Here is a 57,523-nt window from a genome sequence, read left to right as displayed (position 1 = left end):
CGAGCTCATGCAGGCCCGCAGGGCGATGAACGCGGCCGGGGGGCCGAAGATCTCCCTGCTGGCTCTGCTGGCCCGGATCTGCACCGCGGCGCTGGCCCGTTTCCCCGAGCTCAACTCGACCGTCGACATGGACGCCCGTGAGATCGTCCGGCTCGACCAGGTGCACCTGGGCTTCGCGGCCCAGACCGAGCGCGGGCTCGTCGTTCCCGTCGTACGGGACGCGCACACCCGCGACGCGGAGGGCCTGAGCGCGGAGTTCGGCCGGCTGACCGAGGCGGCCCGGACCGGGACGCTGACGCCCGCGGACCTCACGGGCGGCACCTTCACGCTGAACAACTACGGTGTGTTCGGCGTCGACGGCTCCACGCCGATCATCAACCACCCCGAGGCCGCCATGCTCGGCGTCGGCCGCATCATCCCCAAGCCCTGGGTCCACCAGGGCGAGTTGGCGGTGCGTCAGGTCGTCCAGCTCTCGCTCTCCTTCGACCACCGGGTCTGCGACGGTGGCACGGCGGGCGGTTTCCTTCGGTACGTGGCGGACTGCGTGGAACAGCCGGCGGTGCTGCTGCGGACTCTGTAGGACGTGGGGTCCGGTCGGCCCGGGCCCCTGCCGTGCCCCGGGGGTGGCGCCGATTGTCTCGGCGCCCATACTCGGGGCATGACCGCGTACGAGCCCGAGGGCACGACCGGGGGACCGGGCAGCCGTGATCCGCGGGACACCGCCGCCGCCGACGCCGGGTACTTCGATGCCGGTTACGACGCCGTCGTGCTCGCGGGCGGCGCTGCCCGACGGCTCGGCGGCGAGGACAAGCCCGGCGTGCGGGTCGGCGGCCGCACCCTGCTGGACCGGGTGCTGGCCGCGTGTGCCGACGCCGGCCGCACCGTGGTCGTGGCCGGCCCCAGGCCCACGGCACGCCCCGTGGAGTGGGCCCGCGAGGACCCGCCGGGCGGGGGACCGCTCGCCGCGCTGGACGCCGGGCTGCGGCACACCGTGGCGCCGTACGTCCTCGTGCTCTCGGCCGACCTGCCGTTCCTGGAGGAGAAGACGGTCCGGCGCCTGCTGGACACCCTCCGCACCGGCGGCACACACGGAACCCGGCCCGCACCGGAAACACTCCGCCCGGCTCCCGACGGACCGGTCACCCACGACGACGAGCCCGGCACCGGCCAGGACGGCCGTGGCACCCGCTCGGAGAGGCAGACCGCCGACGTCGGGCACGGCACCGGCCCCGACGGGCACCACACCGGCCCCGGCGGTCACCCCGTCGGCCCCGACAGGCACGGCACCAGCTCCGACAGGCAGGGCACCCGCCCCGACGGAGTCCTCCTCACCGATACCGGTGGGCGGGATCAGCCGCTCGTGGCCGTCTACCGCGCGGACGCGCTGCGCCGCGAGCTGGCCGTGCTCTCCGCCGCGCACGGGGGCCTCGCCGGACTGCCGCTGCGCCGGCTCGTCGCCGCGCTCGACCTCACTCGCATCACCGACCCCGTCGCATCCTTCGACTGCGACACCTGGGACGACATCGCCGCCGCTCGAGCGCGCATCAGGGAGCATGGGCACGTGCTGGATGAATGGATTTCCGCAGTCAAGGACGAGCTGGGCATCGACCTGGACGTCGACACCGGCGTTCTGCTCGACCTGGCCCGCGACGCCGCGCACGGCGTCGCCAGGCCGGCCGCGCCGCTGACCACGTTCCTCGTCGGATACGCGGCCGCGCGGGCTGGCGGAGGACCGGAAGCGGTCGCCGAGGCCGCCCGCAAGGCCGCCGCGCTCGCGCTCCGCTGGGCCGACGAGGACACCCCCGAGGCCCGCCCGGACGCCGCGTCGCCCGCCACCCCCGCCCCGCCCGCCGCCGAGCCGGACGCCGGATGACCGCCGCCCGCTCCACCCGGGACAGCCAGGACAGCCGCGACGACCAGGACGCCGACGACTTCGACGTCGAGGAGGCGCTCGCCCTGGTCAAGGGCACGGGCGCCCGCGCACCCGGCGAGCCCGGCCGGGCGGAGCGTGCCGTCCCGGGCCCCCAGGGAACCGAAGAGGCGGCGGTCCCGGCGCCCGGTGCCCAGGACAGCGGCAAGGGCGAGCATGCTCGTCACCGGTCCACCCCGTGGCCGGAGGCCCGAAGCATCGCCGCGCGGGCCGCCCGTTCCCTGCCCCGCCGTACGCCCGTCCCGGTCCCCCTCGACGCCTCCCTCGGCCTCGTCCTTGCCGCCCCCCTGACCGCGCTCACCGACCTGCCCTCCTTCGACACCTCCGCCATGGACGGCTGGGCGGTCGCCGGACCCGGGCCCTGGAAGGTGCGGGAGGACGGCGTGCTCGCCGGGCACGCGGAGCCGGAGCGGCTCGGCGACGGCGAGGCGGTCCGGATCGCCACCGGGGCGCGGGTCCCGCGGGACGCGACCGCCGTCCTGCGCAGCGAGCACGGCCGCCTCGACGACAAGGGACGGCTGCACGCGAGCGTGGCGCAGACGCCCGGCTCCGTCCGTCCACGGGGAGTCCTGGCGCTCGCGCACGGGCAGGACATCCGCCCGCGTGGCCAGGAGTGCCGCAGCGGCGACCAGCTGCTGCCGAGCGGAGCCCTGGTCACCCCCGCTGTGCTGGGCCTCGCGGCCGCCGCCGGGTACGACACGCTCGCCGTCGTTCCCCGACCGCGCGCCGAAGTGCTCGTCCTCGGCGATGAGCTGCTCACCGAGGGGCTGCCCCGGGAGGGGCTCATCCGGGACGCGCTCGGCCCCCTGCTGCCGCCGTGGCTTCGGGCGCTCGGCGCCGAGGTCGTCGCGGTGCGCCGGCTCGGCGACGACGCCGAGGCGCTGCACAAGGCGATCACCGGCTCCCGGGCCGATCTGATCGTCACGACCGGTGGTACCGCGGGCGGTCCCGTCGACCATGTCCACCCCACCCTGCGCCGGATCGGCGCCGAACTGCTGGTGGACGGCGTCAAGGTGCGGCCGGGACACCCGATGCTGCTGGCCCGCACCCGGGAGGACCAGCACCTCGTCGGCCTGCCCGGCAACCCCCTCGCCGCCGTCTCCGGACTGCTCACGCTCGCCGAGCCGCTGCTGCGCACCCTGGCCGGACGCACGGCCCCGGAGCCGTACACCCTGCCTCTCGGGGAAGCCGTGCACGGACACCCGTACGACACCCGGCTCATCCCCGTCTCGCTGCGCGGCGAACGGGCCGTGCCGCTGCACTACAGCGGCCCGGCGATGCTGCGGGGCATCGCCGCCTCCGACGCCCTCGCGGTCGTACCGCCGGGTGGTGCGCGGGCCGGGCAGGAGCTGGAGCTCATCGATCTGCCGTGGGCCGTCACGGGGATCGAAGCGTGCTTCGCCTGAGCCGGCCGGGCGTGCGTGTTTCGTCCGGGCCGATCGGGGGCGTGAACGGCATGAATCCGAGCGGGGAGTGTTTCACGTGAAACTTCCGGGCGACGACACGACCGACATGAAGGGCCCTGTCGGCTTACCTCGCCGGTTTTGTGTGGACAGTATTTAAACGTGCGCCACGCTGATGGGGTGAGTGCGACTCAAACGGAGTAAATCATTCAATATGGTGGCGTTTCAGGCGATATGCTAGCGTTTCGGGCGTGGCTAAAATTTCCTTGCTGGCATCCAGCGCTTGTGGCACCGAGCTCAACTGTCCGGCAATCTATGAGCTGCCAAACGGAGACCTTGCCGTAATCGGCACACAAGCGCCGGAAGAGCTGTACGGGCAACTTCCTCAGGGGCCGAGAGTGGGGCCGGGAGAGCATCTCGTGGTTCTCCCCAGGGCCCTTGCGGTCAGTGCTGGGTGGAATCGTCCGGGGCGGGAGTGATGTGACTCGGGGGCCTGGTTCCCTCAGGCCTCCTGCTGTTCGGCCATTCGGCGCTGAAATGCGAGTTCTGCTATGTCGTAGAACTTCTGCATCTTGCCGCCGTGGGGAGTAGCTTGGCTGCGCCCTGCGCGGGTCTTCTCCCAGAACGACCTGAGCAGGGCGCTCTCGAACAGGTGGTACATCATCTCTTCTGCCTCGGTGCAGTTGAATACACCTAATGCGTATGCCATGCACTCGAACGAGATTATTTGATTTGCGTACAGAAACTGCTTGCGGGTCTCATTCGAAACGTCTGGTCCGTAGCCTGGCCAGACGTCGGCGAGCAGGGGATCTTCGATGGCCGCGGTTATCAGTGAGTGATGTTGCCCTCGGATCGCTGCTTCTGCCACCTTCATGGCACATTCGTTGCTGACGCGTGCGTCGTCCCGCACGGCCATGAGTTCAGCCTGCTTCTGTGCCATCAACTCCGATTGTTGGGACTCAAGAAACTCTCGTTGCATCCTCGTCTCCTCGCGTTGCCGGTTAAAGCTTCGCGCCACATAGACCAGGACGACGATCGAAGTGGCCCCCGGTGCTGCCCCAAAAGCTTGACCTGCGTTACCGCTTTGTGCGGACTGCAGTCCTGGTATGCGTACCAGGGCAAGGGTGAGGACGATGGACGCCAGGCAGGCAAGGATCGTGATTCCAGCCATCGTGCCAGATTCCCTGACAGACCTGCCGTTCGACATGTAGCTTCAACCTCCTTGATTCGTGCGGAGCATTTCCCCGGATCTAGCTTATTGCCGTGGCAAGGCTTCGTTACACGACGCTTGGACGGGTGCACGGGGGGCGCACGGAAGCATCTTGGAGTCGAACAAGGGGGTTTTGGGTAGTGAAATATTTGCTCTTATTCTCCTCGCGTCTTGCGGAAGTCGACATTCCTTAGGTTCAACTGCCACGGAACCGGCAAGAGTCTGTGCGTGGCTCAATGTGACTGGATCTTGTCGACAGGTCTGTCGACTCACTTCCATCGCACTGGAAAGCCGGGCAACCCTGGTCTCTTGCCGCCGAGGTTCCAGTCGTGCGTGGTGCGATCGGTGATGGCCCGGTTGCATGACCACGTCTTTGCCCGAAAGATCCAACCTTCGAAAGGTGAGCCTTGGGCGATGGATCAACTCGATGCACTTGCAACCGATCGTAGGCTGTCGATGATCTGCTCCCATGTTTCTTTCCTGGTTCGGGGAGCGCCGGGGCGCACGGGCTGGATATGTGCGCCGGCGTGCCGCGTGTGATGATTGAATAAAAGGAAGCGCGTTTGGCTGCGAAAGTTACGCTCTGTCGCATTTTCAGCCTGATCGACGGGCAGGTGCTGCCTGTCTGATCGAGATCACGCGGTCTTCGGCCTGGAGGCTCGCCGCCTCCGGTTCGGTGTAGTCGTAGACCTTCTTCCGGCGCACGACGGCCACGACCAGATCCGTGCACTCCCGGGGTGACCGACCGACCTCATCCGGGGTCACCGGGCGCTCCACGAGGTCGAGTCCTCGCCCGTAGGTCATCAGGTTCTCAAGGGCGTCCGCGACGTGCGGGTGGGCCATGGACACACCGAGAAGGCGTCCCGCGGAACTGGAGCTGGTGACAACGGTGTTGGCTCCGCTCTGCTTCAACAGGGGAAGGTTCTCGTCCTCCCGCACTGCGGCGACGATGGTTGCGTGCTTGTTGAGTTGGCGCGCGGTCAGGGTGACCAGCGCTGCGGTGTCGTCGCGCTGTGGGGCAACGATCACCCGGGTAGCACTGTGCAATTCGGCCTTCCGAAGGGTGTCCGATCGGGTGGCATCACCGAGTACCGACACGAGCCCGTCACTGCCGGCGGCCTCCGTGGCCTTTCGCTCGGGGTCGACAACAACGATCTTTTCCTTACGGATGCCCTGCCCCAGAAGAGCTTCCACGGCGTGCCGGCCCTTGGTCCCGTAGCCGACGACGACCACGTGATCCCGCAGATGGGCACGCCAGCGGTGGACACGCACCTGTTGGCGAGTGCGCTCCGTGAGGACCTCCAGCGTGGTGCCGACCAAGATGATCAGGAACAGCACGCGCAAGGGCGTGATGATGAAGATGTTGACGAGTCGTGCGGTGTCACTGACCGGGGTGATGTCGCCGTAGCCGGTGGTGGAGAGAGTGACGGTCGCGTAGTAGGCGGCATCGAGGAAGTCGACGCTGCCGTTCGCGTTGTCGTTGTAGCCGTCGCGGTCGAACCAGACCACGAGCGTCGTGACGAAAAGGATCAGCAGGGCCATGGTCAAGCGCCGTAGAACCTGCTGAAGGGGCGGCACGCTGCGTGCGGCCGGCATCGTGATGGAACGTCCGGCCTCGGCATCGTCCACGGCCTCGGCCCGCGACCGGTACCAGAGTGATCGGAGGATCGAGAACTTCCCGGTCTGAGAAGGGGGCCGTTTCTCGTCAGTCACTGCATGCCTCCTGCCGCGGTGATCCATCGAATCGGCACCATGATTCCGGATCGTGCGGCATCAGTGGCTCAGGATACGACCGGCGGTCCGTGATGCCACGGTCAAGCAGTGAGACTGTGGGGAGGGGCGACGGATTTCGACCGCAGCGATGTGTTGTTATCGGTCCGGTGGAAGAGCCCGGCTGATTTACCGACCCTGCTTGCAGACACCGTCCGGTCCTCACCTCGAAGCAACTGGAGTCGATCTGAAAATGTCAATGATCGTAAGTAGATGCTCAATCATGTCGGGCCCGTAAGCCGGTCGGGAAATCATCAGGTGGGACAGGGTGTTTTAAGCATCTTGCTGTGGAAGGCTTTCGGCATGAACCACCGCAAGTTGCGTTCCTGGCTTCGCCGGTCTGCCCGCTCAGTTCTGTTAGCCGTGCTGGCCGCGACCGTTGTCGCGGCCGGCCCCGGAGCGGCCAGTGCCGACATCGGCCGTCCGAATCAGGCCGAAACCGAGATCGAGAACTACTATCGAGAATTTCTGGGGCGCCCATCGGACCCGGGTGGCTTCACCGGCTACCGTGACCGAATGTGGGCCGATTGCAAGTTCGGCGTACTGTCCGCCGGCATGATGATCGGCGACAGCGCCGAAGCCCATAACCGGTGGCGCACGCCCAATGCATTCGTGCCCGCGATGTACCGCGCTCTGCTCAACCGCAATGCCGACTCAGGCGGTATGCAGACATACGTCAATGTCATCAACGCCCGGGGTTACCGCTGGGCAATCAGGGACATTCAGGCTTCGGCCGAGTTCCGCACCCGGCTCAACGCCATGTGCCAAGGGCGCCGGGGTTCCCTGACCCAGAACGAACTCAAGCCCGAGGAAGCCGAGTCGGCGGCACTCGGTATCGCCCAAGCAGGGACGGACCTCCTCAAGGCATGTGGGGTCGGTGCGGGCCTGACGCTGCTTGAGGTCGCGGTGACGAAAAGGGTGTATGCGGCGCCGAAAGCCATTAAGGCAGCCAAGATCGCCCTGTCTGCGAAGGTTGCAAACGGGACTACGGATGCTTGTAAATCCGCCTACAAGGTCACCTTGACGGCCTGGGAGATCGATCAGGCCGTCAACTACGTGCCTGGGTACGACAACCCCGGCTACAACAACCCGGCTTATGCCTACATCAACCAGTGGAGCGGTTGGGAGTGGAACGGCCGCTGGTGCCACGTGCAACTCGGCGCCGGCCGCTCGGCGCCCGAGCGTTCGTGGCGCGAGGTCAAGTTCCGTTGCTGACCGCGGCGGAGTGACCTGCGATCTCGCAGGAGAAGGTGCCCGGCGGCTTTGCGAGCTGTCGGGCACCTTGGGCGTGCACGACAGAACATGAGCGCGGTAAGTCTTGCACCAAGGGTACTTTCGAGAAAGCGCTGGAGGGCGGCCTTGAGGGATCACACCGTCGTTGTCGGCTTCGGGACCAAGGGGCGGTCGGCCATCGAGACCGTCTGTGCGACCGGGCTCAAGAAGGAGCAGGTCGTGGTCGTCGACCCGAGCTCGCGGGTCGTCGACGCGGCGGCGGCCGAGGGGTACGCGGGAGTGATCGGGGACGCCACGCGCAGCGATGTGCTGATGCGCGCCGAGCTCCACAAGGCGCGGCAGATCATCATCGCCACCCAGCGGGACGACACCGCGGTCCTGGTCACCCTGACGGCACGGCAGCTCAACCGAGGGGCGAAGATCGTGGCCGCCGTCCGCGAGGAGGAGAACGCGCCGCTGCTCCGGCAGTCCGGCGCCGACGCGGTCATCACCAGCGCCAGCGCGGCCGGCCGGCTGCTCGGGCTCTCCGTGCTCTCTCCCGCCGCGGGCATGGTGATGGAGGACCTGATCCATCAGGGCACCGGGCTCGACATCGTGGACCGGCCCGTCACCAAGGCCGAGGTGGGCCTGGGTGCCCGGGAGACCACCGACCTGGTGGTCAGTGTCGTACGGGGGCATCGCGTCCTCGGATACGACGATCCGGACGTCGGCCCGCTGCAGTCGACGGACCGGCTGATCACGATCGCGCGGGTCTCCCGCACCGTCCGGACGACGCCGGGCATCCGGTCCCTGCCGCAGGAGTAGGCGGAACCTTCCAGGAGTAGCGTCCCTCTCATGTACGCGATCACGATTCCTGAACCGGGTGGGCCCGAGGCGCTGGTGTGGGACGAGGTTCCCGATCCGGTGCCGGCCGAGGGCGAAGTGCTGGTCGAGGTGGTGGCCAGCGCCGTCAACCGCGCCGATCTGCTGCAGCGCCAGGGCCTGTACAACCCGCCGCCCGGCGCCTCCCCCCATCCCGGACTCGAATGTTCGGGGCGCATTGCCGCGGTCGGTGCGGGCGTCGTCGGCTGGGCGGTCGGCGACGAGGTGTGCGCGCTGCTCTCGGGCGGCGGATACGCCCAGAAGGTCGCCGTCCCCGCCGGGCAGCTGCTGCCCGTGCCGACGGGCCTGGACGTCCGGCAGGCGGCGGCGCTGCCCGAGGTGACCTGCACCGTCTGGTCGAACGTCTTCATGGTCGCCCACCTGCGCCCCGGTGAGACCCTGCTCGTGCACGGCGGCTCCAGCGGCATCGGCACCATGGCGATCCAACTGGCGAAGGCCGTCGGCGCGAAGGTCGCGGTCACGGCGGGCACCAAGGAGAAGCTCGACTTCTGCGCGGAGCTGGGCGCGGACATCCTGATCAACTACCGCGAGCAGGACTTCGTCGAGGAGATCAAGCGGGCCACCGGCGGGGCGGGTGCCGACGTCATCCTCGACAACATGGGGGCGAAGTACCTCGACCGGAACGTGCGCGCCCTCGCCGTCAACGGCCGGCTCGCCATCATCGGCATGCAGGGCGGCATCACGGCGGAGCTGAACATCGCCGCCCTCCTGAACAAGCGCGCCGCCATCAGCGCGACCTCGCTGCGTGCCCGGCCGCTCGGCGAGAAGGCGGCGATCGTGGCGGCCGTGCGCGAGCACGTGTGGCCGCTGATCGACTCCGGCCATGTCCGTCCGGTCGTCGACCGCGAGCTGCCCATGAGCGACGCGGCGGCCGCGCACCGGGTGCTGGAGGAGAGCAGCCACATCGGAAAGGTGCTGCTCGTCGCTCCCTAGGGCGTGTCGCTCCCTGGAGCCCGCTCCGGGGGCCGCCGTCCCTGGAGCTCCTCCGGGGACTCCCGCTCCAGGGCCCGTCTGACCGGGTACTCCCGCCCCAGAGGGACCGTCTGCCCAGGATCCGGCGCCCCTGGGCCTGCGCGCGTGTGCCCCTGGGTCTGCGCGTGCGCCCCGCGGCAGTCTGCTCAGCCGCGGCGTACCCGCAGGCCCAGGAAGGCCGTCCCCAGACCCAGGCCGATGAGGACCAGGCCGCTGCCCAGCGGCAGGATCGCCAGGTCCGGATCGGGCGTGGCGCCGGGGCCCACGACGCTCTGCTGGACGGGGGCCGCGTTGTCGTTCGAGGGCTCGGGGACGGTGCTCGGTTCCGTGATCCCGGTGTCGGCGGCGGGGGCGGTGTCCTGGAGGTCCGGGGCGGCGGTGCCGGCCGGGTCCTGGACGGCAGGGCTGTCCTGGCTGTCCGTGGTGTCGGGCGCCGCCGTCCGTCCGGGCCGCTCGCGCCCCTCACCCGCGAAACTGCCCGCGTGGGAGGGGTCCGCGGTGGCGGTGGGCCGTGCCGGATCGGAGGCGGTGGGGCCGGACGCTCCCGGGGCGGTGGTTCTTCCGGGGGACGGGACCGCCGGTCCGGACCCGTGGGCGGACGGAGAGGGCACACCGGTCCCCCGCTCCGACGGGACCGGTGAGGTGGTCTCCCGGGGGGACGGGACCGGTGAGGCGGTCGCGTCGGCGGACGGACCCGGCGTCACTGCGGACGAGGGACCCCGGGAGCCCGCGGGAGCGGTGGACGCGGGGCCCTCGGAGCCCGCCGGGGCGGTGGAGGACGGGCGCGCGGAGCGGGCCGAGACGGTGAACGAGGGGACCCCCGGGCCCGCCGGGGCGGCGTTCGCGAGGGAACCGGCGCCGTAGAGCAGGACGGCCGAGAGGAGTCCGGCCGTGGGCAGGATGGGCAGCCATGGAGTCACGTCGGTGACCCCCCTCCCGGAACGGTTCGCCAAGACGGGTGCCGTGATCGACGCAACCAGCCTCACACGACGTCGTGATCCCGGCATCTCGGCCGAAAGTGATGCCATTCGCGCACTTCAGAGGGCGTGGAACCCGACTGTTTCGCCAACTGGGCCCACGGAGCTGGTGGATCACCGTGTACGGGGGGCACCACCGTGATGGAGTACGTGGGTGCGAGAGAATGGCGGCATGGAGATGCCGAGGAACGAACGGTCGCCGGAGAACCCTCAGATCCTGGTTGTCGGCCAGGACGGAATGGCTCTCGGCGGCACCGGGGACGAGGACTCCCGCGAGATCCCGGTGACGGAGATGGTGGAGCAGCCCGCCAAGGTGATGCGCATCGGCAGCATGATCAAACAGCTGCTGGAGGAAGTGCGCGCCGCACCCCTGGACGAGGCCAGCCGGGTCCGCCTCAAGGAGATCCACGCGAGTTCCGTCAAGGAACTGGAGGACGGTCTCGCCCCGGAGCTCGTGGAGGAGCTGGAGCGGCTCTCCCTGCCCTTCACGGACGACCAGACCCCCAGCGACGCGGAACTGCGGATCGCGCAGGCCCAGTTGGTGGGCTGGCTGGAAGGACTCTTCCACGGGATCCAGACGACCCTGTTCGCCCAGCAGATGGCGGCCAGGGCCCAGTTGGAGCAGATGCGCCGTGCCCTTCCTCCGGGTGTCGGAGGTCTGGAGGGCGACGAGGACCCCCGTACGGGAGGCCGCTCGGGCGGACCGTACCTGTAGTCACGCGGGTGGTGGAGCCACCGCTCCGTCACCCCGGTGATTCGAGATCACCCCACCACGAAGGGCCCGGCACCCAGTGCCGGGCCCGTTCCCGTTCCCGTACGTGCCTCCGGAGTGCGTCGGCCACCCAGGTCGCCCGGAGCGGGACCACCCAGGCCCCCCGGAGCGGCGAGGGGCGCCGGGCAGGCCCTAGGAGGGGTTGCCCGTGGACACCTTGAGCTGGATCTCGGGCATGTTCTTCGGGTCGACGTCCGTTCCGGCCGAGGGGAACTGGTCCATGACCGTGTCCTCGCCGTAGGTGTTCTCGTCCACGGGCACTTTCTTCATCTGCCAACCGGCTGCCTGGAAGCAGGACTTCACCGAGCTGAGGTTCTTGAACTGGAAGTCCGGGACCTCGATCTTCTTCGGGTCGTCGTACGACTCCGTCGGGTCCGTGCACTTCTCGGTGTCGATCGTCTTCGACGTGTCCGGGCCCTTGTGCCCCGCGACCGCGGTGGACGACGAGCTGGCGGTGTTCTTGCCGCCACCGCCCTTGTCGTCGTCGGACCCGCCGTTCATGACGAGTGCCGTGATCAGGCCGCCGACCGCGATGAGCGCGACCAGGACCGAGCCGATCACGACCGACCTGTTGCTCCTGCTGCCGCCCGATCCGCCCGGGCCGCCGGTGGCGGGCTGGGGCGAGAGGTTGTACGGGGGAGGCGTGGACGGGTGCTGCCCGGCGTACGCGGCGGTCTGCTGCGGGGGCTGGTAGCCGCCCTGCTGCGGGTAGCCGTACGCCGGCGCGGGGGTCGGCGTGCCGTACGGGCCCGGCTGGTACGGCGTCTGCACGGGGCCGGGGGCCGGGGCGGCCTGGTCGACCGGCGGGAACACGGCGGAGCCGACGCCCGAGCCGCTCGGCGTCTGGGCGCCCGGCACGATGTTCGGTGCCGCGGCCTGGAACGACTGGGCGACCCGGAGGCACTCGTCCCGCATGGTCTCGGCGCTCGGGAAGCGCTCGTTCGGGTTCTTCTTCAGCGCACGGGCGATCAGCGCGTCCACGGCCGGGGGCAGCGAGCGGTTGACCGAGGAGGCCGCGACCGGCTCCTCCTGGACGTGCGCGTAGGCGATGGCCAGCGGGGAGTCCGCCTCGAACGGCAGCCGCCCGGTGACCAGCTGGAACAGCATGATGCCGACCGAGTACAGGTCGGACCGGGCGTCGACGCCCCGGCCGAGGGCCTGCTCCGGGGAGAGGTACTGCGGGGTGCCGACGACCATGCCGGTCTGCGTCATGGACGTGACGCCGGACTGCATGGCGCGGGCGATGCCGAAGTCCATGACCTTGACGACGTTGCGCTTGGTCATCATCACGTTGCCCGGCTTGATGTCCCGGTGGACCAGACCCATCTCGTGGCTGATCTCCAGGGCGGCCAGCACGTCCGCGGTGATCTTCAGGGCCTTGTCGGCGGGCATCGCGCCGTACTGCTGGATGTCCGCGTCGAGGACCGAGCCGAGCGGCTTGCCCTCGATGTACTCCATGACGATGTACGGCGTCGTCATGCCGTCGAGGTCATCCTCGCCGGTGTCGAAGACCGAGACGATGTTCGTGTGCGTGAGCTTGGCCACCGACTGGGCCTCGCGGCGGAAGCGCTCGCGGAAGGCCTGTTCCCGGCCGAGCTCGGTGTGGAGCGTCTTGATGGCGACCTGCCGGTCGAGCACCGAGTCGTAGGCGAGGTGCACCGAAGCCATGCCGCCCTCGCCGAGCAGATCGCGCAGCTGGTAGCGGCCGCCGGCGACCGCGCGCCCCGCGTACCGGCCCTGTGCGCCGTCCTGGCTCATCTTCTGCGTCCCCCGCGGCCGTGATCGATTGGCTTATTCCGGGCCAAGTCTGCCCCAGGGCACGGACACGTCAAGCTCGGTGCCCGATCCGTGACCGTCTGAGAAAGAAGCGTCGCGGAAGCGTTACAGGTGACGTACGGCCGGTACACGGAAATTGCACCGACGGCCCTCCGACGGGTTGGATGGCCGGTCCACTCACGCTCATCTCGGACCGGCGCCACGCGCGAAGCCTGTAGCGTGGCCCGACGGAGACCGTAACAACCACCGCGCAGACCGCGGGCAGAAACGACGGCGAGGACTGATGGCACAGCAGCAGCGCGCTCAGGGCCCGTCCGACCCCGAGGCGACTGGCGGCGGTATGTCAGATGCGCCGGAGATGTGGGGTAACGGCGGGCTGGTCGGCGACGGCCGGTATCGGCTGACACACCGGCTCGGCCGGGGCGGCATGGCCGAGGTGTTCGCCGCCGAGGACGTGCGCCTCGGGCGGACGGTGGCGGTCAAACTGCTCCGTGCCGACCTGGCCGAGGACCCCGTGTCCAAGGCGCGCTTCACGCGCGAGGCCCAGTCGGTCGCGGGGCTCAACCACCACGCGGTCGTGGCCGTGTACGACTCCGGCGAGGACGTGGTCGGGCACGGGGTCGTCCCGTACATCGTCATGGAGATCGTCGAGGGTCACACGATCCGCGATCTGCTGATCAACGCCGAGGCCCCCGGGCCCGAGCAGGCGCTGATCATCGTCTCCGGTGTCCTGGAGGCGCTGGCCTACTCGCACCAGCACGGGATCGTGCACCGGGACATCAAGCCGGCGAACGTGATCATCACGGAGACCGGCGCGGTCAAGGTGATGGACTTCGGCATCGCGCGCGCCCTGCACGGCGCGCAGTCGACGATGACCCAGACCGGCATGGTCATGGGCACCCCGCAGTACCTCTCCCCTGAGCAGGCGCTCGGCAAGGCCGTCGACCACCGCTCCGACCTGTACGCGACCGGCTGTCTGCTCTACGAACTCCTCGCGCTGCGGCCCCCGTTCACCGGCGAGACGCCGCTGTCGGTGGTCTACCAGCACGTCCAGGACATCCCGCTGCCTCCCTCGGAGGTCGACCGCGAGGTGCCGCCGGAGCTCGACGGGCTCGTCATGCGCGCCCTCGCGAAGGATCCGGACGACCGGTTCCAGACCGCCGAGGAGATGCGCGGCCTCGTCCAGTACGCGCTGCAGATGCTGTACGACCAGGGCAGCCACACCGGCACCTGGAACACCGGCCCGGTCACCATGCACGAGGGCCCGCACGGCCAGGCGTCCGGTTTCGCCGGCACGGCCGCGCTGCCGCACCCCGGTGACTACGGCACCACGCAGATCCCGGCGCCGCTCATCCCGCCCTACGGGGCCGGTGACGACGGCGGCTTCGAGGGCCACGGCAACCGCGGCAGCGGCAGCGGCAAGGTGTGGCTCCTCGCGCTCTTCGCGGTGATCGCCATCGCCGGCGGCGTCGCGTTCGCGTACCACAACATGGGCAACGGCACGCACTCGGGGAACGGCAACTCGCCGGCGCCGACCGTCTCGCACTCCAGCAAGAGCAACCACTCCACCGAGCAGCCCAGCGACGAACCCACGGACCAGTCCACGGGCGACGACACCTCGGACGACTCGTCCAACACGGGGGACAGCTCGGACTATCCCCCGTCGTACCAGCCGACCCAGAACACCAACACCCAGGCGCCGACGGACGAGCCGACCGACGAGCCGACGAAGCCCACGCCGAGCACGACTCCTCCGACGAGCGCGCCGACCACGCCGACGACGGCGCCGACGACCGACGACCCGGGCGACGGCGGCACCGAGTCCCCCGCAACGGGGACCGTGGGCTGACCTGGTCCGGACGGGTCCGCGCGGACCCGTCGGAGCGCACCTTGCACGCGCGCGGGGAGCCCACGACGGGCTTCACGCGCGCGTGTGTGTCGTTTCCGGGGTCTCCACGGCCTCGGGCCTCACGAGCGTGCGTCGTCCCGGTGCCTCACGCGCGTGGTGCGTCGTCCCACGTCATTCGGCTGTCCCGAATCGCTCGGCCGTCCTGTATCGCTCGGCCGTCCCGAATCATGTGATCGTCCGGAAAGCATTCGGTCGTCCCGAATCCTTCGGTCCTTCCGGATCATTCAATGGTGTTGCTGTTCCGCCTGTTTGCGCGCCACATAGGCCGCCGCCTGCGACCTGCGCTGCATTCCCAGTTTGGACAGCAGACTCGACACATAATTCTTGATCGTTTTCTCGGCGAGGTGCAATCGCTCCCCGATCTGGCGATTGGTGAGCCCTTCGCCGATCAGATCGAGGATCCTGCGTTCCTGGTCGGTGAGGCGGGCGAGCCGGTCGTCGTCCTTCGCGGCGCCGCCGTCCCGCAGCCGCTCCAGGACGCGCGCGGTGGCCACCGGGTCGAGCAGGGACTTCCCCGCCGCGACGTCCCGTACGGCCGCGAGCAGCTCATGGCCGCGGATGGCCTTGAGGACATAGCCCGAGGCGCCCGCCATGATCGCGTCGAACAGGGCCTCGTCGTCGGCGTACGAGGTCAGCATCAGGCATTTGACGCCCTCGTCCGCGGAGCGGATCTCGCGGCAGACCTCCACGCCGCTGCCGTCCGGGAGGCGCACGTCCAGGACGGCCACGTCCGGGCGGGTGGCCGGGATCCGTACCAGTGCGTCGGCCGCCGTACCCGCCTCGCCCACCACTTCGATGTCGTCCTCGACCGAGAGCAGCTCGTGGACGCCGCGGCGGACGACTTCGTGGTCATCGAGGAGGAATACAGTGATTTTCCCGATTTCACGCACTCTGTCAGTGTCACACACGATCATGGGCATTGCCCCAGGTGAACTCTTCCCGAGCCCGGGGTGGCCGGGATAACGTGCCGGTGTTCCGGCCCCCTGCAAGGCTGTGACCAGTGCTGTGACCAGCAACTGTTCCGACCTGTTCGATCCAGTAGGAAAACCACGTTTCCAAGTACTTGGATTTCCTATCAAAATCGCAGGTCAGGAGAGGTTTCACAGAATTGTGAAGCACTGGGTAACGTGGCAGTTGCAGGGCGCTCGCCGGGGCACCTGTCACGCCTGTTCCCGGCCGAGTGGCACCCACCCCGTGCACGGGTGCCGGAACAGGCGAGCCGCTCTCCCGAGCTCGAACCGCGAGCGAGGGGGACCCCAGCCTTCCGGCAACCCCGGGGGCCGGACCGACGGAGGAGCACACGTGACCGTGGAGAGCACTGCCGCGCGCAAGCCGCGACGCAGCGCCGGTACGAAGAGCGCCGCGAGCGCCAGTACGACCGGTACCACCAGCGCCGCGAGCAAGCGCACGGCCGCCAAGAAGTCGCCCGGGGCGACGGGCGGCGAGCCGGAGCTCGTTCAGCTGCTGACCCCGGAAGGCAAGCGGGTCAAGGACGCCACGTACGACGCGTACGTCGCCGACATCACCCCCGAGGAGCTGCGCGGCCTGTACCGGGACATGGTCCTGAGCCGCCGCTTCGACGCGGAGGCCACCTCCCTGCAGCGCCAGGGCGAGCTGGGCCTGTGGGCCTCGATGCTCGGCCAGGAGGCCGCCCAGATCGGCTCCGGCCGCGCCACCCGCGCCGACGACTACGTCTTCCCGACCTACCGCGAGCACGGCGTCGCCTGGTGCCGCGGGGTCGACCCGACCAACCTGCTCGGCATGTTCCGGGGTGTGAACAACGGCGGCTGGGACCCGAACGGCAACAACTTCCACCTGTACACGATCGTCATCGGCTCGCAGACGCTGCACGCCACCGGCTACGCCATGGGCATCGCCAAGGACGGTGCCGACTCGGCCGTGATCGCGTACTTCGGTGACGGCGCCTCCAGCCAGGGCGACGTCATGGAGGCCTTCAACTTCGGAGCGGTCTACAACGCCCCGGTGGTGTTCTTCTGCCAGAACAACCAGTGGGCGATCTCCGAGCCGACCGAGCGCCAGATGCGCGTGCCGCTGTACCAGCGCGCGCAGGGCTTCGGCTTCCCGGGCGTCCGCGTCGACGGCAACGACGTCCTCGCCTGCCTGGCGGTCACCAAGTGGGCCCTGGAGCGGGCCCGCAACGGCGAGGGCCCCACCCTGGTCGAGGCGTACACCTACCGCATGGGCGCGCACACCACCTCCGACGACCCGACGAAGTACCGGGCCGACGAGGAGCGCGAGGCGTGGGAGGCGAAGGACCCGATCCTGCGCCTGCGCGCCTACCTGGAGGCCGCAAACCACGCGGACGAGGGATTCTTCGCGGAACTCGAGGCCGAGAGCGAGGCGTTGGGCAAGCGGGTGCGCGATGTGGTGCGGGCCATGCCTGACCCGGATCACTTCGCCATCTTCGAGAACGTGTACGCGGACGGGCACGCGCTCGTCGACGAGGAGCGCGCCCAGTTCGCCGCCTACCAGGCGTCGTTCGCGGACGCCGGGGAGGGCAAGTAGCCATGACGACGGAAAAGATGGCGCTGGCCAGGGCGATCAACGAATCGCTGCGCACGGCTCTCGAGGCCGACCCCAAGGTCCTCATCATGGGCGAGGACGTCGGCAAGCTCGGTGGTGTCTTCCGGGTCACCGACGGGCTCCAGAAGGATTTCGGCGAGGAGCGGGTCATCGACACCCCGCTCGCCGAGTCGGGCATCGTCGGCACCGCGATCGGCCTGGCCCTGCGCGGCTACCGCCCGGTCGTGGAGATCCAGTTCGACGGATTCGTCTTCCCGGCGTACGACCAGATCGTCACCCAGCTCGCGAAGATGCACGCGCGGGCGCTCGGCAAGATCAAGCTCCCCGTCGTCATCCGTATCCCGTACGGCGGCGGCATCGGCGCGGTCGAGCACCACTCCGAGTCCCCCGAGGCGCTCTTCGCGCACGTGGCGGGCCTGAAGGTGGTCTCTCCCTCGAACGCCGGCGACGCCTACTGGATGATGCAGCAGGCCATCCAGAGCGACGACCCGGTGATCTTCTTCGAGCCCAAGCGGCGCTACTGGGACAAGGCCGAGGTCGACAAGGACGCCATCCCCGGTCCGCTGCACAAGGCGCACCTCGCGCGCGAGGGCAGCGACCTCACCCTGGTCGCGTACGGCCCGATGGTGAAGGTCTGCCTGGAGGCTGCCGCGGCCGCCCAGGAGGAGGGCAAGTCGATCGAGGTCCTGGACCTGCGCTCGATGTCCCCGATCGACTTCGACTCCATCCAGGCCTCGGTCGAGAAGACCCGCCGCCTGGTCGTGGTGCACGAGGCGCCGGTGTTCCTCGGGACGGGCGCGGAGATCGCGGCCCGTATCACCGAGCGGTGCTTCTACCACCTGGAGGCGCCCGTCCTGCGGGTCGGCGGCTATCACGCCCCGTACCCGCCGGCCCGCCTGGAGGAGGAGTACCTTCCGGGCCTCGACCGGGTGCTCGACGCCGTCGACCGCTCGCTGGCGTACTAGGAGAGAGTCGTGACGACGATGACTGAGAACGCGTCGGGACTCCGCGAGTTCAAGATGCCCGACGTGGGCGAGGGGCTCACCGAGGCGGAGATCCTCAAGTGGTACGTCCAGGTCGGTGACACCGTCACCGACGGCCAGGTCGTGTGCGAGGTCGAGACGGCCAAGGCCGCGGTCGAGCTGCCGATCCCGTACGACGGTGTGGTGAGCGAGCTCCGCTTCCCCGAGGGCACGACGGTGGACGTCGGCCAGGTGATCATCGCGGTGGACGTGTCCGGCGGGTCCGCGCCCGCGCCCGCGCAGGCGGCCCCGGCCGCCGAGCCGGCCCCCGTCGCCCCCGCCGCTCCGGCGGCGGCCCCCGCCGAGGAGGCCAAGCCCGAGGGCCGCAAGCCGGTCCTCGTCGGGTACGGCGTGGCGGAGTCCTCCACCAAGCGCCGCCCCCGCAAGGGCGCCGAGACCCCGGACCGGCAGGGCGGGACGATGTACGCGGCCACCGCGATCCAGGGCGAGCTCAACGGCCACGGGTCCGCGGAGCGGCAGCGGCCCCTGGCCAAGCCCCCGGTCCGCAAGCTCGCCAAGGACCTCGGCGTCGACCTGGCGACGGTCACCCCGTCGGGCCCGGACGGCATCATCACGCGCGAGGACGTGCACGCGGCGGCGGCCCCGGCGCAGGCGCCCGCCCCGGTCGCGGCCCCCGCCGTGGTCCCGCAGGCCCCGGCCCATGTCCAGCCGCAGGTCCCGGCCCCGGCCGCGTCGTACGACGGCGCGCGCGAGACCCGGATCCCCGTCAAGGGCGTCCGCAAGGCGATCGCCACCGCCATGGTCGGCTCGGCGTTCACCGCGCCGCACGTCACGGAGTTCGTGACGATCGACGTGACGCGCACGATGCGCCTGGTCGAGGAGCTCAAGCAGGACAAGGACATGCAGGGGCTGCGGGTCAACCCGCTGCTGCTCGTCGCCAAGGCCCTGCTGGTCGCGATCAAGCGCAACCCGGACGTCAACGCGTCCTGGGACGAGGCCAACCAGGAGATCGTCCAGAAGCACTACGTGAATCTGGGCATCGCCGCCGCCACGCCCCGCGGCCTGATCGTGCCGAACATCAAGGACGCCCACGCCAAGACCCTGCCGCAGCTGGCCGAGTCGCTGGGCGAACTGGTGGCCACGGCCCGCGAGGGCAAGACCTCGCCGGCCGCGATGCAGGGCGGCACGGTGACGATCACCAACGTCGGCGTCTTCGGCGTCGACACGGGCACGCCGATCCTCAACCCCGGCGAGTCCGCGATCCTCGCGGTGGGCGCGATCAAGCTGCAGCCCTGGGTCCACAAGGGCAAGGTCAAGCCCCGTCAGGTCACCACGCTGGCGCTCTCCTTCGACCACCGCCTGGTCGACGGCGAGCTCGGCTCCAAGGTCCTCGCCGACACGGCGGCGGTCCTGGAGCAGCCGAAGCGCCTGATCACCTGGGCGTGAGCCGACCGGCCGCGCGGGCCTGACCCCCGTCGGCCGGAAGCGGTCCGTGAACCGCCGAGGGCGCCTCTTCCCGCACGGGAAGAGGCGCCCTCGGCATGTCCGGGCCGGTTTCCCGGACGTGACCGGCCGGGTTTTCCGGACGGCCCGGGAACACCGGAGGGGCCCGCCGCGCATCGCCCGGCAGGCCCCTCTTTCGCTCTGTGCTTCCGTACCGCCGTGGTGCTGTGCCGCGTGCCTAGCGGGCGAACGCGTAGTTCATCAGCTTGGTGGCGTCCGACGTACGAGCGGTGATCGACGTGGAGGCGAGCACCGTGCCGATGACCGTCTTGCCGTTGCGGGTGGCGGCGAACACGAGGCAGTACTTCGCCTCGGGGCCCGAGCCGGTCTTGATGCCGATCGTGCCGGTGTAGCCGGTCAGCAGCGGCTTGTTGGTGTTCTCCCACGTGTAGTAGCGGTAGCCACCGGGGGTGGTCACCTTCTGCTTCGTGGAGACCGTCTTGACGACCGTCTTGAACGTGGTGCTCTTCATGGCGTTGCTGGCGAGCTTCGTCAGGTCGCGCGGCGTCGAGTAGTTGTTGCCATTGCCGATGCCGTCGAACGAGTCGAAGTGCGAGTGCGTCATGCCGAGGCTGTGCGCGGTGGTGTTCATCTTGCCGATGAACGACTTCACGCGGGCCGCGGTACTCGTGCCCGAGCCGAACTTGTCGGCGAGCGCGTAGGCGGCGTCGCAGCCGGACGGCAGCATCAGACCGTAGAGGAGCTGACGGACGGTGAGCGTGTCACCGACGATCAGGTGCGCCGAGGACGCGTTGTTGGCGACGATGTAGTCGCTGTAAATGCCCTTGACCTTGACCTTGGCGTCCAGGTTCAGGTTCGGCTGGGACAGCACCACCTTGGCCGTCATGATCTTCGTGGTGGAGCCGGTGGACAGCGGGGTGTCCGCCGCCTTGGTGTACAGGGACGCGCCGGTCCCGTTGTTCATGACATAGCCGCCCTTGGCGGCGATCGTGGGCGTGGCGACAGCGCCCGCGGGCGCGGCGCCGAAGGCTCCGGCTGCCAGCACGGCGCCGGTCGTGAGGGTCACAGCGGCGGCCCTGCGGAAACGCGTGCCCTTAATGCCGGTAATCAAAATGAACGCTCCGTATGCGCGAAATGCCCCTGGGAGAACAGCACATGGCAGTGCCGTCCCACGTTCAGACTCATGGGGCGGGCAAAGGGATGTGCGGCGAACGGATGAAATTCATGTGACCTGGGTTACGCGCAGGGGCCGTTGGGGTCCGCATGCTGAAATCCCCCCGGGCTTGCGTACGTGTTGTATCTAAGATGTGTTCATGCCTTCAGCCCCGCCCGCGCCGACGCGGCTCCCCGTGAAGCAGCCACCGGCAGCCGACCGGGTCTACGCACATGTCAAAGAGGCGGTCCTGGACCGCCGTTACGAGGGCGGGGCCCTGCTCACCGAGGGCGAGCTCGCCGACGCGGTGGGCGTGTCCCGCACCCCGGTCCGCGAGGCGCTGCTCCGCCTGGAGGCCGAGGGCCTGATCAAGCTCTACCCGAAGAAGGGCGCGCTCGTCCTGCCCGTCTCCGCCCAGGAGATCGCGGACGTGGTCGAGACCCGCCAGCTCGTGGAGGAGCACGCCGCGCGCAAGGCCGTACCGGCGTCGCCGCAGCTCCTGGCCCGCCTGGAGGAACTGCTCGACCGGCAGAAGGAGCAGGCCGCCGCCGGGGATCTGGCCGCCGCCGCCGTCACCGACCGCTGCTTCCACGCCGAGATCGTCCGCAGCGGTGGCAACGAGATCCTCTCCCGGCTCTACGACCAGCTCCGCGACCGGCAGCTGCGGATGGGAGTCGCCGTGATGCACGCCCACCCCGACCGGATCACCAAGACGCTCGTCGAACACGAACAGATCCTTCAGGCCCTGCGCTCCGGCGACGCCGACGCGGTCGTCCACCTCATCCACGGACACGTCAGCTGGTTCTCCAACCTGGCCCGGGGCGAGGTCCGATGAGCCGCGCGGCCACCCTGCCCGGCGACCCGCCCGGCGGCCGGCGCGCGATCGCCGTCTGGGGCATCGGCGTCTCGGTCTACTTCGTCGCGGTCATCTTCCGTACGTCCCTGGGCGTGGCCGGACTCGACGCCGCGGAGCGCTTCCACGTGGGCGCCTCCGCCCTGTCCACCTTCTCCATCCTCCAGCTCCTCGTGTACGCGGGCATGCAGATACCCGTCGGACTGCTGGTCGACCGGCTCGGCACCAAGAAGGTGCTGACCATCGGCGTCCTGCTGTTCACGGCGGGGCAGCTCGGCTTCGCGTTCTCCGCGTCGTACGGCATGGCGCTCGCCTCGCGCGCGCTGCTGGGCTGCGGGGACGCGATGACGTTCATCAGCGTGCTGCGCCTCGGCACCCGGTGGTTCCCCGCCCGCCGCGGTCCGCTCGTCGCGCAGCTCGCGGGCCTGGTCGGCATGGCCGGCAACCTCGTCTCGACCCTCGTGATCGCCCGGCTGCTGCACGGGGTGGGCTGGACGGCCGCGTTCGCCGGCAGTGCCGCCGCCGGTGTGCTCGTCCTCGTCCTCCTGCTGCTGTTCCTGCGGGACCACCCCGAGGGCCACCTCCCGGAGCCGTTCCCGCACCAGGGCGCCGCCTACGTCCGCCGGCAGATCCTCGCGTCCTGGCGGGAGCCCGGCACCCGGCTGGGACTGTGGGTGCACTTCACCACCCAGTTCCCGGCGATGGTGTTCCTGCTGCTGTGGGGCATGCCGTTCCTCGTCCAGGCACAGGGGCTCACCCGGGCCACGGCCGGTGAGCTGCTGACGCTCGTCGTCCTGTCCAACATGGGCGCCGGGCTGGTGTACGGGCAGATCGTCGCCCGGCACCACACCGCGCGGCTGCCGCTGGCGCTCGGCACGGTCGCCGCGACGGCCGTCGTGTGGGCGGGGGTGCTGGTGTACCCCGGGGAGCACGCGCCGATGTGGCTGCTGGTCGTGCTGTGCACGGTGCTCGGGTTCTGCGGGCCGGCCTCGATGCTCGGCTTCGACTTCGCGCGCCCGGCGAACCCGCCGGAGCGTCAGGGAACCGCGTCCGGGATCACCAACATGGGTGGTTTCGTCGCCTCGATGACGACACTGCTGGCCATCGGTGTCCTGCTCGACGCCACCGACGACAACTACCGGATCGCCTTCGCCGCCGTGTTCGTGCTCCAGGCGCTCGGGCTGAGCCAGATCTTCCGGCTGCGGGAGCAGGCGGCCCGCCGGGAGCGGGAGCGGCTCGTGGCCAGCCGGGTGGAGACGGTGCACGTACCGGCGTGACCGTCCGGGGGCACGCCGTCCCTCTGCCGCGGGCCGCCTGCTGTCGGCCGTCTGTCGCCCTGTCGCCTGCCGTCCGGCCCGGGACCGGTGCCCGTCCGGCGGTTCCGGTTCACCGCATGCCGAAGGGGCCGGGTCCGCCCGCGCGGTCATGGGCGGGACCGCCTCGCCGTCACGGCGGCAAGGAACCGTCTCGCCCGGTCAAGACAGGGCGAACCGCCCGCCCGGTCGTGACGCGGCGAACCGCCCCGCCCCCGTCGCGACGGCGGCAACCGCCCGGCGTGCTGTCGCCCGCTACGGCGTGACGGCGAGGTTGCGCAGGATCGCCGCGGCCAGATCGGGGTCGCCCTCGGCCTTGATGCGGTCGGACACGGCGTCGGGGCGGACGCGGCCGCACGCGAGCCGGACGAAGGTCTCCCAGTCGAGGCTGAGGCTCGCCACAGGTCCGAGAGAGGGCGAATTGCTGATCGTCCCGCGCCCGTCGGCGTCGACACGGACGGTGCGCAGGAACTCGACGGGACCGTGCACGTCGAAGACCACCGCGGAGTTCACCGGCACCCCCGCGTCCTTGGCGACGGCCTTCGGCAGCGCGGCCAGCAGCTGGTCCCGCACGATCCCCGAACCGGGGGAGTCGAGGTTGCCCGGCCGGCCCAGCGTGTACCGCAGGTCCTGCTCGTGCACCCACACGTCGAACGCGCGGTTGCGCATCGCGTGTTCGAGGGTGACCTCGGTGCCGAGCGGACCGCGCACCTTGGCGTCGGGCTGCCGCGACTCGTTCCGCAGCTGCCGGTTGCGACGGATGACCGTGTACTCCAGCTCGGAGGTCATCTCCGGCGCCGTGTGATGGCGGCGCACGTCGACCTGCATCTCCATGTACCGCTGGTGTTCGTTCGTCACGTGGTAGAGGTCGCGGGGAAGGGTGTGGATCGGCCGCGGGTCGCCGAGCATCTCGCAGTCCAGCCCGATGACGTGCGAGACGATGTCACGCACCGACCAGCCGGGGCACGGGGTCCGCCGGTTCCACTCGCCCTCCACAAGCGGCTGCACCAGCTCGGATATCGCTTCGATCGAGTGGGCCCAGGCGTCGGCGTAGGACTGAAGACTCGGATGCAGACTCACGGAACGGGACCCCTCGGGCGGTTGGACGCGGGCATTTCACAGGCAGCGGGTGTCTTGGGACGCTAAGTTACGCTGCTGCGAGGCACCCCGGCAGTGCTTTCGTGTGACGATCGTAGGCCCGTATCGACGGCTCGAATGCCAGGACGGTGGTAGTGTGCGCGCCTCGCTCCTCCAGATCGACGTAAACGACGACGAAACGGTCGCGGCCCGCAGGCGCCGCGTTGCCGACCTGGTACGTGATCAAGCCGGAGTCGATCTCGTCGTGCTCCCCGAGCTGTGGACCACCGGCGCCTTCGCCTACGAGGAGTTCGCGGCGCAGGCCGAGCCGCTCCAGGGGCCCACCCACGAGGCGATGAGCAAGGCGGCGAGCGACGCGGGCGTGTGGCTGCACGCCGGCTCGATCCCCGAGCGCGCCGCGTCCGGGACCGGCCCGGAGACCGAGGCCCCCCTCTACAACACCTCCCTCGTCTACTCCCCCGCCGGCGACCTCGTCGCCACCTACCGCAAGATCCACCGCTTCGGCTTCGACAAGGGCGAGGCCGTGCTGATGGGAGCGGGCACGGAACTGGTGACGGTGCGGCTGCCGGAGACCGTCATCGGCGTCGCCACCTGCTACGACCTCCGGTTCCCCGAGCTGTTCCGCGGACTCGTCGACGCGGGGGCGCAGACCTTCGTCCTCCCGGCCGGCTGGCCCGAACGGCGCCGCGCCCACTGGACCCTGCTCGCGCAGGCGCGGGCCGTCGAGAACCAGGCGTACGTCCTCGCCTGCGGAACGGCCGGCACGCACGCCGGAGTCCCCCAGGCCGGTCACTCGATCGTGGTCGACCCGTGGGGCGAGGTCCTCGCCGAGGCGGGGCCGGGCGAGGAGGTCCTCACGGTGGACCTCGACCCGGCGAAGGTCGCGGAGACCCGGGAGCAGTTCCCGGCCCTGAAGGACCGCCTGCTCGGCCTGGACACCCCGACCCGCTGACCGGCGCCCCGCCGCGGACCGGCCGGTACCCGTCCCGCCACCGCTCGCCGGTCGGCCGTGCTCCCGGCCGTCCCTTCAGTCGTCCCCCCGTTCCTTCTCCGCCAGATGGATCACGCACACGGCGACCGCGATCAGCAGCGCCGGATCGGCGTCCTCCCGTACGACGTCGACGCCGTAGGTGTCGCGGAGGTGGAGCCAGCGCCGGGAGATCTGGGCGAGGAGCTCGTTGTCGTAGTCGACGGCGAACTCGCGGTCGAGGATCTTGCCGCTGACGTCGAGTTCCGTGCCGTCGACCAGCGACACGCGGTAGTGATTGCGGAGCAGGGACAGCCGCTTGCGCTTGATGGTCGCGAGCGGATCGCCGTCCCGCTCGATGATCATCGTGTCGCGCAGCGCGAGCATCTTCTGGTGGATGTCGATCAGGACGCGTCCGCGGGTGTCCTTCAGCTGGAAGGTGTCCCGCAGCCGCATGGCCTTGCCGTCGACGAGGAAGACCTTGTTGCCGTGGTCGTCCTCGATCCAGTAGTCGTCACCGAAGCCGAGCAGCCGGTCGCGTACGAGGTATCTCATGCCGTCACCGGTTCCCCGGCGGGCGGTCCGAAACGCCGCCGGTAGGCCGACGGGCTGAGTCCGGTCGCCCGGCGCACCCGCTCGCGCAGGTTCGCGGCGGTCCCGAGCCCGCTCAGGCCGGCCACCACGTCGAACCGGACCTCGCCCCGCTCGATGAGCCGGCAGGCCAGGGCGACCCGCTCTGCCGTCAGCCAGGTCAGCGGGGTCGTGCCGAGCTGGGCGCGGAAGCGGCGGTGCAGTGTCGCCGGGCTGACGGCGGCGTGCGCGGCGAGGTCCCCGACCGTCAGCGGCTCACCGAGCCGCTCCTGCGCCCAGGCCAGCAGGGGTGCCAGCGACTCGTCCCGCACGTCGGGCAGCGGCCGCTGCACGAACTGGCGCTGGCCCCCGTCGCGGTGCGCGGCGAAGACCAGCCGGCGCGACACCGCGTTCGCGATCTCCGCGCCGTGATCGTGCCGTACGAGGTGCAGCCCGAGATCGAGCGCGGCCGCGCTGCCCGCCGCCGTCAGCACGTCCCCCTCGTCCACGAAGAGCACGTCCGGATCGAGCAGCACGCGCGGGTGCAGTTCCCGGAAGACGTCCGTCCAGCGCCAGTGGGTGGTGGCGCGCCGCCCGTCGAGCAGCCCCGCCTCGGCGAGCGCGAAGGATCCGGTGCAGAAGCTCACCACCCGGGCGCCGCGCGCGTGGCCGCGCCGGACGGCGTCCAGGACGGCCGGCCGGCGCGGGACGACGTTGTCGGGACGGCCGGGGACGACGAGGGTGTCGGCGTCGTCCACCGCGTCGAGGCCGGGCACTCCGCCGAGCGTGAAGAACCCGTGGTTCATCCGGACACCGGGCGTCGGCGTGCACAGGGTCAGCTCGTAGAGCGGCTCGGGGCGCCCCAGTTCGGGCCGGGGGAGCCCGAACAGCTCGGTCGCGACGCCGACTTCGAACGGGTTCGTCCCCTCGTCGACGATCACGACCACCCGGTGCACCCGACGGGGCCGGCGCGGTGAAGGCCGTGCCGGCCCGCGCGCGCCGGAGGACTCCGAGGATGCAGGACGATGCGAGGATCCTTGCGGCATATGCGATTTCTAGCACTCGCGGGGGTGCCGGGAGGCGCGGACGATGAACACATGACCAGTACACCCGCCCGTCGCGGCGAACCCGTCTCCCTCGCCACCGCCCTCGCCTCCTTCGACGAGCTGTGGAGCCCTCGCATCGTGACCGCCGTCAACGACTACGACGTGCGCGTCGCGAAGGTCGAGGGCGACCACGTCTGGCACGTGCACGACCACACGGACGAGTTCTTCCTGGTCCTGGAGGGCGAGTTGACCATCGCGCTCCGGGAACCGGCCGGCGAGAGGACGGTCGTCCTGCCCAAGGGGTCCGTCTGCACCGTCCCGCGCGGCACCGAGCACAAGCCGTCGGCCCCCGCCGGCGCGTCGATCCTCCTCTTCGAACCCACCGGCACCCTCACGGTCGGCGACCGCCACGAGGAGGTCCCCGCCCACGTGGACGCTACGACGGGGCACGCACTGGACTGACCTCGGCCGTACCCCGTCCCGGCTTCCGGCCGCGCGCGGGTCCGGGAGTTCCGGGGCCGAGCGCCGTGGTGGCACCCTTGATCGCATGAACGCTGCCTCCCCCGCCCCGCGCCGTGCCCGTGTTCGTGCTCCCGAGCTCGTCGGAAAGGGCGGGTGGCTCAACACGGGTGGTAAAGACCTGACGCTTGCGGAGCTGCGAGGTAAGTGTGTCGTTGTAGATTTCTGGACCTTCTGCTGTATCAACTGCCTTCACGTCCTCGACGAGTTGCGGGAGTTGGAGGAGAAGCACCGGGACACCGTCGTCATCGTCGGGGTGCACTCGCCGAAGTTCGTGCACGAGGCGGAGCACCAGGCGGTCGTCGACGCCGTGGAGCGCTACGGGGTGGAGCACCCGGTGCTCGACGATCCGGAGCTCGTGACCTGGAAGCAGTACGCCGTGCGGGCCTGGCCGACGCTCGTGGTGATCGACCCCGAGGGGTACGTCGTCGCCCAGCACGCCGGTGAGGGGCACGCCCACGCCATCGAGCGGCTGGTGGAGGAGCTGGAGGCCGAGCACGCGGCGAAGGGCACCCTGCGCCGCGGCGACGGGCCGTACGTGGCGCCCGAACCCGAGCCGACCGTGCTGCGCTTCCCGGGCAAGGCGCTCGCCCTGCCGAACGGCAACCTGCTGGTCAGCGACACGACCCGGCATCAGCTGGTGGAGCTGGAGGAGGACGGCGAGACGGTCGTGCGGCGCATCGGGTCCGGGGTCCGGGGCTTCGTGGACGGCGGCGCCGGGGAGGCCGGGTTCAGCGAGCCGCAGGGCCTCGCGCTGCTCGACGAGGGCGCGGTCGTCGTCGCCGACACCGTGAACCACGCGCTGCGCCGGGTCGACCTCGCGACCGGCGCGGTCTCCACGCTCGCGGGCACCGGCCGCCAGTGGTGGCAGGGCTCGCCGACGTCGGGGCCGGCGCGCGGGATCGATCTGTCCTCGCCGTGGGACGTGGCCCTGTTCGGCGGGAAGGTCTGGATCGCCATGGCGGGGGTGCACCAGCTGTGGGCGTACGACCCGGCGGCGGGGACCGTCGAGGTCACCGCGGGCACGACGAACGAGGGGCTGGTCGACGGGCCGGGCCCCGAGGCCTGGTTCGCGCAGCCGTCGGGGCTCGCGGCCACCGAGGACCGGCTCTGGCTGGCCGACTCCGAGACCTCGGCGCTGCGCTGGGTGGACCCGGACGGGGCGGTGCACACGGCCGTCGGCACGGGGCTGTTCGACTTCGGTCACCGTGACGGTGCCGCCGGACAGGCCCTGCTCCAGCACCCGCTGGGGGTCACCGCGCTGCCCGACGGTTCGGTCGCGGTCAGCGACACGTACAACCACGCGCTGCGTCGCTACGACCCCGCGACGGGTGAGGTGACCACGCTGGCCACGGACCTGCGCGAGCCGAGCGACGCCGTGCTCGTCGGGGACGACATCGTGGTGGTGGAGTCGGCCCGGCACCGGCTGACCCGGCTGCGGCTGCCGGAGGAGGCCGTACGGGTGGAGTCGGTCGCCCATCGCACGCAGCGCGCGGCCACCGATGTCGCGCCCGGGGCCGTCCGGCTGGACGTGATCTTCCAGGCGCCCGCCGGGCAGAAGCTGGACACTCGGTACGGCCCGTCCACCCGGCTCCTCGTCTCCGCCACCCCGCCCGAGCTGCTGCTCGCGGGCGAGGGCGCCGGGACCGATCTCTCACGGACCGTCGAGCTGAATCCCGAGGTCCCGCAGGGCGTGCTGCACGTGTCGGCGATGGCGGCGTCCTGCGACGACGATCCGGTCAACGAATATCCCGCCTGCCATGTCCACCAGCAGGACTGGGGCGTGCCGGTCCGCCTCACCGCGAGCGGCGCGGACCGGCTGCCCCTGGTCCTCGCGGGCATGGACGGCTGAGCGGGCTCAGACGCCGTATCCGCCGGAGTAGCCGTCGCGGCGGCTCCGCTCGTCGTCGACGACGGTCGCCGTCGGCGGTACGACGACGCGCCGGCGCCGGGCGATGCTGCTGAAGGTCGTCACACCGATCAGCCCGACGATCATGAGGATCACGCCGACCAGGTGAAGGTCGACCCCCTGCATGTGCCAGTCGGTCGCGAACGTGAGGATCGCCCCCGCGGCGATGAGGATGATGCATCCGCCCAGGCCCATGGGTGTCGTCTCCTTGTGATGGCAACTCCGAGTCGTTCCGGACCCGTTCCGGGTGCCCGGGATCTCCGGAGCCATGCGGAGGCGATCCCTCACGTGACCGCGCGCCGCCGTTTCCGACGACGGCGCGCGTGGCGTCACGTCGTGACGTCACGTCACGTCACGTCGACGTAGTCCTCGCGGCCCGAACTCGCCAGGTGCGTGCTGTTCGGGTAGAGGAGCACCGCGACCCAGGTGCCGTCCTTCGAGGCCGTGAAGCCCTTGCTGAACGTGCCGTCCGTGCGGGTGGTCGCGTTGCCCATGTCGTACCAGCTGCTGGAGCCCTTGGGCTTGAAGAGGATCTTCACCGTCCGGCCCGCGTAGGCCTTCCAGACGCCCGAGGTGTAGTGCTGCAGCTTGCCCTTGTAGGTGATCGTGCGGCCCTTGCGGACCGGCTCCGGCGCGGCGTTGCCGTCGGTGATCCGGGTCGGGGTGCGCGTGACGTGCACGACGGGGCTGTACGACTCCTGGAAGTCCGGGACGGCCTTGAAGTGCGCCCGGTAGTAGCCCTTGTAGGACGTGGCGAAGGTGCCCTTGAAGTTCGCGCCGACGTTCGGCTCGAAGCTGCCGGGTACGACCGTCTTCATCGTCTTCCAGCCGGTCTTCCCGTCGGCCGAGTACTGGAGGTCGACCTTGTCGTACACGTCCGCCGGGTCGGACCTGCCGGTGTTCAGCAGGCCCTTGGCGGTCAGCTGGGCGTACTTGTCCAGGCTCGCGGTGAAGTCGGTGATCGACGTCTTCTGGGCGACGTGCACCTTGACCAGCTGCAGCTCGCTGAACCTCAGAAACGTCCCGGTGAGCACCCGCACATCGACCGTGCCGGACATCGGCAGCGTCAGCTCTCCGGTGAAGCGGCCGTCGGCGCCCGTGACGGGCCGCGAGGCCACGCCTCTGGACTCGCTGGACCAGATCTCCTCCACCGTGGCTCCGGCCAGCGGTTTCCACGCCCCGCCGACGTACACCTCGGCGGTCCCGGAGACCTTCACCGCCTGCCCGGCCTTGACGCTCAGTTCGGCGGCGTCCAGGGTCACGCGGGTGTTCGACTGGACGGCCCTGACCTCTACGCTCTGGTTGGCGTTGGACTGGTACCAGGGCTCGTCCGGCCGCAGCCAGGCGCTGACGGTGTCGATGGACGGGTCGGTGACGCGGTAGGTGTAGGTGAAGCGGCCGTCGGCGCCGGTCCGGGTCGCCGCGCCCGGGACGCTGGAGATCCCCAGGTCCACTCGCGCGTCCACCGCGGGAGTCGTCTTGCCGGTGCGCGGGTCGGTGACCGTGAAGCCGCCGGTGACGGTGACGTCCTGGTGCTCGTAGTCCGGATTCTGCGGGGCGGCCCGCAGATCCGTGAGGTTCGCCTCGAGCTCGTACTCGTACCCGGACGTGTCCTGGGCGGTGGTGGTGTCCCCGTCGGCGTCGGTCAGGTCGACCACGACGCGGTAGACGCCGAGGTCGGCCAGGCGCAGCGGGGTGGTGGTCCGCCACAGGTTCGCGAAGCCGGTGCTGGAGTCACGGGTGAAGTCGCTGACCTGGGTGATCTCCGGGGCGTCGGCGGCGGAGCCCGGCGCGTACAAGTGTGCGGTGATCGAGGTGATGGCGGTGTCGGACGAGGCGGACACCCACACCAGGCCGTCACCGGGGTGGTCACCGCTGCCGACGCCGTACAGCACCGGCGCCGGCGCCGCGTGCGCGGCGGGTACCGGGCCGAGCAGCAGGGCGGCCGCGACTGAGGCGCAGGCGAGCGCCAGGGATCTCTTTCGCACGTAGTCCCCCCACGAGACCGAGTTCGCAGATCGTTGAAGATTGAAGCGCAGCTTACGGTGCGACAATCATCTTTGAACAGGTTCAAAAATAACGATCTCGCAGGGGAACGGGCGGGCGGGACTCAGCCCTCCAGGAACGCCACCAGCGCGTTCGTCAGCAGGAACGGGTCGTCGGCGGCGCAGAGTTCGCGGGCGCTGTGCATGGACAGGATGGCCACGCCGATGTCGACCGTCCTGATGCCGTGCCGCGCCGCGGTGATGGGGCCGATGGTGGTGCCGCAGGGCATGGAGTTGTTGGAGACGAAGGACTGGAACGGCACGCCGGCCTTCTCGCAGGCGGCGGCGAACACGGACCGGCCCGAACCGTCGGTGGCGTAGCGGTTGTTGACGTTCACCTTGAGGATGGGGCCGCCGCCCGCGCGCGGGTGGTGCGTCGGGTCGTGGCGCTCGGCGTAGTTCGGGTGCACGGCGTGACCGGTGTCGCAGGAGAGACAGATAGTGCCGGCGAAGGCGCGCGCCCGGTCCTCGTAGGAACCGCCGCGGGCGAAGACTGAACGTTCCAGCACACCGCCGAGCAGCGGTCCGTCGGCGCCGGTGTCGCTCTGCGAGCCGTTCTCCTCGTGGTCGAAGGCGGCGAGGACCGGGATGTACGAGAGACGGGAGTCGGCTGCCGCGACCGCCGCCAGCGCGGCCGTGGCCGCGTGCACGGACAGCAGGTTGTCCATGCGCGGTCCCGCGAGCAGCTCGTTGTCGCGGCCCAGGTAGGCGGGGCGCTCGACGGAGTGGGTCATCAGGTCCCAGCCGGTGACCTGGCCCGCGGGGATCCCGGACTCCTCCTCCAGGAAGGAGATCAGATCGCCCTCGCGGGCGTCGCCGAGTCCCCAGACGGGCTGGAGGTGGCGCTGCTTGTCGAGCTTGAGCCCGTCGTTGACGGAACGGTCGAGGTGGATGGCGAGCTGCGGCACGCGCAGCAGCGGCCGGTCGACGTTGACCAGGCGGGTCGAGCCGTCCCGCAGCGACAGGCGTCCGGCCAGGCCCAGGTCCCGGTCGAGCCAGGAGTTGAGCAGCGGCCCGCCGTAGATCTCGACGGCGACCTGCCGCCAGCCGTGGGCTCCGGTGTCCGGCAGCGGCTTGACCCGCAGGTTCGGGGAGTCGGTGTGCGCGCCGACGATCCGGAACGGTGTGTGCGGCTCGGCGCCCTTCGGCACGTACCAGGCGATGATCGCCCCTCCGCGCAGCACGTATTTGCCGCCGCTGGTCCCTTCCCACGCGTCGGTCTCGGCGACCTGACGGAACCCGGCCTTCTCCAGCCGCTCGGCGGCGCTCGCCACGGCGTGGTACGGCGTCGGGCTCGCCGCGAGGAAGGACATGAGGTCGTCGGTGTGGCCGCGGTCGAAGCGGGTGGGTGCACTCATGGGTTCACCTTAACGACGCACGAGGGCCCGCTCCCGGGGTTGGGAGCGGGCCCTCGTAAGGGGGATGTGAAGGGCGGACACCTCGGGACACCTGAACGGACGGACAGGTGCCGGACCGGGTGCCCGTCCGCCCGGACAGGGGTCGGAGGGGACCTTAGAAGGCGGCCTCGTCCAGCTCCATCAGGTCCAGGTCGACGGCCTCGGCGAGCTTGCGGGCGCCGGTGACGCCCGGCAGCACGTTGGCGGCGAAGAACTTCGCGGCCGCGATCTTGCCGGTGTAGAAGGACTTGTCCTTGGCGGAGGCGGTCTCCAGCTTCTCGGCGGCGACGGCGGCACCGCGCAGCAGCAGGTAGCCGACGACCACGTCACCGGAGGCCATCAGGAGGCGGGTGGTGTTGAGGCCCACCTTGTAGATGTTCTTGACGTCCTGCTCGGTGGCGGCGAGGTCGGTCAGCATCAGGCCGACGATGGCCTCCAGCTCGACGGCGGCCTTGGCGAGCTGCTCGCGGGCGGTGGACAGCTCCTCGCCGCCGGTGCCGAGCGCCAGGAACTTCTTGATCTCCTCGGCGAGGGAGTTCAGCGCGGCGCCCTGGTTGCGGACGATCTTCCGGAAGAAGTAGTCCTGGCCCTGGATCGCGGTGGTGCCCTCGTACAGCGTGTCGATCTTGGCGTCGCGGATGTACTGCTCGATCGGGTACTCCTGCAGGAAGCCGGAGCCGCCGAAGATCTGGAGCGACTGGGCGAGCAGCTCGTAGCCCTTCTCGGAGCCGTAGCCCTTCACGATCGGCAGGAGGAGGTCGTTCAGGGCCTCGGCGGCGGCGGTGTCCTCGCCGGCGGCCTCCAGGACCTGGATCTCGTCCTGGACCGCGGCGGTGTGCAGGACCAGGGCGCGCATGCCCTCGGCGTACGCCTTCTGCGTCATGAGCGAGCGGCGCACGTCCGGGTGGTGCGTGATGGTGACCTTGGGCGCGGCCTTGTCCATGAAGTTCGCGAGGTCGGTGCCCTGGACGCGCTCCTTGGCGTACTCCAGCGCGTTCAGGTAGCCGGTCGACAGCGTGGAGATGGCCTTCGTGCCGACCATCATGCGGGCGAACTCGATGATGCGGAACATCTGGCGGATGCCGTCGTGCTTGTCGCCGATCAGCCAGCCCTTGGCGGGGTGGCGGTCGCCGAAGGTCATCTCGCAGGTGTTGGAGGCCTTGAGGCCCATCTTGTGCTCGACGTTCGTCGCGTACACGCCGTTGCGCTCGCCCAGCTCGCCGGTCTCGAAGTCGAACTCGTACTTCGGGACGAGGAAGAGGGACAGGCCCTTGGTGCCGGGGCCGTGGCCCTCGGGGCGGGCGAGGACGTAGTGGAGGATGTTCTCCTCCATGTCGTGCTCACCGGAGGTGATGAAGCGCTTCACGCCCTCGATGTGCCAGGAGCCGTCCGCCTGCTGGATGGCCTTGGTGCGGCCGGCGCCCACGTCGGAGCCGGCGTCCGGCTCGGTGAGGACCATGGTGGAGCCCCAGCGCTTCTCGACGGCCATCGTGGCGATGTGCTTCTGGACGTCGTTGCCCTCCTCGAAGAGGATGCCCGCGAACGCGGGGCCGGAGGAGTACATCCAGACCGCCGGGTTCGCGCCGAGGATCAGCTCCGCGTACGCCCAGATCAGGGAGCGGGGCGAGGTGGAGCCGCCGATCTCCTCGGGCACGCCGAGACGCCAGTACTCGGAGTCCATGAACGCCTTGTACGACTTCTTGAAGGAGGCCGGAACCGGCGCGGTGTTGGTCTCCGGGTCGAAGACCGGGGGGTTGCGGTCGGCGTCCGCGAAGGACTCGGCCAGCTCGTTCTCCGAGAGGCGGGTCAGCTCCTCGAGGATGCTCTTGGCGGTGTCCGTGTCCATTTCCGCGAACGGGCCGGTGCCGTACAGCTTGTCGCGCCCGAGTACCTCGAAGAGGTTGAACTCGATGTCGCGGAGATTCGACTTGTAGTGCCCCATGGCGACGGCTCCGTAAGGGATCGGCGAGGCACTGACTCCTCGCATCTGGTTCACGTACCAACAAGTAGCTTCGATAATGCTACCCGCCAGTAATAAGAAGCAACCCCGAGTGGGCCATATGTGGCCCACTACTCTTTGACCCATGTACGGCTACGAGCAGAACGCAGGCGCCCAGCAGGGGTACGTCCCGCCGCAGCAGCAGATGCCCGGCCAGATGCCGGACGGGCAGATGGCGGGCGGGTACGCCCAGCAGCCGCCCCTGTACCCCGAGCCGTCCCCGCCGTCCCTGCCGGACGCGGTCCGCGCCTTCACCACGGGGGCCATGGCGGCCGAGGACTTCCAGCAGGTCTTCGCCACCTCGAAGGTCTACTGCCCGCGCGGTGACAACCCCGGATTCCTGGCGCTGCACAACACCCAGCAGCCCGTCATCCCGATGTTCACCTCGCTCAAGGAGCTGCGCCGGTACGCGGGCAAGGAGTCCAAGTACTTCGTGATCACCGGGGCCGAGGTGATCGACCTGCTGCCCACCGGCTACGGCTTCGTGATCGACATGGAGGGCAAGCACCGGATGGTCTTCGACGCGAAGGCCGTGGAGCAGATGGTGGACTTCGCGATGCGCCGCATGTACGGCTGACGGTCCGCCGCGGGTGCCGCCGGCGCCCCGGTGTCCGCTCGGCCGGATGCCCCCTGAACCCGTGACGCCCGGAGGGAATGCCCTCCGGGCTTCCGTCGTTACGGGTATCAGAAAGTTCAATTATCAACTAAACTCGAAGCGCAAGGAGGTACCGACATGCCCGCAGTGACTGTCGAGAACCCGCTGGCCCTGCCCCGGGTGGCCGTGCCGGCCGACGCGGTGGCCCGTCCCGTGCTGACCGTGACGACCGCGCCCAGTGGCTTCGAGGGCGAGGGTTTCCCGGTCCGCCGCGCGTTCGCCGGGATCAACTACCGGCACCTCGACCCGTTCATCATGATGGACCAGATGGGTGAGGTGGAGTACGCGCCGGGCGAGCCCAAGGGCACCCCCTGGCACCCGCACCGCGGCTTCGAGACCGTGACCTACATCATCGACGGCATCTTCGACCACCAGGACTCCAACGGTGGCGGCGGCACGATCACCAACGGCGACACCCAGTGGATGACGGCCGGGTCCGGCCTGCTCCACATCGAGGCGCCGCCGGAGCACCTCGTGATGTCGGGCGGTCTCTTCCACGGGCTCCAGCTGTGGGTGAACCTGCCGGCCAAGGACAAGATGATGGCCCCGAGGTACCAGGACATCCGGGGCGGCACCGTACAGCTGCTCAGCACCCCGGACGGCGGCGCGCTCCTGCGGGTCATCGCCGGTGAGCTCGACGGCCACCAGGGTCCGGGCATCACGCACACCCCGATCACCATGGTCCACGCCACGCTCCGGCCGGGCGCCGAGATCACCCTGCCGTGGCGCGAGGACTTCAACGGCCTCGCCTACGTGCTGGCCGGACGCGGCAGCGTGGGCGCGGACCGCCGCCCGGTCCACACCGGCCAGACCGCCGTCTTCGGCGCGGGCTCCTCGCTGACCGTCCGGGCGGACGAGAAGCAGGACTCCAACACGCCCGACCTGGAGGTCGTGCTGCTCGGCGGCCGGCCGATCCGTGAGCCCATGGCCCACTACGGCCCGTTCGTGATGAACACCCGCGACGAGCTCCAGCAGGCCTTCGAGGACTTCCAGAAGGGCCGCCTGGGCACGATACCGGCGGTGCACGGGATGTCCGCGAGCGGGCCGCAGGCCTAGAACCCGCCGTCGCGCCGGGGGAGGACGAACCCGCCGCCGCGCTCCAGGAAGCCCCGTCCGCCGGTGGACGGGGCTTCCCTCGTTCGGACTCCCCCGGGAGCCGGTCCGGCTGACGCATGGTCAGCTGGCAGGGTGCAGCTACTCCCCGAGGGTGCCCGGCGGCTGGCGGCCTGGTGTGTCGTGATCCTCCTGAGCGCCGGGGTGGGATGGGTGGGCATCCAGCTGTGCGCCGAGTTCCGTACGGCGGTGGTGCCGGTGCTGCTCGCGCTGCTCGGGACCGCCCTGCTCGGACCGCTGTACCGGCGCATGGTCAAGGCACGGCTCAACCGCTCGCTGGCCGCCGCCCTGACCTGCGTCGCGGTGGCCGTCGTGGTCGGCGGTGCCGTCTACGTCGTCGTCGCCGCGCTCATCCACACCGGCGCCCAGATCGTGTCCTCGCTCCGGGAGGCCTCGCGCAGCGTCGCCGAGCACTTCGGCGCGGCGGGCACCTCGCTCGACGACGTCGCCACCAACTCCAAGGACCTGCTGGCCAAGTTCGGCGGCACGGCCGCGTCCAACGTCGTCAGCGGCGTCAGCGTCGTGGCCGAGACCCTCGCCATGGGCTTCCTCGCCCTGCTGCTCGTGTTCTTCTTCCTGCGCGACTCGCACCGGGTGGCCGGATCACTGCGGTCGCTCGCGCCCCGCGGGACCGCCGACGTCGTCGAGGCCATGGCCCGGCGCGCCTACGGAGCCGTCGAGGGCTTCATGCGCGGGACGACGATCATCGCGCTCATCGACGCCCTCTGCATCACCGTCGGACTCCTGGTCCTGCGCGTCCCGGGCGCGGTCGGGCTCGGCGCGCTGGTCTTCGTGGGGGCCTACATCCCGTATCTCGGCGCGTTCATCTCCGGCACCGTGGCCGTCCTGGTCGCCCTCGCGGACCGGGGGTTCGTCATCGCCCTGTGGACGCTCGGGGTCGTGCTCGCCATCCAGATGCTGGAGGGCTACGGCCTCCAGCCGATGATCCAGAGCCGGCAGGTGCAGATGCACCCGGCGGTGGTGCTGCTCGCGATCACGGCGGGCGCCTCCGTGGCGGGCGTCCTCGGCATGCTGCTCGCCGTCCCCCTGACGGCGGCGGCCTTCGGCGTCGTGCACGAACTCCGTGTGCGCTACGCGCCGGAAGGACCACCGGACCCGGCCCAGGATTCCCGGCCGCCCGGCACCCCCTAGAGCCTGTCGTCACATTCCCGTCCGCCCCGGCGCGACGTCCGGGCCCGCCGGCCCGCCGAAGTCCGTCACCTCGGCGAACGCGTCCCAGGCGCTCGTCAGCGCGGAGTCCTTCGGGGACCCGGGCCTGCCGGAACCCGCGTCCGGTGTCTCGGAGAACTCGAACCAGATGCTCTTGCCCTCGCCCCGCGGGTCCACCCCCCACGCGTCCGCGAGCATCTCGACCAGCACCAGTCCGCGTCCGGACGAGGCCAGCTCCCCGGGATGACGCCGGTGCGGCAGGTCGTCGCTGCCGTCGGTGACCTCGATCCGCATCCGCCGCTTGCCCGGCTCGCCCGCCACCTCGGCGACGAGCAACGCGTCGGCGTCGGTGTGCACGAGGACGTTGGTGACCATCTCGGAGACGAGCAGGACCGCGGAGTCGAGCTGGTCGGCGGAGGCCCAGTCGTGCAGGAGCTCCCGCACCTGCTGACGGGCGTCCGCGATCCGCTCGGGCTCGGCCTGCGCCACGCTCAGCATCGTGCGGCGCACCGGCGGCCGTACGAGCGTGGCCGTGTCGTCGCCGGTCCTCTCCAGGGCCGGCCGGGACAGCAGCAGCACCGCTATGTCGTCCTCCCGCCGGTCGGCCAGCGGACCGGTGGTGTGGTGCGACGAGGGCCCGTGCACGGCCTGGACGAGGGCGTCGGCCAGGGTCTCCATGTCGCCGTCGTGGGATTCGAGGATCCGGCGGATACGGCGCCAGCCGGTGTCGAGGTCGTGGCCGCCGGTCTCGATGAGCCCGTCGGTGCAGATCAGCATGGTCTCGCCCGGCTCCAGGACGAGCCGGGTGGTCGGGTAGTCGGCGTCCGGGTCGATGCCGAGCGGCAGCCCGCCCGCCGTCGGCCGCATCAGCACGGTCCCGTCCGCCATGCGGATCGCGGGGTCGGGATGCCCGGCGCGGGCGATGTCCAGGGTTCCGGTCGCGGGGTCCGCCTCGACGTACAGACAGGTCGCGAAGCGCACATCGGCGGGGTCCACCGCCTCCTCGCTCCCGTCGGTGCCGCCGCTCGACCCGTAGGTCACCGATTCGGTGACCCCGTAGAGGAAACGCGCCGCCCGGGACAGCACCGCGTCGGGGCGGTGGCCCTCGGAGGCGTAGGCGCGCAGGGCTATCCGGAGCTGGCCCATCAGACCCGCCGCGCGGACGTCGTGGCCCTGGACGTCGCCGATGACCAGAGCGTAGCGGTCGGTCGGCAGCGGGATCACGTCGTACCAGTCGCCGCCGACCTGGAGGCCGCCGCCGGTCGGGACATAGCGCGCGGCGACGCTCATGCCCGGCATCCGCGGGCCGAGCGTCGGCATCATCGAGCGCTGGAGACCGTCGGTCAGCTCCCGAGCGGTCTCGGCGGCTTCGGCGCGGGAGAGGGCCTGCGCGAGCATGCGCGCGACGGTCGTGAGGACCGAGCGCTCGTCGGGAGTGAAGGAGACGGGATAGGTGAAGGCCGCCATCCACGCGCCCATGGTGCTGCCGGCGACCGTGAGCGGCAGGAACGCCCACGACTGCCGCCCGAAGCGCCGGGCGAGCGGCCAGGACGCCGGGTAGCGGTCCTTGTAGTCGCCGGGCGTGGAGAGGTAGACCGCCCGGCCCGTGCGGACGACCTCGGCGGCCGGATAGTCCGTGGCCAGCGACATGTGCGAGAAGGGGCCCTCGTCGCCCGGCTGGTGCCCGTGGTGCCCGATGACCGTCAGCCGGTCGCCCTCCGCGCCGAAGACGGCGAGACCGTCCGGCGAGAAGCCGGGCATCGAAAGGCCCGCCGCCACCCTCAGCACCTCCGCCGTGGACCGCGCCTCGGCCAGCGCCCGTCCCGCGTCCAGCAGGAACGCCTCCCGTGAGCGGCGCCAGTCCCCGGTGACGGGGGTGCGCGCGGCGGCGCCCGGAGGCTGCTCGCTGACCTCCTGGAGGGTGCCGATCAGCTCGTACTGCCCGGTCTCGGGGTCGACGATCGGCTTGGAGCGGCTGCGGACCGTGCGGAGCACCCGGCCGTGCTCGTCCATGATCCGCACCCGGGCCTCGGCGAGGGTGCCCTCGGCCACCGCGAGCTGCACCACCCCGTCCATCTCGTTCCAGTCGACGGGGTGGACGTGGGACCGCGCGCCCGCCTCGGAGAGTGTCGTCAGCTGCGCGGGCATGCCGATCAGCCGAGCGGCCTCCGCGTCGAAGGTGACGAGTCCCGAGGCGTTGTCCCAGCGCCACACGCCGGTGGCGAGCGTGGCCAGGACGTCCCCCACGGCGGGCAGGGACTCACCAGTGCGCATGCGCCCACTGTAGGAACAGGTGATCGGTGCCTGCCACCGATGCCGTCCGGGGAGCCGGGCCGCCTCCCGCCTCGCCGCCGTGATCGACCGGACGGGCTCCAATGAGGGGAAGTGATCCTGAGCTGCCCGGTACCCTGGGGGTGTTTCACGTGAAACAGGCCCCCTATCCGCGAAGACTGGATGAACCTCGATGCATCGGTACAGGTCCCACACCTGCGGCGAGCTCCGCGCCTCTGACGTCGGCAGCGACGTCCGGCTGAGCGGCTGGCTGCACAATCGCCGAGACCTGGGCGGCATCCTCTTCATCGATCTGCGCGACCACTACGGCATCACGCAGCTCGTCGCCCGCCCCGGCACCCCCGCCTACGAGGCCCTGGACAAGGTCTCGAAGGAGTCGACCGTCCGCGTCGACGGCAAGGTCGTCTCGCGCGGCACGGAGAACGTGAACCCCGAGCTGCCGACCGGTGAGGTCGAGGTCGAGGTGAGCGAGGTCGAGCTGCTCGGCGCCGCCCAGCCGCTGCCGTTCACGATCAACGCCGAGGACGGTGTCAACGAGGAGCGCCGCCTGGAGTACCGCTTCCTCGACCTGCGCCGCGAGCGCATGCACCGCAACATCCTGCTGCGCACGGCCGTGATCTCCGCGATCCGTCACAAGATGACGGCTCTGGGCTTCAACGAGATGGCGACCCCGATCCTCAGCGCCACCTCTCCCGAGGGCGCGCGCGACTTCGTGGTCCCCTCCCGGCTGAACCCCGGCAAGTTCTACGCGCTGCCGCAGGCGCCGCAGCAGTTCAAGCAGCTGCTGATGATCTCCGGCTTCGACCGCTACTTCCAGATCGCGCCCTGCTTCCGCGACGAGGACGCCCGCGCGGACCGTTCGCCGGGCGAGTTCTACCAGCTCGACGTGGAGATGTCCTTCGTCGAGCAGGAGGACGTGTTCCAGCCGATCGAGAAGCTCATGACGGAGCTGTTCGAGGAGTTCGGCGGTGACCGTCACGTCACCTCGCCCTTCCCGCGCATCCCGTTCCGCGAGTCGATGCTGAAGTACGGCTCCGACAAGCCGGACCTGCGGGCCCAGCTCGAGCTCACCGACATCACCGACATCTTCGAGGGCTCCGAGTTCAAGGCCTTCGCCGGCAAGCACGTGCGCGCCCTGGCGGTGCCGGACGTGGCCGGTCAGACCCGGAAGTTCTTCGACGGCCTCGGTGACTACGCGGTCGAGCAGGGCGCGAAGGGCCTGGCCTGGGTGCGCGTGGGCGAGGACGGCTCGCTGACCGGCCCGATCGCCAAGTTCCTCACCGAGGAGAACGTCGCCGAGCTGACCAAGCGCCTGTCCCTGGCCGCCGGTCACGCGGTGTTCTTCGGCGCGGGCGAGTTCGACGAGGTCTCGAAGATCATGGGCGCGGTGCGGGTCGAGGCCGCCAAGCGCTCCGGCAACTTCGAGGAGAACGTCTTCCGCTTCTGCTGGATCGTCGACTTCCCGATGTACGAGAAGGACGAGGACACCGGGAAGATCGACTTCTCGCACAACCCGTTCTCGATGCCGCAGGGCGGTCTCGAGGCCCTGGAGACCCAGGACCCGCTGGACATCCTCGGCTGGCAGTACGACATCGTCTGCAACGGCGTCGAGCTGTCCTCCGGCGCGATCCGCAACCACGAGCCCGAGATCATGCTCAAGGCCTTCGAGATCGCGGGATACGACCGGGAGACCGTCGAGGAGCAGTTCGCCGGCATGCTGCGCGCCTTCCGCTTCGGCGCCCCGCCGCACGGCGGGATCGCCCCGGGCGTCGACCGCATCGTCATGCTGCTCGCGGACGAGCCGAACATCCGCGAGACGATCGCGTTCCCGCTCAACGGCAACGCGCAGGACCTGATGATGGGCGCGCCCACGGAGCTGGACGAGACCCGGCTGCGCGAGCTGCACATCTCGGTCCGCAAGCCGCAGCCGAAGTAGGCAGGCTCCGCGTCCCCTGCCGGTGACGCATACGGAAGTGGCCCGGAACCAGCGATGGTTCCGGGCCATTCTCGTGCGGCGTGTGAAAACACAGCCCGCACCCATGCTGCTGACAGGTGGGCTTCCTACGGTCCCGCGCATGACCGACACCCAAGAACCCGAGCACCAAGGGAACATGACCCGGCGCAAGGTCGTCGTCGCGGGCGGAGTGGCCGTGGCGGCCGTGGGCGTGGGCGGCGCCGCAGCCGTGAACGCGTTCGCGGACGAGGCCGCGTCCGGCACCGCGACGGCCGCGTCCGGTGCGGAGACCTGTTACACGCTGACCTCGGAGACCACCGAGGGCCCCTACTACATCGACGCGGACAAGATCCGTCAGGACGTCACCGAGGACCAGGAGGGCATCCCCCTGACCCTCGTGCTCAAGGTGATCGACGCCGAGACCTGCAAGCCGGTCAGGAACGCCGCGGTGGACATCTGGCACTGCTCGGCGCTCGGTGTGTACTCCGGCTACGAGGCGATGAGCAACGGCGGTGGCGGCGCTCCGTCGGGCGGGCCCACGGACGTCCCGACCGGAACCCCGACCGGCGAACCCCCGTCCGGTCCTCCTCCCGGCGGAGGCGGCGGGCACGCCGAGCCCACCGACGACAAGCGGTATCTGCGCGGCACCTGGAGAACCGACCGGCACGGCCACGTCACCTTCAGAACGGTCTTCCCCGGCTGGTACCGGGGCCGCTGCGTCCACATCCATGTGAAGGTCCATGTGGACGGCACCTGGACCGACGCGGGCTACGAGGGGGGCCACACCTGCCACACGGGCCAGCTCTTCTTCTCGGAGAAGTCGGTCCTGGCATCGGCCGAGGTCGCGCCGTACTCCACGAGCACGGTCACCCGCACGACGCTGGACGAGGACACGATCTACCCGGGCAACGGGCACGAGGGCGGGCTCCTGTACCTGTCGTACGACAAGAGGCACATCGCCCGGGGTGTCCACGCCCGCCTGACGCTGGGCGTCGCCCCGGACGAGACCCACGACAGCACCGACACCGCACCGAGCCCGTCGGCCACGTCGTCCTGATCTCCCGGCACACCGCGGCCCGGAGCGCAACGGGTTCCGGACTCCTCGCCCCCTGACAGGCGAGGGCCCGGAACCCGGGGCGTGGGGCACGAGCCGCGAACGGGGCCGTGCTCAGGTGTCGTACGTGCCGTCCCACGGTTCGGAGAAGCCGAGGCCGTCCGGGTACAGCTCGGCCCAGCCCTCGCCCTCGTCCACGCCCGTCACCAGGCCGAACCGGACGCCGTCGACGGTGATCTGGAACGGCCGTATCGCGATGTCCGTGTACGAGCGCCGGGGCAGACTGCGGAGCAGCTTCGCCAGGTGGACGCGGGCGCGGGAGAGCGCCGAGAACTCGCCGTACGGCGCTCCGTGCTGTTCGGCCCAGGTGCCGGCGCACCAGATCTCCGAGTCGCGGTAATGACCTTCGGCGTCGAAGGTGTGGAGCACGGTGTACAGACGTTTGTGCTCTTCCCAGCCGTCGTCGGGACGGAACCCTTCGGGGAAGGCGTACGTGATCGACGCCAGGAACTGACCGTCCGCGTACCGGCCGATCGTCTCGGTGCGGTGCTTCGGTTCGTAGGCGATCGGAATGACCTCGGGGACTGCCACCATGGCGGAAACCATACGGGTGGCGGGGCACCTTGTGGCGCCGGGGTCCATTACGGATCGGCGGCATTGGACGGAGGGCGGCTTTTCCGGCTCTTTGCCTGGGCATCACCGGGCTCTCACCTGGTCTTCGGCGTCGAAAAGGGGGCACGGGACGAGTCGTCCCGTGCCCCCTTCACCGGGCGAGGAGCCTCAGGAGATCGACCTGTATCCGCTCCATCCGGTGGCGATTTTCGTACGGGAGCCGAACGATCCCTTGCCGTCCCCGTTGTTGCGGTACAGGTTGCCGCCGGTGTCCCGGGAGACCAGGTCGGCCCTGCCGTCGTCGGTGATGTCACCGACGCCGACGACCGTGTCGTACGAGGCGCCCCAGGCGGTGAACAGCTTCACCCGGGCGGCGAAGGTTCCGTCGCCCTTGCCGTCGTAGCGGTAGAGGGTGTTCGCGCTGTCCTGGGCGAGCAGATCGCCGATGCCGTCACCGTTGAGGTCACCGGCCCCGACGATCTTCTTGTAGCTCTTCCAGCTGTCGTAGAGCTTCACGCGGGCGGACAGCGTGCCGGTGCTCGTCCCCTTGTAGAGGTAGACGGTTCCGGTGGACGCGACGCGCGCGATCAGGTCGGGCCGGCCGTCGCCGCTCACGTCACCGGGTGAGGTCAGGACGTCGTACTGCGTCCAGCCGCTGCTCGCGAGCGTGGTGTACGACGTCGTCGGCTTGACGGCCGCGTTGCAGCCCGGCTTGTACAAGCGGAGGGCGCCGCTGCTCAGCCGGACGAGGACGTCGTTGCAGCGGTCGCCGTTGGCGTCGCCGAAGGGAACCACCTTGACGGACGTGGACCAGCCGGTGCCGGTGGTCTTGTTGCTGAACTTGCCCGTTCCCGTGCCCTGCTGGACGGTCAGACCGCCGGAGGAGTTGAGGGTGAGCAGGTCGCCCCGCCCGTCCGGGCCGTCGAGGCTGCCGAAGTCGTGGCGCACGGCGGCGCCCCGGGTGAGGAAGCCCTCGCCGGTGGCCACCGTGACCGCAGTGGAGGTGCCGGTACCCGTGGCCTTGAGGGTCCAGGTGAACAGGCCGTTGGGGAACCAGCTCCCGTCCGTCGTCTTGCCGTACCAGTCGGCCGCCACCCGGGCGGCGGACGCGCCGCCGGTCACCGTGGAGGTGGCCCTGCCCTTGGCACCGCTCTGGAGCGAGGAGAAGGTCACGGACCAGGAGGTGACCGGGCGGGACAGCAGCCACTGCCCCTCGAAGCGCATGCCCGGGTCGACGTAGCTGCCGGCACTCGTCTCGATGGACGTCACGGCGGACGGGGCGATGCCGGTCGTGGCGACGTGCGTCTGCTCGAACGCGTCGAACCAGGCGACCAGGCCCGTGTACTCGTCCACGGTCCAGCGGTAGCGCCGGTCGGTGGCCGTGCCCTTCTCAGGGAGGCCGGAGGCGATGACACGGGTGGCGCCGCCGGCCGCCTCGGTCAGGTCCAGTCGGCCGGCGGCGTGGTCGTGGCGGACGGTGAACCCGTCGCCGAGGAGCACGTCACCCGGGGTCACCGAGCCGGACGTACCGGCCTTGGAGTCGTACACGCCCGCCGAGCTCGTACCGCAGGCCCAGTAGACCCAGCGGCCCGCCGCCTGCAGTTCGCTCGGCATGCAGGACAGGCCCGGAACGGTCACCGTCGCGAGGGTCTTGTCCTCGGTCAGGCTGTACGAGGTGAGCTTGCCCGCGGTGGAGGCGCTCCACAGGGTGGAGCCGCTGAGGGCGGCGGCGCGGACGGACCGCTTCAGCTTCTGGCCCTGGCCGAACTCGCCGACGTACTGCATCGGGGCCGAGCCGCCCGAGTTGTAGACGGCGTAGTCGTCGGACACGTCGACGATCGCGCCGCCCGCGGTGTGGAACTCCAGCGGGTTGTAGCCGATCGAGACCAGTTGGTCCGCGTTCTCCAGGCCGCTGCCGCCCTCGTCGCCGTCGTAGTACGTGTCGAGGTAGACGTCTCGGGGCCCGTCGCCGTAGTTGCCCCACAGGACCGAGCAGGTGACGCCGGCGTAGGGGCACTCGGGGCTGACGGAGCCGCTCTCCGTGGCGGCGGTCGCGGTCAGTTTGCCGCCGACGGTGCCGACGGAGCGCCACGAGGTGGTGTCGGAGGCACTGGAGGGCTTGTCTTCCGCCACACGGAGGTAGCCGCGGCTGAGCGCGAGGCCGGTCTTGGCGTTCTCGTAGGGAACGACCTTGTGCACCTTCTCCAGCCGCGGGGTGCCGTCGGAGGCGAGGGAGACGCGCTGGATCCACCAGTCGCCCGCGCCGGTGCCGCCGGTGACGAGCGCGTCTCCGTCGGGGGTGGCGAGCGGGGTGCCGTAGGACCAGGTGAGCAGGGTCTTCCTGCTGCCGCCGGCCAGCGGATCGGCCGTGACGGCCCCGCCGGAGGTGGCGAGGACCAGCCAGTCGCCGACGAGGACGGGGACGGGTGAGCCGGCGATGTCCTCGCCCGCCACCGGGACCGTCTCCGCGGCGGTGAGGTCGGCACGCGGCTTGAGGTGCAGTCCGGCGGTCTCGGTGTACCAGCCGACGCGGTCGTCGCTGAGCACCAGTTCCGGGGAGGCGTCCAGGCCGGTGAAGACCGGGGTGAGCCGCGCGGTCGCGAAGTCGAGGTAGGCGACGGTGTACGAGGTGGTCCCGGCCGCGTCCGCGGCGCTGTAGGTCAGCAGGAAGCCGTTCTCGTCGCCCGTCTGCGTGACGGTCTTGGACCACCAGTTTTCGGCGGGGTAGCCGTCGACCACGCGGTCACGCTGCTTGCCGTCGACGAGGTCGACCAGGTGCAGCCGGTAGTTCTCGGGGTGGTCGGTGGTGGTGAAGCTGTTGTGCTCGACCGCGACGACCGTCTCGCCGTAGGTGCCCACGTAGTCGGACGGGCCGAGGTCGACGGTCCGCAGGGCGCTGCCGTCCGGCTTCCACAGGGACACCGGGTCGCCGTAGGAGGCGTGCGGCAGCGCCACGGTGTCGGCGGCTTGGCCGTACATGCCCGAGGCGCAGCGGGCCTGGATGTCGTAGCAGGTGGTGGTGGTCGGCTTGTAGACGCCGGTGGGTCCCTGGACGGTGACGGTGGTGTCGTTCGCGTAGTCCGTCCACAGCAGGCCCGCGACTCCGGCCTGCCGGTGCAGGAACCCGGTCGTGCCGGCGGTGAGCAGCCGGTCGGAACGCGGGGTGTCGCTGCTCGGATCGTCGAGCAGGATCTCCGACGTCCCCGTACCGGCCGCAGGGGCGGCCTGCGCGCTGCCGGCGCCGTCCGGGGTGCCGGCGAACAGGGTGATGGTGCCGGCCGCCAGGGCGACCGCGAGCGTGGAGACGAGGGCGGACGTGCCGCCCCGTCTCGGGGCGTTTCTGCCCACGTGAAGTGTCCCTCCCCGCGAGGGCCCCCGCCCTCGCACAAGTGCGCGGATGCTAGCAGGAGGTGACGACCGGTCTGATGGTCAGGGTCTGGTAAAGCTGCTGGTGGACCGGCTCGTTTCCCGGCGGCTCGGGCGGGTCGTGGCATGCGAAGGGCCCGGGAACCGTTCGTTCCCGGGCCCTGTCGCGCGGTGGCCGTTACTCCGGTGCGCCGCCGAAGCGCTCCTTGTACGACTCCAGGTCCTCGTCCGTGATCTTGGCGAAGAGGACCGGGGGGACGGTGAAGGGGGTGCCGGCGGGGAGGAAGGCCAGGGCGCGGGCCTCGTCGGCGCTCACCCAGGCCGCCGTGTCGTCCGCGAGGGCGAAGGCCGAGCGCATCGCGCGGGCGGACGCCGGGATGAAGGGCTCCGAGACCACCGAGTACAGGTGGATCAGGTTCATCGCCGTACGCAGCGTCAGCGCCGCGCCCTCGGGGTCGGTCTTGATCTCCAGCCAGGGGGCCTTCTCCTCCAGGTAGGAGTTGCCCGCGGACCACAGGGCGCGCAGCGCGGCGGCCGCCTTGCGGAACTGGAGGGCCTCCATCTGGGTCTCGTACTCCGCGAGCAGGCCCGCGATCTCCGTGCCCAGCTTCGCCTCGGCCTCGCCGGCCTCCGTGCCCGCCGGGACCTCCTCGCCGAAGCGCTTCTTGGAGAAGGACAGGACGCGGTTGACGAAGTTGCCGAGGGTGTCGGCCAGGTCCTTGTTCACCGTGGTGGTGAAGTGCTCCCAGGTGAACGAGGAGTCGTCCGACTCGGGGGCGTTGGCGATGAGGAAGTAGCGCCAGTAGTCGGCGGGCAGGATGTCCAGCGCCTGGTCCGTGAAGACACCGCGCTTCTGCGACGTGGAGAACTTCCCGCCGTAGTACGTCAGCCAGTTGAAGGCCTTGACGTAGTCGACCTTCTTCCACGGCTCGCGCACGCCCAGCTCGGTGGCCGGGAACATCACGGTGTGGAAGGGCACGTTGTCCTTCGCCATGAACTGCGTGTAGCGGACCGGGTTCTCGCCGGAGTCCGCGTCGTACCACCAGGACTTCCAGTCGCGGTTCTCCGTGTCCTGGTCGGACCACTCCTTCGTCGCGCCGATGTACTCGATCGGGGCGTCGAACCAGACGTAGAAGACCTTGCCCTCGGCGGCCAGCTCCGGCCAGGTGTCGGCCGGGACCGGGACGCCCCAGTCCAGGTCACGGGTGATCGCGCGGTCGTGCAGGCCCTCGGTCAGCCACTTGCGGGCGATGGAGGAGGCGAGCTGCGGCCACTCCGACTCGTGCCGGGCCACCCACTCCTCGACCTCGTGCTGGAGCCTGGACTGGAGGAGGAAGAGGTGCTTGGTCTCCCGGACCTCCAGTTCCGTCGAGCCGGAGATCGCCGAACGCGGGTCGATCAGGTCCGTGGGGTCGAGGACGCGCGTGCAGTTCTCGCACTGGTCGCCGCGGGCCTTGTCGTAGCCGCAGTGCGGGCAGGTGCCCTCGACATAGCGGTCCGGCAGGAAGCGGCCGTCGGCGGGCGAGTACACCTGCCGGATCGCGCGCTCCTCGATGAAGCCGTTCTCGTTCAGGCGGCGCGCGAAGTGCTGCGTGATCTCGCGGTTCTCCGGGCTGGAGCTGCGGCCGAAGTAGTCGAAGGCCAGCTCGAAGCCGTCGTACACGGCCTTCTGCGCGTCGTGCGCCTGCGCGCAGAACTCGTCGACCGGCAGACCGCGCTCCTTGGCCGCGAGCTCGGCGGGGGTGCCGTGCTCGTCCGTCGCGCAGATGTACAGGACGTCGTGGCCGCGCTGGCGGAGGTACCGGGAGTACACGTCCGCCGGGAGCATGGACCCCACCATGTTGCCCAGGTGCTTGATCCCGTTGATGTACGGAAGGGCGCTGGTGATGAGGTGTCGAGCCATCGCGGGCTGCTCCCAGGTCGCTGCGTGGGGCGACGATCGCGTCGGATTTCCGGTGGGCGTCTCGTCGCCGGTGAACCTTGAAATCGTAGCCGACATGGGTGGGCCGCCCGCTTCCCGTTTTAAGGCGTGGGAAGGGGCGGCCCGGGTGCTGCTCCGGCGGGTGCCGCTCGGACGGGTGGTTACGGGCGCCAGTTCTCCAGCACGCCGTCGTAGACCTCGACGTCCGTCAGCTCGCGCGGGGCCGGGCCCGCGTGGAAGAAGGCCGTGTTCCCGGTCTTCAGCTTGCGCAGGTAGTCGAACGCCTTGTTGTCGTGCTCGCCGAAGGCGACGAAGGAGAAGAAGATGTCCGGGTGGTTCTTCGCCGCGTCGGTGAGGGACTGGGTGGCGGGGGTCTTGGCGTCCGGGGCGCCGTCCGTCTGGAAGATCACCAGGGCCGGGTCGCCGGCGCCCGTCCGATGGTGGTGGGTGACGACTTCCTCGACGGCCACGTGGTAGCTCGTACGGCCCATGCGGCCGAGGCCGGCGTGCAGGTCGTCGACCTTGTTCTCGTGCTCGGCGAGGGTGAGGGCGCCGGTGCCGTCCAGCTCGGTGGAGAAGAAGACGACGTGGACGGTCGCCTCCGGGTCCAGGTGGGCGGCGAGGGCGAGGGCCTGCTCGCCCAGGGCCTGGGCGGAGCCGTCCTTGTAGTAGGCGCGCATGGACGAGGAGCGGTCGAGAACGAGGTAGACCTTGGCGCGGGTGCCGGTCAGGTCCCGCTTCTGCAGCGCGGTACCCGCTTCCTGGTACGCCGTGACCAGGGCCGGGGCCTCGGCCCTGACGTGGCTCAGCGGCACGCCGGGGGCGTCCTGGGCGGTGGGCTCCGCCTGTGCAGCGGGCTCGGCGACAGGCTCCGCCTCGGGCTCGGGCTCGACCTCCGCCTCGGGCTCGACCTCGGGCTCGGCCTCGGGCTCGGCCTCGGCGGTGTGCTCCGCCTCGGCTTCGCCTTCGGCGTCGTTGTTCCCACCCGCACCACCCGTGCTGCTTTCGCCATCGGCTGCGGGGGTCGCCTGTGCGGCCTCGGCGCCGTCGGCGGCCGCGGGTGCGTCCACCTGAGCGGCCTCGGGCTCGGCCACGGGCGTGACCGCCGCAGCCTCGACGACGACCTCGACCGGGGCCTCGGCGACGACCTCGACCTCGGCTTCGGCCGGGGGCTCGGTCTCCGCCTCGGCGACGACCTCGACCTCGGCGGCAGCCTCCGTCTCGGCGGTGGGCTCCGTCTCGGCGACCGGCTCGGCCTCGGCCGGGGCTTCGGTGACGGGCTCGGTTTCGGCGGCGGCTTCCGGCTCGGCCTCGGCGTCGGCGACGGGGGCGATCTCGGCCTCGGCCTCGACATCGGCCTCGACATCGGCGACAGGCGCGGTCGCGGTCGCGGTGGCAGCCTCCGTCTCGGCGACGGGCTCGGCCTCGGCCTGGGGCTCGGCGTCAGCCTCCGGCTCGGTGACGGTCTCGGCTTCGGTGGCTTCCGGCTCGGCCACAGCCTCGGTGACGGGCTCGGTCTCCGCCTCGGCGACGACCTCGACCTCGGCGGCAGCCTCCGTCTCGGCGACCGGCTCGGCCTCGGCCTCGGCCGGGGCTTCGGTGACGGGCTCGGTTTCGGCGGCGGCTTCCGGCTCGGCCTCGGCGACGGCGACGGGGGCGATCTCGGCCTCGGCGTCGAGGGCGGCTTCGGCCTCGGCCTCCACGTCGGTGGCGGTCTCGGTGACGGCCTCCGCCTCGGCGACGGGTTCGACGGTCGGCTCCGCTTCGGCGGCGGGCTCGGCCTCGGCGACGGGCTCGGCCTCGGCGACGGGCTCGGTGGTCGGCTCCGCTTCGGCGGTGGGCTCGGTGGTGAGGGGCGGGGTTTCTTCGCTGGTGTGCTCCGCCGGAGGCGTCTGCTTCGGCACCGTCACATTGTCGAAGGCGGCCGACACCAGCTCGTCGGCCACGGAGGGCTCGGGTTCGGGCTCGGAGGCGGGAGCCGGGATTCTCGGCTCGGCCTCCGGTGCGGAGACGGAGGCCGGCTCGGCCTCGGGGGAATGTGTCGGCTCCGCGGCGGGAGCCGGGACCGTCGCGGTCGACGTGGCCTCTCGCGAGGTCTCCGCGTCAGCGTCACGACCCTTGCGTGAGCGGCCGAACGCATTCCGCAGGAGAGTGAGAATGCCCATGTGCGCAACCCTTCGCGTGAGTTGATCCCGTCAATCCCTGGCCAGGACGGACACGTAAGGTTAGCGGCCATAGATGGTGATCTTCGGCAGGGGCGGCGCACCGTACGACGGCCACGTCAACCCCCCTACAGCGCCCACGGGTTCACTTTCCTACCACGAGGATTTGTCGGAATTCGGAGTTTCGCCACGCACCTTCCCCTGGCGTCCCCTTTGTGTCAAGGGGACGCCAGGGGAAGGTAAAGCGCTTCCGTCCCGCGCGTGGATCGGGACGGTGGCCGAATAGTCGGTGCCGGAACCTCCTGTGTCAATGCGGTGAGGCGATCGCCCGGGCCGCCGCGACCTCCTGCCGCACCGGTTCGAGGACGCTGTCGGCTGGCCCGGTGAGATCGGTGCGGACGGCGAACAGCACGTCCGTCTCGCGCAGTCCCTCGGACAGCTCCCGCAGCTGGCGCGCGATGGTGGAGATCTCGGCGGCGGACGGCTCGGCCGCGCCCTGTCTGACCCGGACCCGGGCGGCGGTCGTGGTGTCCACGATCCGTTCGACGGCGACGACGAGCGGCATCCAGGCCGCGGCGCGGCGCCCGTTCGGCGGCGGTTCGGTCAGGGCGCGCTGGAACTCCGTACGGATGGAGGAGAGGTCGCGGTACAGCCGGCGCCTGCTGCGGGCGCGGGCCGCCGGATCGGCGGCGTCCCCGAAGGCCAGCTCGACATAGCCGGCGGTGTCGGCGACCGCGTCCGCGAGCCGGTCGCCGACCCGGGCGTGCCAGCTCTCCGGCCACAGCAGGTACCCGGCCACCAGGGCGATGGCGCAGCCGATGAGGGAGTCGACGAGACGGGGGACGACGAGCCCGGTGCCCTGGTGGTTGAGGACGTCGGACAGCAGCAGGATGACCGGTGTGATGGCGGCGGTCTGATAGCCGTAGCCGCGCGGGGTCAGGGCCGGGATGAGCGCGCCGAGCACCATCAGCACGGGCACGTCCCACCAGCCGCGCGGGATCAGGGTCAGCACCGCCGCCGCGACCACGAGGCCCGCGACCGTGCCGAGGGCGCGCAGCAGGGCCCGGGAGAAGACGGAACCGTAGTCGGGCTTCATGACGAAGGTGATGGTGAGCGCGACCCAGTACGAGCGCGGCACCTCGACGGTGGAGACGAGCACCTGGCCGAGGCCGATGCACAGGGCGAGGCGGGTGCCGTAGCGCCAGGAGGCCGCCGACAGCAGGACGTCGCGGGCGGCGCGGGCGGCGCGGACGCGCAGGGCGGCGGGCCGGCCGAGGCGGTCGTCGAGGGCGTGCGGGTCGGGGGACCGGTCGGTCACGACACCGGCGGCGTGCCGCAGGGCGTGGTCGACGGCGCGCGCGGTCTCGTCGGCCGGGGTGGGCAGCCGCAGTTCGAGGGGCCCGGTGCCGCCGGTCTCGACGGTGTCGGCGAGCAGGTGGACGGCGGCGGGGACCGCGGCGGGCAGCGGCTCGCCCCGCTGGTGGGCGGCGGGGGCGGCCTCGACGACGGGGGTGAGGGCGTTCAGCTGGGCGAGCAGCCGCACGAGGTCGGGACTGCGGCCGTGGTGGAAGGCGCGCCGGGCGAGGACGAGGTCGTACGACTCGTTCAGGGACCGGGTGACGGCGAGGCGCAGGCGGTCGTAGTCGCCGGTGCCGCTCGCGGCGAGCAGGTCCGCGACCGTGCGGTAGGTGCCCGCGACGGAGGAGCGCTCCGGCACCCCCGAGCGCAGCGGCCAGGCGAGCAGGGTCAGCGCGAGGACGAGGAGTCCGCCGCCGGACATCAGCAGCGGGGCGAGCCACCAGGCGCCGGGCAGCGGAAGCCCGGCGCCGATCACGCAGTTGATGAGCAGCAGCAGCCCGGTGACGGAGGCGACGGCGCCGATCGACGAGATCATCCCGGAGACCAGGGCGACCCCGGTGACCGTCACGACGGCGACCCAGCCGTGCCCGTACACAGCGGCGCCGATCGTGATGCCGATCGCGCCGAAGAGCTGCGGGACGGCGATGTTGAGGATCCGCATGCGGTACGCGTCCGCGGTGTCGCTGATGACTCCGAACAGCGCGCCCATGGAGGCGAGGGCGCCGTACGCGGGCTGTCCGCAGGCGAGGCCGACGGCGAGGGGGAGCGCCAGGGCGACGGCGGCGCGGGCGGCGGCGGGCCGGTTGACGGGTGCCCGCTCCGGTCGGAGGTTCCTGACCAGCCAGTCGGGAGGGGTGAGGCCGATGGGGAACTCGCGGGACATGTCCCAAGTATGGCGGTTTCCCCGGGGCGGGCCCCGGCTCGGTCCCGGGAGCGGGGGTGAGTCCGGCGACGGGCGGGAGTGGTTGTTCCGGCGAGGGGCGAGGGCGGTCGTTCCGGCGGCGGACGGGTGGTCGTTCCGGCGGCCTCCGCGGCCTTCCGCAGTTCACCGGGGTCTTCCGTGCCGCCGGGTGCGCGTGTCTTCCGCGCGCCCCGTGCGAGGTCCGCGCGCCTGACGTGGCGTCAGGCGCCCACGCGGGTCGACGGCTCCGCGGGAGCGGGCCGCGGTGCCTCGGCCGGCCGGCGCCTGCGCGCGTAGGCGTGGGTGAGCGCCGCGGCCAGAGACACCGTCAGCCCCATGGCCAGCAGCAGCCAGCTGACGAACCGGAGGGTCTCGGTGAGGGCGTCGTACACCGCGCCCGCTGCCGTGCGGGACACGTCGGGCGGCAGGTCGTCGAGCGTGAGCCTGCGACCGACGATGATCGCGACACCGAGCAGCACGGCGCCCAGAGCGGTGCCGAGGCCGGTCGCGAGGACCGCCCGGCGGCGGCGCACGGCGATGACGATGCCGGCCGCCGCGAAGGCGACCGACGCCGACGGGAGCCAGAATCCGGCGACTTCGAGCACGTGGAACCCCTTCCGGAGCCGGGCCAGGTCCTCGGCCGCGAGCACGGTGATCTCGGTGTGCTCGACCGGGATCCGGGCGGCCAGCGGCATGTGGTCGTCGGTGAGCCGGCGTTTGACCTGCTCGGTGACGGGTGCGAGATCGACGGTCACCGCACCCTCGTGGTCCTCGCGCAGCGCCCGCATCACGGCGTCGTGCGCGGCCAGGTTGGCGGCCTCCCACGCCGTGCGGTACGCCTCGGTCTCGGTGAACGAGAGCACGGCGTCCCGTACGAAGTGGTTCACCGGCCCCTGGAGCCGCGGCCGTACGTGGACCTCCCGCAGGATGTCGTCGGTGACACCGGCCGCGATGGCGTCCCGGACGTCCTCGTCGGCGGCGAGGGGCGCCATGGTGGCCTCGTACCGCTCGGAGTCGCCGAGGCCGTACGTCGCCCACGCCGACAGCGCGCCGAGCGGCGCGAGGAGGCAGGCGAGCGCGATCAGCACCGCCGACAGGGCGCTCCGGACACGAGGGGACACGTCTTCAGGCAAGGCCCCCCGGACCCCGTACGCGAGCGGGCCGCCTGCAAATGGGCGCACGGGACAAGCCGTACGGGGACCCGCTCCGCGCCCGGCCCCGTGCACCCCTTGTGCCCCAAGGGCTTTGGCCGCTCGGGTGGAGCCCTCACCCGAACGGGTGTTTCCTGGATCTGGGGAGAAGGAGGCCGATATGCGCACCACCCCAGCCCCGCGGATTCTTGCCGCGGCCCTGCTCAGCGGCGGTGTACTGACCGCCCTGGCCGCCGGTCCCGCCATGGCGGCGACCGGGTCGGCGCCCACCGGCAACGGCTCCGGAAGCACCGTCTGGGGCACCGTCATCTCCCGCGGGGAGATGAACCTGCGGCTGCAGCCCAGCACCGCCTCGCCCGTCGTCGGCTCGCTCCCCTCGGGCAGCCAGGACCGGGTCGAGTGCGCGGTGAACGGGCAGAGCGTGTCCGGCACCAGCGTCTGGTACTGGCTCGTCGGCGCCCACGCCTGGGCCAGCGCGGCGTTCGTCTCCACCGACGGCCGGTCGGTGCCGAGTTGCTCGGACCCGTGCCCCGACCAGAAGGACGGGACGTGGCACAACGCGCACTGGGACAACGGCCGCAACCCGGCCGACGACCCCGGCTGGAGCGTGACCGCCTCCGGTTCCTGGACCTTCACCGTCTCCAGCGCGTGGAGCTGGACCGTGTCCGGCTCCTCCTCGAACTCCTGGGACTGGGTCCCAGGTGGCAGGTGAGTAGGTGAGTGAGGGAGACGCACGAGGCCCCGGCATCGCGCCGGGGCCTCGTGTGCCGTGCGCGCCGTTCCGCCGCACTGCGACGGAACGGCGCACTGCGGCGTCAGCTCGCCTTTCCCTCCGCGTCCTCGTGCGTGTAGTAGCGGTAGAAGGCCACCGCGTACACGCCCACCGCCACCGGCAGCGACATGAACACGGACCGCAGAACGGTCGCGTCGGTCTGGCTGTACAGGAAACCGAACGCGCAGCCCGCGAACACGGCCCACACCAGTGCGTGCGTCTCGCGCCGCATCAGCGGCGCCACCGTCCGGGCGCCCGTGTAGGCCACCGCGAACGCGATGGCGCACACGAAGCCGAACAGCACGTTCCAGCCCGTGATGGCACCGGCGTCCCGGTTGATGGCGGCGGCCCAGTAGCCGTAGACGAGTCCGCCGACGACGGGTACGGCCCATTTCGCGATCGTGTGGGTCTGTTCCCCGAAGACGTCGGTCGATCCGGATGTACCTGGTGTCCCTGACACGGGTGCGGCTTGAGCCATGGAAGGACTCCTTTCTGCTCGCCCCGTCTTCCAGGTCACACCTCGCCCCAGCCCCTGGCAACTCGGGACGGGACCCCCACGGAACCCCTCACGACCCCCGGTGAGCCCCCCCACGTCACTCCCGGTGGGACCTCCACCTCACTCCCCGGCGAGACCCCTCGCGCCACCCTCTCCACCGGCTCGCCGGGATGCGGTGATCATGGTCGCGTGCTTCGCTGAGGTGCATGAAGCTCGTACTCTTCGGTGCCACAGGCATGGTCGGCAGCCGTATCGCCACGGAGGCGTCGGAGCGCGGACACCAGGTCGTCGCGGTCAGCCGGTCCGGACAGTCCCCGGTCCCCGGGGTCACCGCGGCGGCGGCCGACGCCGCGGACGCGGCGAAGGTCGCCGAGCTGGTGGCCGGCGCGGACGCGGTGGGTTCGGCGTGCGCCCCGCCCCGCGACGGCTCGGATCCCCGTGAACCCTTCCTCGCCCTCAACCACTCCCTGGTGGAGGGCGTCCGGACGGCCGGGGTGCACCGGCTCGTCATCGTCGGCGGCGCGGGCACCCTGGAGGTCGCCCCCGGCGAGGCCGCGTGCGACCAGCCCGGCTTCCCCGAGGAGTACCTCCCCGAGGCGCTCGCCCAGCGGGACGCCCTCGACTACCTGCGGACCGACGTCGACGACCTCGACTGGACGTACATCTCGCCCGCCGCGGAGATCGGCCCCGGCGAACGCACGGGCGAGTTCAGGATCGGCGGCGACCGCATGCTCACCGACGCGGGCGGCCTGAGCCGGATCAGCGCCGAGGACTACGCGATGGCCTTCGTCGACCAGCTGGAGATGCCCGTCCACCCGCACGGCCGGATGTCGGTCGCCTACTGAGAGCACGATCGAGGAGGCGGTACGGAGAGTGGCCGACCGGAGATCCGTACGCGACCGGATTCGGCACACCCTCCGGCCGCGCGGCGGGCTGCCGGAGGCCTTCCAGCGGTCGCAGCCGCTGAAGGTGAACGGGCGCAGCGTCGCCTGGCTGCCCCCGCTGCTGCTGCTCATCGGCATCGCGCTGCTCGACGTCAACACCGCCGGCCGGTTCCGGATCATCTCCTGGCTCGTGCTCGTACCGGTCATCGCCGCGGCGATCTGCGGAGTGCTGGGCACGCTCGCCTTCGCCGGGCTGTCGCTGCTCACCTACGGCGCCGTGGACACCCAGTGGCCGCACCAGTACCAGAACGGCCTGCCCAACTTCATCCTCGTCGTGGTCGGCAGCGGCCTCGCGGCCCTCGCCTGTTCCGTCAGGCTGCGCGCCGAGCGGCGCATGCTGCACATGCGCGACATCGCCGAGACGACCCGGCGCACCGTGCTGCGCCCGATGCCCCCGGGCTGGGGCGGCCTCGACCACGCGGCCGTCTACCTCGCCGCCGACAGCGAGGCCCGGGTGGGCGGCGACTTCTACGACATCCAGCCCGGCCGGCACGGCACCCGTCTGCTGCTCGGAGACGTCCAGGGCAAGGGACTCGCGGCGGTCGAGGCGGCGGCCGCGCTGCTCGGCACCTTCCGCGAGGCGGCGTACCACGAGCCGGTGCTCGCCACGGTCGCCGCCCGGCTGGAGGTCAGGATGGGGCGGCACAACCGCTACCGCGTGGCGCTCGGACGCGACGACGGCGACCGTTTCGCGACCGGCGTCCTCGTCGCGTTCCCCGAGGACACGCCGACCACGGTCGAGGTCGTCAACTTCGGCCACGAACCTCCGCTCGTGCTCACCGCCGACGGGGTGCGGAGTCTGCCGTCCGGGCACGGACTCCCGCTCGGCATGGACGAGTTGGTGTCCACACCGCCACCGGTCCTGCGCGTTCCGCTCGCCCCCGGCGAGACGCTGCTCCTGGTCACG

General features: G+C 70.8%; 44 protein-coding genes and 1 pseudogene (2 of these 45 only partly in view). 24 read left to right on the top strand and 21 right to left on the bottom strand.

Annotated features, from left to right (window positions below):
* The 3 genes from ACH4S8_RS23040 to ACH4S8_RS23030 form a co-directional block, all read left to right on the top strand.
* Positions 1–580 carry the 3' end of a dihydrolipoamide acetyltransferase family protein gene (locus tag ACH4S8_RS23040; RefSeq protein WP_398396900.1) on the top strand. Its footprint begins 893 nt before the window's first position, so only the last 580 of its 1,473 coding nucleotides appear in the window; its start codon lies off the left edge, out of view; it ends in the stop codon at positions 578–580.
* Positions 581–658: 78 nt separating this feature from the next.
* Entirely contained in the window at positions 659–1,873 is a 1,215-nt protein-coding gene (locus ACH4S8_RS23035) for an NTP transferase domain-containing protein (RefSeq protein ID WP_398396898.1), read from the top strand.
* Positions 1,870–3,336, top strand: coding sequence for a molybdopterin molybdotransferase MoeA (locus ACH4S8_RS23030; RefSeq protein ID WP_398396896.1), 1,467 nt, complete (start codon positions 1,870–1,872; stop codon positions 3,334–3,336). The genes ACH4S8_RS23035 and ACH4S8_RS23030 overlap by 4 nt, the downstream gene beginning before the upstream one ends.
* Before the next feature lie 499 nt (positions 3,337–3,835).
* Here ACH4S8_RS23030 and ACH4S8_RS23025 read toward each other — a convergent pair whose 3' ends face one another.
* Positions 3,836–4,540, bottom strand: a complete 705-nt coding sequence (locus tag ACH4S8_RS23025) for a DUF6082 family protein (protein ID WP_398396894.1) — start codon at positions 4,538–4,540, stop codon at positions 3,836–3,838.
* A 597-nt stretch (positions 4,541–5,137) separates the two neighbouring features.
* On the bottom strand, positions 5,138–6,256 hold the full coding sequence (locus ACH4S8_RS23020) for a potassium channel family protein (RefSeq protein ID WP_398396892.1): 1,119 nt from the start codon (positions 6,254–6,256) through the stop codon (positions 5,138–5,140).
* Positions 6,257–6,616: 360 nt separating this feature from the next.
* On the opposite strand from ACH4S8_RS23020, the gene ACH4S8_RS23015 reads away from it, so the two are divergent.
* The 3 genes and pseudogenes from ACH4S8_RS23015 to ACH4S8_RS23005 all read left to right on the top strand — a co-directional run bounded on the left by ACH4S8_RS23015 (position 6,617) and on the right by ACH4S8_RS23005 (position 9,361).
* Positions 6,617–7,528 carry a DUF4214 domain-containing protein gene (locus tag ACH4S8_RS23015; RefSeq protein WP_398396890.1) on the top strand — a complete coding sequence of 304 codons (912 nt, stop codon included), beginning with the start codon at positions 6,617–6,619 and terminating at the stop codon, positions 7,526–7,528.
* Between the two features lie 129 nt (positions 7,529–7,657).
* Positions 7,658–8,350: pseudogene (locus tag ACH4S8_RS23010) on the top strand (potassium channel family protein); the annotation flags it as partial.
* Positions 8,351–8,380: 30 nt separating this feature from the next.
* Positions 8,381–9,361 carry an NAD(P)H-quinone oxidoreductase gene (locus ACH4S8_RS23005; RefSeq protein WP_398396888.1) on the top strand — a complete coding sequence of 327 codons (981 nt, stop codon included), beginning with the start codon at positions 8,381–8,383 and terminating at the stop codon, positions 9,359–9,361.
* Between the two features lie 185 nt (positions 9,362–9,546).
* Here ACH4S8_RS23005 and ACH4S8_RS23000 read toward each other — a convergent pair whose 3' ends face one another.
* A complete protein-coding gene (locus ACH4S8_RS23000; protein WP_398396886.1) occupies positions 9,547–10,320 on the bottom strand; it encodes a hypothetical protein in 774 nt (257 codons plus the stop codon).
* 229 nt (positions 10,321–10,549) lie between these two features.
* Between ACH4S8_RS23000 and ACH4S8_RS22995 the strand changes: the two genes are divergently transcribed.
* The gene (locus ACH4S8_RS22995) at positions 10,550–11,092 is read left to right on the top strand and encodes a bacterial proteasome activator family protein (RefSeq protein ID WP_328554481.1); all 543 of its coding nucleotides are present in this window, start codon (positions 10,550–10,552) and stop codon (positions 11,090–11,092) included.
* Between the two features lie 189 nt (positions 11,093–11,281).
* On the opposite strand, the gene ACH4S8_RS22990 is transcribed toward ACH4S8_RS22995, so the two are convergent.
* Complete coding sequence (locus ACH4S8_RS22990; RefSeq protein ID WP_398396883.1) at positions 11,282–12,907, bottom strand: protein kinase; 1,626 nt, start codon at positions 12,905–12,907, stop codon at positions 11,282–11,284.
* Positions 12,908–13,208: 301 nt separating this feature from the next.
* Between ACH4S8_RS22990 and ACH4S8_RS22985 the strand changes: the two genes are divergently transcribed.
* Positions 13,209–14,774 carry a protein kinase gene (locus ACH4S8_RS22985; protein ID WP_398396881.1) on the top strand — a complete coding sequence of 522 codons (1,566 nt, stop codon included), beginning with the start codon at positions 13,209–13,211 and terminating at the stop codon, positions 14,772–14,774.
* A 284-nt stretch (positions 14,775–15,058) separates the two neighbouring features.
* Here the strand turns inward: ACH4S8_RS22985 and ACH4S8_RS22980 are convergent, their stop codons facing one another.
* Entirely contained in the window at positions 15,059–15,724 is a 666-nt protein-coding gene (locus ACH4S8_RS22980; protein ID WP_398396879.1) for a response regulator, read from the bottom strand.
* A gap of 412 nt (positions 15,725–16,136) precedes the next feature.
* Here ACH4S8_RS22980 and pdhA point away from each other — a divergent pair, with 412 nt between their 5' ends.
* Genes pdhA through ACH4S8_RS22965 form a run of 3 tightly spaced genes read left to right on the top strand, consistent with a single transcriptional unit; the run spans position 16,137 to position 19,807 of the window.
* The gene (pdhA, locus tag ACH4S8_RS22975; RefSeq protein ID WP_398396876.1) at positions 16,137–17,360 is read left to right on the top strand and encodes a pyruvate dehydrogenase (acetyl-transferring) E1 component subunit alpha; all 1,224 of its coding nucleotides are present in this window, start codon (positions 16,137–16,139) and stop codon (positions 17,358–17,360) included.
* A gap of 2 nt (positions 17,361–17,362) precedes the next feature.
* Positions 17,363–18,343 (top strand): alpha-ketoacid dehydrogenase subunit beta, encoded by a 981-nt coding sequence (locus tag ACH4S8_RS22970; RefSeq protein WP_398396874.1) that lies wholly within the window; start codon positions 17,363–17,365, stop codon positions 18,341–18,343.
* 9 nt (positions 18,344–18,352) lie between these two features.
* A complete protein-coding gene (locus ACH4S8_RS22965) occupies positions 18,353–19,807 on the top strand; it encodes a dihydrolipoamide acetyltransferase family protein (RefSeq protein ID WP_398396872.1) in 1,455 nt (484 codons plus the stop codon).
* A gap of 235 nt (positions 19,808–20,042) precedes the next feature.
* On the opposite strand, the gene ACH4S8_RS22960 is transcribed toward ACH4S8_RS22965, so the two are convergent.
* The gene (locus ACH4S8_RS22960) at positions 20,043–20,936 is read right to left on the bottom strand and encodes a D-alanyl-D-alanine carboxypeptidase family protein (protein ID WP_398396870.1); all 894 of its coding nucleotides are present in this window, start codon (positions 20,934–20,936) and stop codon (positions 20,043–20,045) included.
* Between the two features lie 202 nt (positions 20,937–21,138).
* Here ACH4S8_RS22960 and ACH4S8_RS22955 point away from each other — a divergent pair, with 202 nt between their 5' ends.
* Positions 21,139–21,813, top strand: a complete 675-nt coding sequence (locus ACH4S8_RS22955; RefSeq protein WP_398396868.1) for a GntR family transcriptional regulator — start codon at positions 21,139–21,141, stop codon at positions 21,811–21,813.
* Entirely contained in the window at positions 21,810–23,108 is a 1,299-nt protein-coding gene (locus ACH4S8_RS22950; protein WP_398396866.1) for a nitrate/nitrite transporter, read from the top strand. Before ACH4S8_RS22955 ends, ACH4S8_RS22950 begins: the two co-directional genes overlap by 4 nt.
* A gap of 291 nt (positions 23,109–23,399) precedes the next feature.
* Here ACH4S8_RS22950 and ACH4S8_RS22945 read toward each other — a convergent pair whose 3' ends face one another.
* Positions 23,400–24,224: a maleylpyruvate isomerase family mycothiol-dependent enzyme gene (locus ACH4S8_RS22945; RefSeq protein ID WP_398396864.1), complete on the bottom strand. Its 825-nt coding sequence runs from the start codon at positions 24,222–24,224 to the stop codon at positions 23,400–23,402.
* Between the two features lie 154 nt (positions 24,225–24,378).
* Between ACH4S8_RS22945 and ACH4S8_RS22940 the strand changes: the two genes are divergently transcribed.
* Positions 24,379–25,194, top strand: coding sequence for a carbon-nitrogen family hydrolase (locus tag ACH4S8_RS22940; RefSeq protein WP_398396862.1), 816 nt, complete (start codon positions 24,379–24,381; stop codon positions 25,192–25,194).
* A gap of 75 nt (positions 25,195–25,269) precedes the next feature.
* Here ACH4S8_RS22940 and ACH4S8_RS22935 read toward each other — a convergent pair whose 3' ends face one another.
* Together ACH4S8_RS22935 and ACH4S8_RS22930 are read right to left on the bottom strand one after the other, a co-directional pair.
* A complete protein-coding gene (locus tag ACH4S8_RS22935; protein WP_261706493.1) occupies positions 25,270–25,764 on the bottom strand; it encodes an LURP-one-related/scramblase family protein in 495 nt (164 codons plus the stop codon).
* A complete protein-coding gene (locus ACH4S8_RS22930; RefSeq protein ID WP_398396859.1) occupies positions 25,761–26,825 on the bottom strand; it encodes a GlxA family transcriptional regulator in 1,065 nt (354 codons plus the stop codon). Before ACH4S8_RS22930 ends, ACH4S8_RS22935 begins: the two co-directional genes overlap by 4 nt.
* Positions 26,826–26,876: 51 nt before the next feature.
* Here ACH4S8_RS22930 and ACH4S8_RS22925 point away from each other — a divergent pair, with 51 nt between their 5' ends.
* Together ACH4S8_RS22925 and ACH4S8_RS22920 are read left to right on the top strand one after the other, a co-directional pair.
* Positions 26,877–27,287, top strand: coding sequence for a cupin domain-containing protein (locus ACH4S8_RS22925; protein WP_398396857.1), 411 nt, complete (start codon positions 26,877–26,879; stop codon positions 27,285–27,287).
* Positions 27,288–27,372: 85 nt separating this feature from the next.
* The gene (locus ACH4S8_RS22920) at positions 27,373–29,196 is read left to right on the top strand and encodes an NHL domain-containing thioredoxin family protein (protein ID WP_398396855.1); all 1,824 of its coding nucleotides are present in this window, start codon (positions 27,373–27,375) and stop codon (positions 29,194–29,196) included.
* Positions 29,197–29,202: 6 nt separating this feature from the next.
* On the opposite strand, the gene ACH4S8_RS22915 is transcribed toward ACH4S8_RS22920, so the two are convergent.
* From ACH4S8_RS22915 to ACH4S8_RS22900, 4 genes are all read right to left on the bottom strand, one after another.
* On the bottom strand, positions 29,203–29,448 hold the full coding sequence (locus tag ACH4S8_RS22915; protein ID WP_398396853.1) for a DUF6458 family protein: 246 nt from the start codon (positions 29,446–29,448) through the stop codon (positions 29,203–29,205).
* A gap of 152 nt (positions 29,449–29,600) precedes the next feature.
* The gene (locus ACH4S8_RS22910) at positions 29,601–31,241 is read right to left on the bottom strand and encodes a hypothetical protein (RefSeq protein ID WP_398396851.1); all 1,641 of its coding nucleotides are present in this window, start codon (positions 31,239–31,241) and stop codon (positions 29,601–29,603) included.
* Positions 31,242–31,363: 122 nt separating this feature from the next.
* Positions 31,364–32,656, bottom strand: coding sequence for a M18 family aminopeptidase (locus tag ACH4S8_RS22905; protein ID WP_398396849.1), 1,293 nt, complete (start codon positions 32,654–32,656; stop codon positions 31,364–31,366).
* Positions 32,657–32,810: 154 nt separating this feature from the next.
* On the bottom strand, positions 32,811–34,637 hold the full coding sequence (locus tag ACH4S8_RS22900; protein WP_398396847.1) for an acyl-CoA dehydrogenase: 1,827 nt from the start codon (positions 34,635–34,637) through the stop codon (positions 32,811–32,813).
* A gap of 142 nt (positions 34,638–34,779) precedes the next feature.
* Between ACH4S8_RS22900 and ACH4S8_RS22895 the strand changes: the two genes are divergently transcribed.
* The 3 genes from ACH4S8_RS22895 (at position 34,780) to ACH4S8_RS22885 (ending at position 37,614) form a co-directional block, all read left to right on the top strand.
* Positions 34,780–35,271, top strand: coding sequence for an SseB family protein (locus ACH4S8_RS22895; protein ID WP_398396845.1), 492 nt, complete (start codon positions 34,780–34,782; stop codon positions 35,269–35,271).
* Positions 35,272–35,427: 156 nt separating this feature from the next.
* Positions 35,428–36,405, top strand: coding sequence for a pirin family protein (locus ACH4S8_RS22890; RefSeq protein WP_398396843.1), 978 nt, complete (start codon positions 35,428–35,430; stop codon positions 36,403–36,405).
* Between the two features lie 132 nt (positions 36,406–36,537).
* Complete coding sequence (locus tag ACH4S8_RS22885; RefSeq protein ID WP_398396841.1) at positions 36,538–37,614, top strand: AI-2E family transporter; 1,077 nt, start codon at positions 36,538–36,540, stop codon at positions 37,612–37,614.
* A 9-nt stretch (positions 37,615–37,623) separates the two neighbouring features.
* Here the strand turns inward: ACH4S8_RS22885 and ACH4S8_RS22880 are convergent, their stop codons facing one another.
* On the bottom strand, positions 37,624–39,906 hold the full coding sequence (locus ACH4S8_RS22880; protein WP_398396839.1) for a SpoIIE family protein phosphatase: 2,283 nt from the start codon (positions 39,904–39,906) through the stop codon (positions 37,624–37,626).
* 190 nt (positions 39,907–40,096) lie between these two features.
* Here ACH4S8_RS22880 and aspS point away from each other — a divergent pair, with 190 nt between their 5' ends.
* Both aspS and ACH4S8_RS22870 read left to right on the top strand, forming a co-directional pair.
* Complete coding sequence (aspS, locus tag ACH4S8_RS22875) at positions 40,097–41,860, top strand: aspartate--tRNA ligase (protein WP_398396837.1); 1,764 nt, start codon at positions 40,097–40,099, stop codon at positions 41,858–41,860.
* 139 nt (positions 41,861–41,999) lie between these two features.
* Complete coding sequence (locus ACH4S8_RS22870; RefSeq protein WP_398396835.1) at positions 42,000–42,935, top strand: intradiol ring-cleavage dioxygenase; 936 nt, start codon at positions 42,000–42,002, stop codon at positions 42,933–42,935.
* Positions 42,936–43,046: 111 nt separating this feature from the next.
* Here ACH4S8_RS22870 and ACH4S8_RS22865 read toward each other — a convergent pair whose 3' ends face one another.
* From ACH4S8_RS22865 to ACH4S8_RS22840, 6 genes are all read right to left on the bottom strand, one after another.
* Positions 43,047–43,523, bottom strand: a complete 477-nt coding sequence (locus ACH4S8_RS22865) for a hypothetical protein (protein WP_398397357.1) — start codon at positions 43,521–43,523, stop codon at positions 43,047–43,049.
* Positions 43,524–43,712: 189 nt separating this feature from the next.
* Complete coding sequence (locus ACH4S8_RS22860; protein ID WP_398396833.1) at positions 43,713–46,892, bottom strand: FG-GAP repeat domain-containing protein; 3,180 nt, start codon at positions 46,890–46,892, stop codon at positions 43,713–43,715.
* Between the two features lie 196 nt (positions 46,893–47,088).
* Entirely contained in the window at positions 47,089–48,813 is a 1,725-nt protein-coding gene (gene metG / locus ACH4S8_RS22855) for a methionine--tRNA ligase (protein ID WP_398396831.1), read from the bottom strand.
* A gap of 179 nt (positions 48,814–48,992) precedes the next feature.
* The gene (locus ACH4S8_RS22850; protein WP_398396829.1) at positions 48,993–50,996 is read right to left on the bottom strand and encodes a VWA domain-containing protein; all 2,004 of its coding nucleotides are present in this window, start codon (positions 50,994–50,996) and stop codon (positions 48,993–48,995) included.
* 304 nt (positions 50,997–51,300) lie between these two features.
* Complete coding sequence (locus ACH4S8_RS22845; protein ID WP_398396827.1) at positions 51,301–53,235, bottom strand: FUSC family protein; 1,935 nt, start codon at positions 53,233–53,235, stop codon at positions 51,301–51,303.
* Positions 53,236–53,474: 239 nt separating this feature from the next.
* Positions 53,475–54,374, bottom strand: coding sequence for a hypothetical protein (locus ACH4S8_RS22840; RefSeq protein ID WP_398396825.1), 900 nt, complete (start codon positions 54,372–54,374; stop codon positions 53,475–53,477).
* A gap of 190 nt (positions 54,375–54,564) precedes the next feature.
* Here ACH4S8_RS22840 and ACH4S8_RS22835 point away from each other — a divergent pair, with 190 nt between their 5' ends.
* Positions 54,565–55,116: an SH3 domain-containing protein gene (locus ACH4S8_RS22835; RefSeq protein ID WP_398396823.1), complete on the top strand. Its 552-nt coding sequence runs from the start codon at positions 54,565–54,567 to the stop codon at positions 55,114–55,116.
* Positions 55,117–55,219: 103 nt separating this feature from the next.
* Here ACH4S8_RS22835 and ACH4S8_RS22830 read toward each other — a convergent pair whose 3' ends face one another.
* Complete coding sequence (locus ACH4S8_RS22830) at positions 55,220–55,654, bottom strand: hypothetical protein (RefSeq protein ID WP_398396821.1); 435 nt, start codon at positions 55,652–55,654, stop codon at positions 55,220–55,222.
* 224 nt (positions 55,655–55,878) lie between these two features.
* Between ACH4S8_RS22830 and ACH4S8_RS22825 the strand changes: the two genes are divergently transcribed.
* Both ACH4S8_RS22825 and ACH4S8_RS22820 read left to right on the top strand, forming a co-directional pair.
* The gene (locus tag ACH4S8_RS22825) at positions 55,879–56,517 is read left to right on the top strand and encodes an NAD(P)-dependent oxidoreductase (protein ID WP_398396819.1); all 639 of its coding nucleotides are present in this window, start codon (positions 55,879–55,881) and stop codon (positions 56,515–56,517) included.
* Between the two features lie 58 nt (positions 56,518–56,575).
* Positions 56,576–57,523, top strand: the 5' portion of a protein-coding gene (locus ACH4S8_RS22820; protein ID WP_398397355.1) for a PP2C family protein-serine/threonine phosphatase. 216 nt of this gene lie beyond the right edge of the window; only the first 948 of its 1,164 coding nucleotides appear in the window; it begins with the start codon at positions 56,576–56,578; the stop codon falls past the right edge of the window.

Origin of the sequence: Streptomyces sp. NPDC021080 (assembly GCF_044333225.1) — a bacterium.
GTDB lineage: Bacteria > Actinomycetota > Actinomycetes > Streptomycetales > Streptomycetaceae > Streptomyces.
Note: the sequence above shows the minus strand (reverse complement) of the source record. Positions and strands in the feature narration are given on the sequence as shown.

What these genes read in the sequence shown, in the direction of transcription:
- ACH4S8_RS22895 (WP_398396845.1), top strand. Translation starts at nt 34,780, where the DNA reads ATGTACGGCTACGAGCAGAACGCAGGCGCCCAGCAGGGGTACGTCCCG.
- ACH4S8_RS23005 (WP_398396888.1), top strand. Translation starts at nt 8,381, where the DNA reads ATGTACGCGATCACGATTCCTGAACCGGGTGGGCCCGAGGCGCTGGTG.
- ACH4S8_RS22905 (WP_398396849.1), bottom strand. Translation starts at nt 32,656, where the DNA reads ATGAGTGCACCCACCCGCTTCGACCGCGGCCACACCGACGACCTCATG.
- ACH4S8_RS22880 (WP_398396839.1), bottom strand. Translation starts at nt 39,906, where the DNA reads ATGCGCACTGGTGAGTCCCTGCCCGCCGTGGGGGACGTCCTGGCCACG.
- ACH4S8_RS22985 (WP_398396881.1), top strand. Translation starts at nt 13,209, where the DNA reads ATGGCACAGCAGCAGCGCGCTCAGGGCCCGTCCGACCCCGAGGCGACT.
- ACH4S8_RS22825 (WP_398396819.1), top strand. Translation starts at nt 55,879, where the DNA reads ATGAAGCTCGTACTCTTCGGTGCCACAGGCATGGTCGGCAGCCGTATC.
- ACH4S8_RS22925 (WP_398396857.1), top strand. Translation starts at nt 26,877, where the DNA reads ATGACCAGTACACCCGCCCGTCGCGGCGAACCCGTCTCCCTCGCCACC.
- ACH4S8_RS22850 (WP_398396829.1), bottom strand. Translation starts at nt 50,996, where the DNA reads ATGGGCATTCTCACTCTCCTGCGGAATGCGTTCGGCCGCTCACGCAAG.
- ACH4S8_RS22935 (WP_261706493.1), bottom strand. Translation starts at nt 25,764, where the DNA reads ATGAGATACCTCGTACGCGACCGGCTGCTCGGCTTCGGTGACGACTAC.
- ACH4S8_RS22920 (WP_398396855.1), top strand. Translation starts at nt 27,373, where the DNA reads ATGAACGCTGCCTCCCCCGCCCCGCGCCGTGCCCGTGTTCGTGCTCCC.
- ACH4S8_RS23035 (WP_398396898.1), top strand. Translation starts at nt 659, where the DNA reads ATGACCGCGTACGAGCCCGAGGGCACGACCGGGGGACCGGGCAGCCGT.
- ACH4S8_RS22900 (WP_398396847.1), bottom strand. Translation starts at nt 34,637, where the DNA reads ATGGGGCACTACAAGTCGAATCTCCGCGACATCGAGTTCAACCTCTTC.
- ACH4S8_RS22955 (WP_398396868.1), top strand. Translation starts at nt 21,139, where the DNA reads ATGCCTTCAGCCCCGCCCGCGCCGACGCGGCTCCCCGTGAAGCAGCCA.
- ACH4S8_RS22930 (WP_398396859.1), bottom strand. Translation starts at nt 26,825, where the DNA reads ATGCCGCAAGGATCCTCGCATCGTCCTGCATCCTCGGAGTCCTCCGGC.
- ACH4S8_RS22995 (WP_328554481.1), top strand. Translation starts at nt 10,550, where the DNA reads ATGGAGATGCCGAGGAACGAACGGTCGCCGGAGAACCCTCAGATCCTG.
- aspS (WP_398396837.1), top strand. Translation starts at nt 40,097, where the DNA reads ATGCATCGGTACAGGTCCCACACCTGCGGCGAGCTCCGCGCCTCTGAC.
- ACH4S8_RS22915 (WP_398396853.1), bottom strand. Translation starts at nt 29,448, where the DNA reads ATGGGCCTGGGCGGATGCATCATCCTCATCGCCGCGGGGGCGATCCTC.
- ACH4S8_RS23030 (WP_398396896.1), top strand. Translation starts at nt 1,870, where the DNA reads ATGACCGCCGCCCGCTCCACCCGGGACAGCCAGGACAGCCGCGACGAC.
- ACH4S8_RS22990 (WP_398396883.1), bottom strand. Translation starts at nt 12,907, where the DNA reads ATGAGCCAGGACGGCGCACAGGGCCGGTACGCGGGGCGCGCGGTCGCC.
- metG (WP_398396831.1), bottom strand. Translation starts at nt 48,813, where the DNA reads ATGGCTCGACACCTCATCACCAGCGCCCTTCCGTACATCAACGGGATC.
- ACH4S8_RS22870 (WP_398396835.1), top strand. Translation starts at nt 42,000, where the DNA reads ATGACCGACACCCAAGAACCCGAGCACCAAGGGAACATGACCCGGCGC.
- ACH4S8_RS22890 (WP_398396843.1), top strand. Translation starts at nt 35,428, where the DNA reads ATGCCCGCAGTGACTGTCGAGAACCCGCTGGCCCTGCCCCGGGTGGCC.
- ACH4S8_RS22950 (WP_398396866.1), top strand. Translation starts at nt 21,810, where the DNA reads ATGAGCCGCGCGGCCACCCTGCCCGGCGACCCGCCCGGCGGCCGGCGC.
- ACH4S8_RS22970 (WP_398396874.1), top strand. Translation starts at nt 17,363, where the DNA reads ATGACGACGGAAAAGATGGCGCTGGCCAGGGCGATCAACGAATCGCTG.
- ACH4S8_RS23025 (WP_398396894.1), bottom strand. Translation starts at nt 4,540, where the DNA reads ATGTCGAACGGCAGGTCTGTCAGGGAATCTGGCACGATGGCTGGAATC.
- ACH4S8_RS22835 (WP_398396823.1), top strand. Translation starts at nt 54,565, where the DNA reads ATGCGCACCACCCCAGCCCCGCGGATTCTTGCCGCGGCCCTGCTCAGC.
- ACH4S8_RS22845 (WP_398396827.1), bottom strand. Translation starts at nt 53,235, where the DNA reads ATGTCCCGCGAGTTCCCCATCGGCCTCACCCCTCCCGACTGGCTGGTC.
- ACH4S8_RS22830 (WP_398396821.1), bottom strand. Translation starts at nt 55,654, where the DNA reads ATGGCTCAAGCCGCACCCGTGTCAGGGACACCAGGTACATCCGGATCG.
- ACH4S8_RS23015 (WP_398396890.1), top strand. Translation starts at nt 6,617, where the DNA reads ATGAACCACCGCAAGTTGCGTTCCTGGCTTCGCCGGTCTGCCCGCTCA.